A 54,601-nucleotide genomic window follows, 5' to 3' on the forward strand; every position below is an offset into this window, starting at 1 on the left:
CGGCATCTGTCGAGCGTACAACGATGGAGTTGCTGCTCTCTCTAAGGGTCAGGGCCTTGCTAAAGTTACCACTGGCATCAACTGTGATCGCACCCTGATCCGTACCGTTGAGTGTGATCTTGACTGTGACTGGACTCGATGTCGCATCGGAAGTCGTACCAGAGATCGTGCAAGCAGACTTATTTGTCGGTGTGGTCGGCTGATTAACGGTTAAGGCTGGCGGTGTTGTATCCTGCTTGTAGGTCACGCTGGCCGTTGTCGATGCATTGCCATCATTATCACTACAGCTTGCAGTGATTGTGTGGCTGCCGTCGGTTAGCGCTGTTTTAGGCGTGTAGCTGAGGTTAACCCCACCACTGACATCCGTCAGCGTATAATCAGCTGCAGCTACAGCAGTGTTGTCAACCTTTAAGACGATTGACGATTTCAGCACACCGGATCCTGCATCTCTAAACTGTACCGTGATTGCTGGCTTGTTTGTGACCACAGTTGAACCGTTTGTCGGTGCAGTGACTGCTGCGGTAGGCTTAACGGTCTCCTTAACTCTGATCGTCTTTGACGTGTCTGACTTGGTGTTACCCGCGACATCGGTTGCTGTAAAGGTTAAGGGGTAAACATGGTTTTCCTCCCCCCATGACGTTGTGCTGGGTGCTGTGATTGTTGCCTCATATTTTTTTGATGTTGCGTTGTAGGTTAAATCGTAAGTTTGGCCATTAAGAGCCACCTTTACACTTTTTATTGCCACAAGATTTTACTCTCCTCTCATAATCCATAAAGGACATCGTGCCAAGTTTTGCTTTTTAGCTGCTCCCAGGTATTACCGCTTTTTACCTCAATCCACAGCTGATAAGCGTACTCGATCACCAGCTTGATATTGGCTGGGATCGTGTCATAGATGGAGGTGTACAGCGGCGTAAGATCTGGCAGCTTCTCCAGGCCACGATAAGTAATCCGCACGACGTAAGGATCAAGATGCTGGGTAATGGATACCGGCACGCCCAGATAAGCCTCAACGATCCGTTTTAGAGTGTCAAGATTGATTGGCGGCTGACTCATAAACTTAGCACGGATTGCCTGGCGCCGAGACTGCAGATCATCCTTAATTGGACTAGCGATCTCAAAGATAGCTTCCCAACGCTGCACAGTCTCGGCATCCATTGACATAATGTATCGATTATCCACAAACTGCCGCAGCAGCTCATAATAATGGCTCATATCAATATCAATCACACTGGCCAGAGCTTTGATCTCCAGCAGCTCCCTATAAAGCTCCGGCAAATACTCTTGATAAGTCTTAGCCGGCTCAAGCCGCTCCATCAGCCTGCCTCCTGCAGTGTGATCGTGCCGATGACTGGCACCTCATACGACTGCGCTGTTTTATCTAATGCCAAGTTGGCTGCAGCACCATTGATCTGTACATTAACTGCATCCAAGATCCCGGAGACATTTAAAATAGCCACGGTAACGCGACTCTGGAAGATGGTTGACTCGTCAAACGGGATCGATTCAATGTAAGCCTTAATCTCGGTAATCGCTTTTTGCCTTAGGAGCTCAAAGCTCTCACCTGGCTTAATCCGCAGGCTAGCCGTGATATCGATCACCTTGTCTTTGCTGGTGGATACGGTCACAACGTGCCCGATCGGAGCCAGCCCACCAGTAGGATCGTCAGCAGGCTGGAACAGATCTTGGACTTTTTTGATCAATTCCGCGGAAGCTGTGCGGCCGTCAGCGTTGCCAATCATCAATAAAACCGTACCGGGTCCGCCCCAGATCGGAAATACTTTGACGGATCCGACGCCCTCGATTGCCAGCGTTTTCTCCTCATAATCTGCCACATTTCCACCAAACGGCGATCGGCGGACATGATCATAATAGCGCTCACGCAGCGAGTCATCCGTCTCAGCGTCAGCGCCCTCAAGCAGCACTTCTCCCAGTTCTGCCCGACCTAAATTGTTGATATTTTGGATCGGCAGCAGATCACCCTGATACTGGTTGCCCAGGATCCCAGCGATCTCTGCCTCAGCTTGATAAACGCCAGCATCAATCTTATCCGTCACGGCAAGTGTAAGATCATTAATCCTAAACCGGCTGCTGATCGGGATCTCCAGAGGACTCCCAATGTTATCGTAAGTCCTGATAACTCGACGAGCTTTGACAGCCTGCTTGCGCTCCACACCAAACTGGCCGACACATCGATCCAGCCAGTCCTCAATCGCCGTATCTGGCAAAAACAGATTCATGAGCCACGTAAGCAGCCAGTAAGAGCGTGATAGCTCAAAGCAAACAGGGGCGAGTGTAGTGTAAATGACGCTGCCCTCGCGCTTGTCATATCCATCTGGGACACGACTTAGCGCGTCGTCCAGCAATGTCTGGTAATCATAATCCTTCACTCAAACCCACACTCCTTTTCTCATAAAAATCTCCGTAAATTGATGTGACTTTAAATTTGACTTGCAAATTCTCGTCTACTTTATCAATTACAAAATCATCAACTTCGATGATCCGCTCGTCGATCATCAGAGCCTCACGGATCATACGACGGACATCTCCGAGTACATAATCCAGAGGCTTGCCGATCAGATCCTGTAGATCGTGGCCAAAATTTCGGCTGTAGATCTCATGCTGGAATCGTGGCACGGAAAGCATAATCTGAACAGCCTGCTTAACTGAGTCCAGCTCATCCACAAGCCCGCGGATCCTGCCGCTGTCTTGATCCACCTTAAACGTTTTTGCTTTATACCTCATGGCAGCCTCCCAACGATCGCATAACGCTGACCGCCTTGCTTTTTAATTACAACCACCCGAGATCCAACTGGCAGCTGATCGTGCAGCGTGATTGTTTTTTTGACGTCGTCAATTGTGATCTCTACCTGCCGGTCTGTGTATTGATCAGGCAGATCAACCATACTCGCAGGGATAACAACGCCAGTTTTCTCGATCCGGATCCCTCCGGATTTATCAATCAGCGTTGCATACAATAAGTCACTTAATCCTGCATTATCCATGTAGGCAGCAACTGCTTTTTTGATCGCATCATATAAACTCGCCATATCACAAGCTCCCATCTATGACCAGCGTCAGATCCATCGTGTGGATCCCGTTAGACCACTTGTGGACAGCTTTATCTACGATTGCCCACAGGTCTATCCCGCAGTCATTTAAGATCACACGGACGCCGCTGCCCCCCCTCACACGCACATCGCCTAAGGCAGACATCGTCAGTGTTACAGTCTCTCTGTTTTTTAGCTTAAGCAGCATATTGGCTTTGTCGATTAGCTGGGCGTCGGACCCTGACGTCACTTTTTCAAAGTGCTGCAGCACGCCCCACTTGCCGATGTTGTTGCCATCCCGTGCGATGTAGATGTCCCGCTTGCCGGTCTTTTTGTTGTCATAAGCCAGCTTGACCTGGTTGTAGGTGTCCGAGTCAATGCTGACCTCGTACTCATACTTAAAGCCCAACGACTGCTCCCCAACAATGAGCGGCAGCCGCATGTCCAGCAGGTCAGTCAAAGCCAAGGCACCAAAGCGATCGTACAGACAATAATAGTAACCATTGGCCATCAGATTATCTGAGATTGACTGATACGCCATGTCCAGATAGGTCTGATTATCAAAGAGATAATCATCCAGCGGGATCACACTGTTGGCCAAGCCGGCCACCCGCAGCTGCAGGTTGGCCGCGATCACCTCAACAAATTGTGTCAAGCTCATTTGCTTGCGCATGACCGTGTCCTTAGCCTTAAGATACCGTAGCTGATCATAAGCGGTCACCTGGATCCGTCTATCCTGCGTGCGTCGGTGCGCAAAAACCCGGCCGGCAAACATGTCAGCACCCGGGCTAAACGTTAAATATGATCCATTGGATGGAGCGAGATCGGGTAGGATCGTGAACTCCAGCTTGCTCGCTCCGTTTTTCCAACAACTGGTCAATGTGACATTACCAGCGATGTTTTCGATATCCTTTACCCCGCCGCTCTCTATAAGCAAGCTCATCCGATAAACACATCCAATCCCCAATTAACCTGATAGCGGTTCTTCTCTTCCTGACTTTCTTCTTTTTTATCTGGAAGATAAGTGTATTGAATCGGCTGATCCGTCCGCTCAAGGTAGTCACGTATAGCTGAGTCATCGTAATTGTATGGATCATAGGTGTATTGGATCGGTGAGTCACTGGCTACGATGTAAGAGTCGCCGACAATCTCATTGGCTTTTTTATCCCCTGGAGGACCGCAGATCACGTGATCCAGGGCTGACCACTTATCCGCGGAAGTCTTCTCGTTGTATCCACTGCCTTGTACCTTTTTAGGCTTAAGCACCGGGATGATACCCGGCCGCTGGATATAGGGGATCCCGGTCTCCTTTGCCTTGGCTTCTACATACTCAACGAGTTTCAGCCCGGCTTCGTAGCAGCCATCTTGGACTTCTTTCTTTTCGAGCTTTTCAATGTAAATTAGTGCAGAAACTCCGTACTCAGTCCCATTGGAAATTACCAAGCGCTGCTGGGTGCCGTTTTTGATTTTATCCTCCAGGTAGGCGATCACCTCAGCCGGCGTTTTAAAATTATCACCGCCTAGATCGTTGTTGGCTAAAAGCATAAAGTCAAAATTCCAACGTTTGAGGCTCGTGTCCTCCAGCTGCGGGACATTGCCTTGACCAATCACCGCGTACTCCTTGACCTTACGCTCCAGGCTGTCCACGACGGTCTCTGGATTGATCGGTAGCTGCAGATCACCGATAAAAATTGAGTAGCTCATCAATATGCCCCCTCTGCCTCGTTGCTGATCATCGCTGTCAGCTCGTTGGCCAGCTGATCGGTGATGCCGTTGATATCTGCAGTCTGATTGACTTGACCGATCGTCACCTGCATCTGAGGCGCCAGGGTAGCGGTACTAAACTTCGCAACGTAGTCCCGGTTGGCAAGATCCATCAGATATTTAAGGTTATCCTCCTCAATCTGTACATCACCAGACACGGAGATCGGTTCATCGTTGGTAACGTTGACGTCCAAAGCTTTAGATGCCGCGAGATCCTTATTGAGCTGGTCATAGTTAAGATCTTCGGCAAGCGCATTTTTTGCACCATTAGCTTGAGATGTAAAGTAGCCTAAGAGCGCCGCTCCACCAGCCAGCAGTCCTATAAAAAGCCCCAAAGGACTAAATAGCAGAGTCGCGTTTAAACCCATGACTGCTTTTTGTGCAACGCCTGCCATTGCGGCAAAATAGGCCTCTTGAATCGCGGCTAAGCCAGTGGCAATCTTTAGCGCTACAAAAGCACTGGTCGCGAAAATAAGTACTGGAACTAAGACCTCAGCATTATCCACAACAAAGGCTAAAGCGTTCCCTACAAAGGTTGCCCCTGCTGCGAATAAATCAAAGAAAGGCTGAAACTTACCAGCGTCCAGCATTTCCTGCAGACGGCCGATGATGTTTAATACTGGCTGCATCGAGGTCGTCATGTTTTCACCAAAAGCGTCTTTTAAATTGGAAGAAAACATATTGAGCTGCACCATCAGGTTGCCTGTATTTTTATCGACGACGGACTGCGTCGCGCCGAACTTGGCCATCTGCTGATCAATGTAATCCAGTCCGCCAGAGATGTCTCCAGTATCAAAGTAATTGCGCAGCGTCTCGCCACTTAAGCGGATGCCAAAGCGATTACGCATCGACATGGTGTCGCCCTCCAGTGCCTCTTTTAACGCAAAGACCGCGCCCTCAGAGCCTTGTGTTGGATCCTTGGCATACAGCCGCTCTGTCATTTTAAATAACCGCGTCATGTCGTCCAGGTCACGGGATACCGTGTTAAACGCGGTAAAGCCCTTGGCCAAATCAGTACGACCTAATGCGCTGCTCTTGGCATAATCGCCGATATACTGATAAATCCCGGCTCCCAGCTGATCATTGCCAACCAGTGCCTGGATCGTGTTGCTTTGCGCCTGCTGCGTTGCTGCGCCCTGGATCCCGGACCACATCAGATCAAAGGCTTTTTTGACGGCGTAACCGATGGACACAAAGCCCATCATCTTTTTACTGATCTTGTCCAGAGGGTTAATGACTTTGGACTCCATCTGTTGCGCATTATCGCCCACACCTTTGATCGCGTCTTTCATTTGCTCGGTGGCCTGATCAGCCCTTTGCGTATTTTTAACGATCTCCATCAGAGCTTTTGAGTATTTGTCATCCAGAATAAATGTTGCCGATAATGGGACTGCTGCCATCAGTCATGCCTCCTTTCTGCGATCTTTTTGTTTTCTTCCGCAGCCACAGAAAGGGAAGCGTAAATAAACGCTTTCTCCTCTTGCGGCATCGCCGCCAGCTGCCCAGGCGTAATCTTAAGATTTTGCAGGACGACGTGGGCGAGCGCCATCTCGCCGCCCTGCCTGATCAGTTTTTTGCTTCTTCGATTTTCGCATTCAGGTCATCATAAATTCCGGCAAGCTCAAAAACTGCATTCCGCAGCTGCGTGTACTCGCCGATCAGCAACATGCGCATTAGCAGCTCACGTTCTCCCAGCACGCCGTAGGCTTTCTGCAGCTCAGCATTTTTCAGATCCGGAAACACGACGGCAGCAGCGATCATGTCCGCTTGGTATCCAGAGTTATCAAAGTCCTGGGATCCGTCCTTTTTAGACTTTATATTTCGTTTCATCATTTCCTGAGCTTCATCAGTTAGAATGGGTCTAATCTCAAAGGGTACAGGCTCGCCATCCTCGCCCAGAAATCGGTCAGAGATAACAACCTCTTTGTTTCGTACCTGCTTGGGTTGTAAAAATGCAGCTAAGCTTTTACTTGTCATAGTGCCTCCTTAACGTGACAAAGCCGGCCTAATAAGAGACCGGCTTTTTAAATTTATCCAAAATATCGTAGTCGCCAAAGATCAGATCGCTGTCCTGCGGGGCTGTCTCACTGGCCGCTTCCTCAATCGCAAGCAGCGGGATCTTTTTGAGGATACAGTGATACAGTACAACCTCTAGCCGGCCAACCTCCGAGGCTGGATCGTCATGATAGCCCTGGATCGTGATTGATGGAAAGACACCGGTCTTTTTGTATTCTGCCAGTAGGTCGATAAAATCACTGGTCATGTGATAAAAAGACATGCTGCCAGATCCTTTAAGCCCAATCGCTCGACCTTGTTCCATTCGACTGCCAAGTAGCTGCTTTTCCCATGTCTTTACTTCTACGGTGGCCGAAAGCTTGGATAGTTCAAACAGCTTGCGATTTTGCCCATTGATCGTAATGTATCCCGCACCCTCGGTGCACATTGGGATGTTTTCAATGCGTGTTTTTACGTTTGCCATTACTGCACCTCCACATCAATATAGATCTTGTCTACGGTATCCGTTGGCTTGACTGCCAGCTGGATATGCACGGAGTCTTTATCCGTCAGGGCCTCGACCTGGATATCCTCTGCGGCGTCAAAGTCTTCGATCGCACCGCTGGCCTGCAGCCCGTTAAGATACTCTGCCAATGTGCCTTTAAGTAGATTGCGGCCGTCCTTGTTGTTTTGTACCTGCCCAATGTAATTGGTCTCATAGATGCTGATCACGTCGCTGTGGATCGCATCGATGACTCGGATCACTTTGTTTTTGCGGTAGTCCTTAGGTTTTTGATTGTATGTCAACAAGGTATTGATATCGTACTCAATGACAATACCTTTACGCCGCACGCTAAAGACCAGCTGACCATCCAGGATTGCCTGCTTAATCTGATCATCCGTCAGCCGCGGGCTGCAGTCTACCGCACCGTCTACTGCCGCAAAGGTCAGCGATTGCGTACTGCCAGCGGCTGCACTAGCACCAGCGACATAAGCACAGGCGTCCTGCGCGGTCACGACAGTGCCATCATCCAAGACAAAACCATTTTTTACGCTGATCACTGCCTCGTTATCCGACCGCATGTTTTCAAGCACCGCTTGCATCAAGTGGGACTCCGCGCGCTCAGCTTTTACAAAATCGACAATCTTATTTTTGATTGACTGATCGGTGCTCGTGCAGGTAATGATGTTGAAATCTTTGATCTTAGCTGCAGCTAAAAAAGAATCATAGTCATCAGCAGCAGCTGGAGTATCGGTAGCTCCCGACAAACGAACTGTCTTGTCCACCAGCGTGCCCGATCCCATAATCGTGATAAACTCATTGGCCACAAAATCTGCTGCAGTATTAACGACCTGGACATCCATCTCCTGCGTGTCCAGGTAGGTGCTGATCTGATATCCAGTCTCTAATGCCTTAACCTGGACGCTGATATCATTGCCCCGAGTGCCCTCGTAAAGAGCGGTTGCTGTAATCCCAGCAGCCAATTCACCGGTGGCTTTGGTACCGCCGCTAAGCCGGTACACAAGCGCGGTCTGAGCGTTTTTAAGGATCAGCTTAACTGGCAGCATGGCACTGTCATTAAGCTGATAGCCTAGCTTATACAATGGGCTCTGATCCTGTTGGATCTCTGTAAACCCCAGAGCGCCCCAGTTTAAGGCAAGTGGGATTGCAACGGCACCGAGATTATCCCTAGTCAATGCCGTCAGCTCAGCATTGATGTTAACGTAGACCCCCGGCCGGGTTTTATTCGTGTTCATCTTCTTTCACTCCTTCCTCGAGCGATAAATCTTGCATAGCCGGATCATCGAGATCCAGCGCCTGCCGGATATCCAGCATAAACTGGATGTGCAGGACTTTCTGTTCACGATCATAGCTGATCGTTTTATTTTTAATCCACAGCTGCTTATCGTTAAGAATCAGCTGCCTAAACGGTAGCCCAAAGGTGTCCTGAACCTGGTAGATATCATCCATAAAGTTAGGCTTGCGGTCATCAGGCAGGTAGTCGACCACAAAAGGGATGCCGCGTCTGTAGAAATCTTTTAGACTGGATACCTCGTCGATCTGCAGCGTGGTAATAAAAAAGCAAGGCAGTTTGATGTCTTGCAGTACGGGTCCATCATAAATTTTGACGTCATGATAAAGAGATTTTATCCAAGACGCGATTGCTTGTATCAGATCATAAACCATGTTTTGCTTTGACCCTCCTCAGCTCTGCATCATAAATCCAGGGCAGTGCTCTCTCCGCAGTTTTTACTGCTGATTCCAAAAAGAGCTGGCCGGGGACCCATCCTATGTTAATCCGCTCCCCATCTACTACCTTTGTAATGTGATGTCCATTATTAACATAGATAGCATAATCCACATTGTTGGTCAGATACTTTTGCACCTGATCCTTACGGACATAAGTACGGCTTAAATGCCATCCACGCCGCAGAGTGCCGCCCTGGCGAGTTACTGAGGTTGTAAAATGGACGTGTTCCCCTTTAGAGGTAGTAAAATCAACCTCTTTGTCATAACTACCTACTGGCGTATTTTGCACGGCGGATCGCTGCATAACATCCATAGCCTTGTTGACTACCTTTATCTGAGACTCTTTCAGATCTACGTCCAGCTTTTTGAGCGTTGCGAGAAACTCTGCAAAAATGTTATCGCTCATACATCCGCCACCTCCTGGCAGGTCACCTCCAAGTGGCTTCCGTATCGGATCGCTTTGCCCGCAGTCAATACATAAGTCAGCCCCTGCTTGGTCACGATCAGCCGATCACCCTGCTTAATCTCAACCTCTGGCCGCAAAAAAACTTGGAAAACATTGACCACTTGATATCGACCAACTCCATCCGGCACAGACATTGTCTTAACTGATAAGTGACAGCACACTCTAGTTTTGACATTGATGTATTGCTCATTGCGATCCAAAGCTCCAGCTGCAGATGGCTGGACCCGCTGAATGGTGCAGCTATCCTCTCGCCGGCTATCCAGCAGATCTGCCATTGATGCGGCTACCACGGAAACAGCCTCCGATACTGATTAAGCTCATTGCTGTAGCTATTGATAATCGACTGCAGCGTGACGGTCTCCGATCCGCTCTCGTATTGTATCGTTGTATCACCCTCGCTGATCGACTTGATCCGTTGATTAAGTCCATCTGCGGCCTTGCTGGCATTGTGCAGCTGCAGCGCTGCCTCTATCCAGACCTCTTCCAGCTCATCTGGCACAAGCGCCTGGATTGGGATCCGACAATAATTGAGGATGGAGGATCGGATCCGCGTAACCGCTGAGGTCAGATCCTCCTGCATTAACTCTGGATTGCGCAAGACAAGCTGATCCACGATATCTAAGACTTGTTTTTCCGCCTCAATCCGCAGCTTCGGCATTCTTCTTTTCCTTGCTTTTCAGCTTACCGATTTCTGTTTTCAGCCCGTGGCTCGTCTTCTCTGCTTCCTGCAATTTCTCCTGCAAGTTGGTTACTTCCTCACTTCGATCTGGCTTGATCTGCGCTTTTAAAGCGTTGATTTCTGCCTCGTGATCAGCTTCGATCTGCGCTTTCAGCGCATTGATCTCAGCCAAATGCTCGGCATAGCTAATCGTCTTGCCGCCAGTTGCCGGCTCTACGATACGCCCTTTATCGTCGATGACATCGTAGCCGTCATTGAGATAAGTTGTTTTGTCGCGATCGTCAATCAACAGTTCACGATTGCGTCTTTTAATCCGTAACATAGCAATACCCCCTTACGCTGCGTCTGGCTCTTGGACAAAGGCAATGGCACCCATCTTGTAGTCCAGCGCAAACATGTCCTCAAAGGACTCCTCAAAATAAAGCTGCTTGCCCTTAGTCTTTGCGGACGGCTCATCCAGCGCCGCAAAGGTGTAGTTGACACACGGCAGCACGGCCGTTGGATGGATCAGCAGCATGTGCAGCTGACGCGCCGATGCACCGACCTTCCAACCTTTGGTGAAATCATAAACCGTCTTCATGAGTTCCGACGGTACTGCCGGCTCAATCATGACCTCGTCAATGCGGCTGACATTACGATTGACTGATTTTTCTCCGCCTTCGACGCTGATAATTCGCTGGATATCCTTGGCCTGTTTTAACAGCGTCTTGACGTGCGGAGTAACGTACAGAATGCGTCCCTGCTGCGGTACGCGGGCCTCGTCCATCGCCTCCATCAACTTGTCAAACTCCGTTAAAATGTTATCAACCGTCAGATCCACTTTGACGACCTTGTCAGCATTGCTGACGATGTAATCAGAGTACAGCGCGGAGATCGTGTAGGCGTCCATCTCTGGGAATTTCTGTTCTTGGTTGTACACCTTAGTGGCGTTTTGAATGGCCATGACACCACCGGTCTGCTGGACGTCCATCGGATGGATCAGCGTCTCCCAAGTACGATGATTGCGCAGCTGCTTTGTGATCCACTCGTTGTCATGGTTGCGAGTAAATCCGCCGATCGTGTCGCGATCACCGTCGACTCGGCCGCTTGTCGTGATGTGCGGAATCTTGATAGTATCCGCATCAACTACCTTGTAGATATCTTTGTTCGGGCTGTTCCAGAGTGCTCCGAAATGAAGCACATACGGGAATGCTTGAAGTAATGCTTTAGAATACAGTTCTGCATAGTTTACTACTGCCATAATTTTGAATACCTCCTACTGTTTTGGCATGTCTTTTAATGTGGTAAAACCAAAGTTAAACTCGGATCCTTTAGGAGCTCCACCCGCAGGCGGCGTAAAACCTCCGGCAGCTGGATCTGCACCTGCCGGTGCCTCAACGTCAAACAAGTACGCGTCAGACTTTTTCAGCGCTTCCAACTGATCGTCCAACCCGAGCACCTTGCCACCGTCCAGCTTGATCTTGGACTCATCCAGCAGGGCTCTTGCAGCTTTTGGATTTTTAGCTTTTGCCCGCATAAGCGCAATCTCAACAGCGCTGTCCGTGCGGATCTTAGCGGTATCCTGGGTATACTTGGTTTCCCAGTTAGCAGCTGCGGTCCTGAGTGTCTCGACATCGACACCATCCCACTTTTTAATCTCTCCCTGCAGGTTTTTGATCGTCGTATTGGCGGTGGCCAACTCTGTTTCTTTAGCTTTAAATTTGTCGGATGACACATAGCTGCCATCACCGATATTGCCGATTTTGATCTGCTTTTCCTTGTTTTCGGCTTTGCCATTGTGTTCCTGGATTGCGCTGGCCAGTTGGTCAAAGGTCAGTGCACTGTCGCCAAATAATGCTTTCAAAAAATCCATATACCCTCCTTGCGAGCGATTTAATTTATATATCCGCAGCCACTCTGCGGTTGTCGCTTGGCGTGCATTTATATCCCGACACGCTGGGGATAGCAAGCCGTTTAGTGCCATGCTTAGGGCATAATAAAAGGCCGCATTTTCTGCGACCTAATATTAATATTTTGTATGTAGTCCTGGTTTTGCTTCGTTTGCAATTTTCTCGTCAAGAACGGCTTTGCACCAGCTTGGTGCTCCCTCAACAAGTTCGTTAATGTAGCGCCCGTCATTTTCCTTAAGCCAATGCCTTAACTCTGAGAATTTGCAAAATTCAAACAAAGGATGATCTTCATTGAATTCCATTTCAAATAATTCCTCATCTGTGTAATCTTCAATTTTCTTCTTCATTAAATCACTCCTGTTAGAATTTTCAAAACTTCCTTTGTGAATTCAAAACCATGACCAGAAAGCTCCAGCCCTACACACTCTGCTAGCATTTCACTTGGACTGTCTTTACTATAATCTGAAATCAAAGAGTAAAGAGTTTTCCATTTATCAGTATCAGAATAACACTGCATACTAGCAAGTTCAAGTACATTGGTGGCTGCTTGACTACTATTCCACAACCATTCCATTACTTTTGTATCTGTTGTCATGCTCCTGATATATTCACCTTCCAGAACATGCCCTATTTCATGATAAACAATCGACTCTACTGTAGTTGATGGATGGTAAAACGCTTTTTTTACCTGGTAATTTAGAGTCCTCTGCAACCTCCTGGGATCCGCAAACAAATTTGGATTCAAGCTAAACGTATAGCTAGAAAGATCAGCCGAAGGCGAAGCTGCCATAAATCCATTGGTAGACTGTTTTATTTCAGTAATTTTTCCGTTGAGTTGAGGATAGCTTTGAAAAATTGAATCTAAGGCATTAACAACCTTTTCTGTGGAATTAAAATCTAATCCTGAGAAATCTACATTATTAATTCCGAGATTATTCTTTGCGTAATTTTCTAAGTCAACAGTAGATTTAAAGTTCTGTGTTGATTTCTTTGAATTTTGCAAATTTCCTGTTAAGCCCTTTACTTTGCTGTGCAATCCACCGTATTTTTCTTTCCAATCCTTGTACTTCATGCCGGCCGGAATTTTTTCAGTCTTGCCCGTCGTTTTACTTCTTGCAGCCCGTGTCCACGTCTCTTCCAAACCCTCGGTCACCGGCGCAGTCGTCGTGCGACACCATGGGTGGAAGGGCGGGCAGTTCTCGCCTTTTTGCGCTTTATCAACATCAAACTGCTTGCCATCCATCTCCTGACAGATCTTGCTGGTCTTGCTGTCAAGCGTGGCCACGATCTCATACTGTTTTACTCCATCGGCTTTATAAGCCCTCATCTGGGCATCAGTATGGACAGCAGCGCTCTCGGTATAAAGCAACCGATATGCCTCATATCGTCCGACGTTAAACTCCTTAGCAAAATCTTTTGACAGCTCGTAAGGATTGCGCCCCGTAGCCATCGCGTCTGTTAAAGTCTGCCTTACACGGTAGTTGAGAGTCTGTTGGTTGCGCCAAATCGACTGGCTAAAGGTAGCCCCGGCAACCGGTTGGCTGATGATCTCCCTGATCAGGTTCTCGTCGAGCCCGACGAAGTCCTCGTGAAATCCACGATACTGGTCAATGTCAAACAGAGTCTTGTAAAAGCTGTCCTCACAAACCTTGCCAGCGGTATCCTGGATCATCTTCTCGGTCTTGCCCGTCAGGTTTTCCATTACCGCTTTTAGCTGGGTCTCCAGAGCCTGATAGCGCGTGATCCTGGATTTGGTAGACAAGTTCTCCAGCTCCAAGTTAAACGTCCCTACAGAGCTACGAGCGAGCTGTTCAAAGGTTTTAAGATCACCTTTAAACTCCTTTAACTCTTCAAAGTTCAGTAACTTCTGCGCTTCCGCGTAGCTGATCTTGTTATCCTTGGCATAGCGTGCCCAAAAGTCCCGGATAACCGATTGAGTGTCCTTTAGCGCGTCGTCAAAAAAGTGTGTCAGATCCTCTTGCTGCGCCTCGACGGTGCGCTCCGCGGCTTTAAAGCGATCCTCCGATCGTTTCTTCCAATAATCAGCGCTGCTGTTACTCATCTACCGGATCCTCCGGGTCACCACCAAACTGCGGCAGCTTCATCATTTCTTCCTTGCGATCTTTTTCTTCGGATTTAATCCGCTCACGCTCGCCCTGCCAGTTATCCACCAGCGGGTGCTCTTTGGTTTTGGTCTCGTCCGACATAACGGAGCTTGGCGTCTGCGCAATCATCTGCACAATCTCCAGATAGTTTTTAGGCTTGTTGCGTGTCCAGGTCTGCTCGATCTTTGACGGCTCACCTAATCCTGTGTACCGGGTGATTACTCTGATCAGCTCGTCGATCTGCGGTCTAAACTCTGTCTCCATCATGCCAGCTTTAAGCTCCAAGAGCTGATAGAGATAGTCCAGGTAAGCCCCGGACGCGTTGCCGATCTTGTCCGGGTTAGGATCCACCGCCATGGCTGCGATGTAAAGCTGCACCTTGAGCAGCTCGATAAACTTACTGCGGGCTTCGTGTGGGATATCACCGTGGACAACCTCAAGGCCGCCGTTCTCGTCGACGCCGATCCACTTCGATGCCTTGAGCATCTGCAGCGGATCCAGCGGTACATGCTTAGGGTTACCCTCCTTGTCATAGACAGTTTGCTCACGAGCACCCTGATAGTTCTTGATAACGTAAATGATCTCTTGAATGTCATCAATATCATTGGCGAATCCGGAAAACACCTTGTCATAGACATCGATCAGATCCTGATACATTTCCAGATCACTGGTCGCATCGGCATTATTTCTAAATTCAATAAACGGAATCTTGCCGAACCGGTTAGGCAATACCTTGGGACCGGTAAAACCGGATTGCTCAGGGTGCTGCTCTGGCTTGACGTCTTTGAGCAGCTCTGATGTTTTGCGCAAGAAATAGCTACACTCTTTGTCATCCCAGATCTCATACCGCTCATAAGTCTCACCTGCATCGTCGGTCATCGCATAAGTTCGGATCAGATATTTCAGCGGCAGCTTAATATTGTTGACATCGTAAACAGGCAGGATCTGCTCCGGACTGACCCAGTGATACTGCAGCTGTTGCTGCTCGTCGATGTAGTAATGCAGCCACGCCCGCCCCCAGTTGGAGGCATCCAAACCCAGCTTTTTTAACACTCTGCCAAAATCGCTGCCTAAAGTCTGTGCGAGTTGATCATTGGCCTGTGGGCTGCCGATATCGAGCTGCGGAGGATAGGTAAAGAGGTAACCGATTTTTTGATCAACAAAGACTTTGTGGTAGTTAGTTGGGATCCGATTATCGGCAGACTTGAGTGGATTTTTGCCCAGATCACATAAAAAGCGATTGATCTCGTCAATCGCCGCAGCTCCTGTCTGTTTAATCTTGGATCGGTTGTGGTAATACTCCTCACCGCTCTTTGCGACAGCCAACTGCCGATCGCGATCTCTAAACGCCGCGTTAAGCAGCTTTTGCGCCTTTTGTAAATCCATTTTACCAGCCTCCTATCCTTGTGCCTCGTTTGATCATCTGATCCTCCAGGCTGTACCTGGTGGCGTCAATGCTGTGGTTGTCTTTATCTGGGTAGCTGCCTTTAAAGTTACCGTTTTTATCTCGCTCCAACTCGCAACTGCTAAACTCCCGGGCTGTGTTTGGGCAATAGCGAGGGTCAATGATGATCTCGTTGAGATCCTGCAGCCACTTGATCCCATGATCAACGGATCCCGGCCCTTTTTTTGCGCCGATGATCCGCAGGCCCAGCTCCCTAAACTCGTTGATTGTCCGCGGGTCCTCACTGTCCGCGACAACTAACTGGTTGAGCGGGTTCAACAGTTTGATCTGCTGGACCGCCTTAGCGTTGGACAGTCCCACCTGATACAACTCGCCGAAAATAAAAAGACGTCGGCGCGTCTTATCAAAGTGATTTTTAACATAAGCCAGCGGATCCGCCGCAAAACCAAAATCCAGGCCATGATGGATCTTGTCAAAGACTGCCAGCTCATCGTCCGCAATCTCCCGGATCGTAACGTTATCGAATACCTGACCGCCTGTACCGGTTGCCTCACCGAGATACTCGTGCCGGTAAGCCATCGGCTTGTTGCGTTTAAGCTCCTCAGCCTCGACATAAAACTGAGGACCGAGCCACTCCTGTGGAACCGATCGGTAATCGCTGTGATGGACGATCGTGTCCTCTCGCGGCAGAAGCACGTCCTGGTTAACCCAATTGTTGATACTCTTAGGCGGGTTCCATGAATAAAACACCCAATACCGATCACCACCGCGCATCAGGGACTGATTGATCGTGCGCTCCTCCTCGTCCCCGTCAAACTCATCCCGCTCCTCATACCACGTATAGGCAAAGTAGCCATGCTGCAGTTTGACGGATTTAATCTTTTTTGGCTCATCAGCTCCTCTAAATACGATGCGCTGTCCGGTCGGCAAATAGGTTAAACCAAGAGGTGAGTATTTAGGCCGCCAAAGGTGATCGACACCGAGCTTTTCGATCGCCCACAACAACTGTTCAAAGACTGACTCCTCCAAGTAGCGTCCGACCTTACGCAGCACCATCGCGTTGGCGTCCGGATTGGACATCATGCCTAGCACAATCATGATGCTGATAAACGAGGACTTGGTGGATCCACGGCCGCCGGCCAGCTTGTAATGAGTGTGCTTGTGCTCTGTGATATCCCAGTACAGATCGTAAAAAGACGGGGCGATTAGCTCCGTCAGTTTAATCCGGGTCGGTAGGTTTTGGGATGTCATTGATAATCTCCACTTTGGATGCGCCCTCAATGCTGATGTCCTGCTTGTTGCGCCAGCGATCCGGCCGGCGGTTATTGAGCCAGTAGATCTGCGCTGTGACGTCAGGTGCTACCTGCTTGGTTGTTGTTTTGGTCTTTGTACCATCAGGACCAACCTCAGTGCACACCTCATCATACTCATATCCAATCGCCCGCTTGTACAACGCACTCTCAACACGGGCATCCGCAACCTCTTTGTTGACAGTGAGCGTCTGCAGCAACTCCTCATGCTCTTTTTTGTATCCGCTGAATGTGCTCTCGGACACGCCGAGCTTTTTTGCGATGTCCCGCTCAATCGAGCCATCACGCGCCCACTGAGCGATCAGATCCAGCTTAGGCTTAACATGGGTCTCATATTTACCGCGCATCCTATCACCTCCTGATGTAATCGACACTTTTCGACAATTTCGTTGATTTTAGACAACATTTGTCTGTTATTTTAATTTTTATGCTTTATACGGCTTAAATCCGGTGTTATTAGTTATACTCTCAAATTAAAATAACTTTGAAAGGAGGAAAAATATGGAAATATTACCTGAACACTGCTTAAGCTGTGTACATAGGCTGGATGTTTATATGGCCTTGCTTAACACTCTTGAGCAGTTTTTTGATCTTACACCGGACGAGGATGATCGAGTTGACGCTCTTGTCATCCATGGCATCGCTGTGGAGCTGCTCAAGGAGTGCGGCATCGTCAACCAAGGCTACAACCTGTTGGCCAGTGCTCTGACTTATGCGGTGTTAGATCAGACACTGTTGCAAAATCTCAAGGGCCGTCTCTACCCAAAAGTAGCTACCGCTCATCACACTACAGCCACGCGCGTCGAGCGCAACATCCGCACATCAATCGAGGGAGCCTGGACCCGAGGCGATGCCAGTGTGTTATCAAAGTATTTTGGCAACACCATCTTGTCCGCCAAAGGCAAGCCCACCAATTTGCAGTTTTTGCTTGTGATGAGTGATATCGTACATAAACGATGCATCATCCCACGCCATCCCGTCAAATAGGCCTCGTGCCTATTTTTTCAATTTAAAACCCCGCAAGGCGATACGCGAGGCTGTGAGTTTGCAGGCTAAAGTATAAAAGAAAGGGAGGTCAGAAAGTAAGAGGGGGAAAGGAGCGCCTGCCTCATCCAGTCGGGGAAGGAGAAAGAACCGACCGGAAACCAAAAGAAAAAGCCGCTTGTTAAGCGACTTCGAAGAATGAGTCAATAATATCCAGTACCTCATCAATCAGATCAAATGGCATCTTCTCAACAAAATTGGTATTACGGGCAGAAGGATCTATTGCTCGTAATTGCTCACACAACACACAACCTGTTGTGTAAGTTCTGTCGTCTAAGATTACATGCGTAGGGTATTCACGAATAGTGTTCGTAATTGGACATACAAGACACATCCCTATGTTCTTCTGATAATCTTCATTGGATACTACGACTGCTGGTCTTCTTCCAGCTTGTTCATGGCCTTTTGTAGGGTTGAAATCAATAGATACGATATCCCCTTGGTTGAATAATACTCTGCTTTGTTTCAAAACTGCTCCTTCCCGACAGGATCATCCGTCCAGAATTCCCCTTGGGGTTCCGCACTACCTGAATAGTTTGCAAACCTTTCTGCTAAAGTCAAATGTTTCCTTTTGACCGGGGAGAGAACAATCTGATCATTCTCAACAACAACTGAGAATGAATCATCCGGTTTTAATGAAAACATGTCCAATAAGACTTTAGGAAGAAGAATTCCACTTCCGTTGCCCCATCTTTTGATTTTCAAATTTTTAATTGTCATGCTTTTTTTAACATATCACGAAGATGATATGCTCTCCTTTCGTCCTCCATCAATCACTTTCTGTTTCTCTTTCGCTCTCTCCACATATAGTATATACATTGTTTATACTTTTATCAAGGCTTTTCAACAAAAAAGCACCCATCACTGAGTGCTTAGTATGCTGACCACCACTGGTACGCTTGCAAGCAGAGGTGCCGGCGGTACTGTCCTGTGTAAATCCGGCCGGAGTCCATGCAGGTGCTCCGGGCGGCTGTAGATACCCACTGGCATCTTACACGCGTATAGTACCACAAAAGTCAACTGGACGCGTCCTGACTTTTGCAAATTACATTGATTCGATAATCAATCCCGGACTTTGAGAGATTGACCATGGGCGCAGCTGCCTGATAGCTGTACCCCTCCTCGTAAACTAGCTGGATGATCTGACGATCGTCCTGGCTTAAACTGTCAAGCCAGTCATCCAGTCCTAAAGCAGACCTTGCAGCTCTTAACTGCTCCAGCTGCGCCTCGATGGCTGCCTTTTGCACGCAGAGTTGCTGACCTGGTGGATGCTTGTTATCTAAGCCTCTGATGCGCATCTCTCTGGCTGCCTGCTCTGGCCAGTCCTCATGCAGCCAAAGATAGGTGCTAAGATCAAGCAGCCATACTCGTAACTTGCTAATCTCACGGGAGTATGACCCGTACACCCGCAGCTTATCCTTTGTCCGTTTGATCCTCTCGTCCACCGCCATCCCTCCTCTATCGGTTATACTGTGCCTTGTGGCTCCTGCAGGAGCTGCTGATCATCCTCATCCGCTGGCTGCATCATAAACGCCAGCAGCTTGTCAGGGTTGTAGCATATACCCAGAAGCTCGCAGTAATCACAGTCGGTATCCGCGCCTAAGACGCACGGATCTGATCGGCTAAATTGCTTGCACAAGGCCGCGGCATATTTTTCAAGATTCTTCATCGGCAACCTATTCCACACCTTTCATGTAACACGCCCAGAACGTTTTACTTTTCTTGCCACTGTGATGCCCAAATAGTGGCTTTCTTCCTATCGCTTGCCAAACATCGTTTGCAGGGATGTCAAATTCATTCCACTTGAATATCAGTACCCCATAAGGCTCAAGAACTCTCATGCATTCGCAGAATCCATCGTGAATCATTTGCTGCCAGTCTTCCCCCAATTTTCCGTATTTTTTAGCGAGCCAAGCGTTATCACCTACTTTTTCTAAGTGAGGCGGATCAAAAATGACCAGCTTGAACGTATCATCCGGAAATGGGAGCTCAGTAAAGTCGCACTGAATATCTGGTTCAACGCAGCACTTTCGTTCCGAGTCGCGCGATGTGGATTTCCAAATACTCATAAGTCGCTCATTTCTTTTATCGCAGTAAACCACACTGGGATGGTTTTTATTAAACCAAATAGTTTTTGACCCGCACGTGACATCCAGTATCTTCTTTTCTTCGATCATCCTGTTACATCCTCTCTATCGCCCGCAGCTTGCGTCTGAGCCTCGCCAAATGGCGCTGCAGGTCTCTTTTGCGCAGCGGCGACATTGTATCCCTGATCTGCTTTTGCGTGGCCAGGATGGCCGCCTGGAGCTCAGCGGAGGTCATGGCAGGTCACCTCCTGCAATCATCAGTTGTCCGCTGCCATACAGCTCATACACCGATCGACCAGATCGATCAACAAAGTATGGCAGTAACACCTGATCAATAGTGACCATCTCGGTATCCAAGATCGCAAGCTGATCCACAAGCCAATCTTTTGCGATACGCCACGCTACATTTTCAGCGCGGGTATAATCAGCCTTAACTCCATCGCGTTTAAGCACTGCGAGAACCCGATCGGGCTGAACCGGCAGAACTACCGCCTGCAATCCGATAGGCGTATCAATTGTAAAGCAAACACGATTAGCACGACCGTCTTGGTAGTCAATCATGATCTGACGTGCGCCCCGCGAAGCGAGAATCTCTTGGATCTCGCCGATAGTCTTTGACGCTTTGATTGTTGTCGTGTAGTTTTTAATTGGCATTATTGATCACCTCCGATCCTGTCAATGATCAGCACCGCAACCACAAACGCGACGGCGAGCAGCGCGGGGATCATTGGTCGTCGCTCCAATCCAACGCCTGACCGCAATGCCTGCAATACAAGTCCCCATCAAACGGATGTACTATTTCGCAACATTTTGCACAGCGGTATATCATTACCGTCGTTGGATAATCATTTATAAATTCAGCAGTGGCCGTTTCTTCGTTGGGCTCCATGGGCATTGCTCTGTCAATAAGCTCCTGTAGCACGGACTTATTTGTGTTAAGTGTTTCTTTGTCTAAAGGGTAATAATCGCCGCAATCATACTCTTCCCAATCGAAGTCTTCAATGTACTCCATTGCGTGATCGCAGAGAAAATCCAACGCTTCTTGATATTTATTCATTTTTTTCTCCTTCTCGTCCCCTTTTTAGGGCTCCGGATGTTGTAAATCATCGTTTTGTTTTAACGGACACCACCTGGGCGCTGTTCTGATATCAATAGGACTTTCTGCTGAATTAATTCCAAAAGCTATGAAGGCTTTCATATGGTTTGATCGCCGATCTGGTTCAGATACTTCTGGATGCTTACAAAAATAACGTTTTCTTCCCCATGACCAGCGATTACCATTGCTGCGGTATATAACAACACACCACTTACATTCACTGCATTTCATCTCTTTGCTCCTTTTGCTCTCTTGCCTTGAGCTCATCCAGAGCAGCTTTAACCGTTAGCTCCATCTTGTATCCTGTGTCCATGTCATTGATGCGTACCGGTCGCATGTTGGTGCCCATCCAGTTGAGCGCCTTGTAGGCGTCGTCTAATGTCTTGCTCATGATATCTCCTCCACTTTGATATAAATCCCTGGTATCGTTGCCCAGAATTTCTCGCAGATCTCACTGGCCACCTGGGCATCATCTCGCCAATATCCGCAAGTAGTCATGCAGTCCTTGAGCAGCTTTTGCAGATTGTCAGTGTCTGGCCGGGTGTCCTTGTACGTGCCGTCTTGGTGTTTACCTGCTGGGAAGCACCACTTAACCACAAGCCTCAGAGCTCCTCTGAGCGGTGTATCAGGTCTGTGGTAGGCAAGTGCCCCAGTCAGCTTGTTACGCGCCGCTTTGAGCTCTGCTGGGTCGTAGAATCGCGGCTTACCGTTGACCACAGTAACCTTGTGTTCCTGGGCAGTTACTGTCGGCGGAATTATCGGTAGAAAAAACTCAAGCATTGCCACTCCGTATCGCGCACTCCGTGCAGGCTGCTTTAAGCTCGGGATCTTTTGACATGGCCTCTACATGCCCAGGTGTGATCCAACATTCGCACCCACAAATTGGGCAGGTCGTCTTTTTCCATCCTTCCCTTCCGTTTGGGATGTTTTTAAGCATCGGCAAGCAAAGGATGCCACCCTGACCAGGGCGATGCGGTGTAATGTTCACTTTCATTTTTTTCAAGTTCTCCTTCCAGGGTCAAATTTTTTTGTCAGTGAGTTAGGGGACAGGGTTACAAGGGGGCGGACGTCACACGCCCCTTGTTCCTGTACCCCTTACTGACCCGTCAGGGACAGGGACACTAATATATTACGTAGTAATATATTTTGTCCCGATTTTTGTCCCTAGGGACAGACAGACAAAAACATATATTTGTCCGTCCCTGCAATTTTCTAGGGACAGGGACAAAAACGTAATTTGTCCCTTTTGTCCCCCGATGAGACAGGGACAATTTCTAATTTTGTCCCTTGTCCCTCAGCTTCACAATGCCATTTTCAATCACAAAACTATCATGTTCTTTTAGCTTTCTGCGGACTGTTTTTTCTGATGTTCCCATGTATTCCGCAAGGGCTTCGACGGTCACATCACCATCGATCGTACATGCGCTATAAGCTGTTTCAATGGCTGCCTTTCGTTCTGCTTTTTTCTCACCTGGTGGCTTCCGCTTCTCCTGGGCTTTCTTCCAGGCCGGCACTTCTCCGTCCGGTTCTACATCCGCCAAAACCCCAACATTGTCCACATGATGCACGGGATAATCAAACCAGAGGTTGACTGGCGCAAACTTAGGAAACTCTCGTAATGTGCCCTCGATCCGCCACGCTGTGCGCCCCTGCATTGCCGTTCTAGCGGCGTTAATCTCATCACAGATACATTGATACTCCCGATCGTCAAACGTCTCCCTGCAGGTCTGCGTCATCCGCGAAGCGCTGCACTGATCGTCCTGGGATAGCTTGTACAGCTGCCCAGCACGCTGCAGGTAGTCTTTGCATATTCGGCAGACCATCTGATCGTCCTGTTGCTTTTGCAGGCTCTCCGGCAGATCAAGCTCAATGAGATCCAGCAGCGCATCAGGATCTCGGGCAAAGACTCCAGATCCAGACGCACGGTCCATACTGCGTTTGCTGCCCTGGCTGCCCTTGCTGTGATGATGGCAGTAGATTACCGCAACTCCCAGCTCTGTGCAGACCTTGTCAAATTGATTACAAAAGTTAGCCATCTGATCAGCTGAGTTTTCGTCACCGGTAATGACCTTATAGATTGGATCAATCACAATGGCGATATAGTCCTTTTTAGCTGCCCTTCGGATCAACTTAGGAGCCAGCTTGTCCATCGGCACTGAGCGGCCTCGCAGGTTCCAGATATCAATGTTCTGGAGGTGCTCCGGCTTTATCCCTAGCGCCTGATAAACGTCTTTAAAACGGTGAAGACAGCTGGCACGATCGAGCTCCAGGTTGACGTATAAGACCCGCCCACGAGTGCATGGCCATCCAAACCAGGATGAGCCCTCAGCGATCGCAATACACAGCTCAATCAAAGAAAAGCTTTTTCCCGCTTTAGACGGACCAGCAAGCAACATCTTGTGTCCCTGGCGCAGTACGCCGTCGATCAGCGGCGCAGCCAATGCTGGCAAGTTATCCCAGACTGATTCCAGCGACTCAGGATCTGGAAGATCGTCGTTGACCGCTTCGATCCACTCACGCCATTCGTCCCAGTTGGCCTTGCCAATATTGGTTTCCATCAGGAATTGTTTTCTGCCTGCACGGATCACGCCCGGCATGCGGGACAGCCGGGATGGATTTTTATTCTGCTGATCGATTTCCAGGCCGTTCTTTTTACATACGGTATAGAGATAGTCGACTCGTTTGCGGTACTCGTCATAGTTGACAGCGTCCACCCTGACGATGGCATGAACGCTCTTTTTGCCTGAAAACACCAGACACGCAACTGGCAGCTCTAGCTCGTGGATAATTGCGTTTTGTTTTTCCAGATCCGTGCTGTCGGACTCGACAAGCGCAAACCGGTAATCTATAACATTATCGTTTTTGACACCTTTGCCATCCAGCGGATTAAACCGGATCCAAGCTCCTACCTCTGGATTGTAATCCCCCAGCACAGCGCCGATATCGCCTTTACATTTGATCAGCGCATCAATGAGCTGTCCTGCAGTACGATCCCAGCAGCCTTTAGTTGGTAAATACTTTCCGTCTCTTTCAAAACTACGGGTCACATATCCCACATTTTCATCGGATTCGAACAAAGTTTCAAGATATGTTATCAGATCCTTGACCGGATCCCAGTTGACAGGCTCTTTAATCTCTCGCCCCTCAACCCATCCTTTGTCCACAATGACAACATCGTCCTGTTGGATCACGCTGTCCCAATCTAAACTATAGCCAGGATCAGAGGATAAAGCTGGAGACCAACCGCGATCCTTTGCCATCTGCACAATCGTCCCGCCAGTTACAGGCGTGCCAGTGCCCTCAAATGTCGCCCATTTTTTAAAGCATTCGCCGGCATGATACCGGTCACCGTCGCGGGCAGACCAGGCATCCCAATCTGCTGCAGTGTGGCCCTCGTGTTTGAGCGCCATGCCGACATTGACCCACTCCTGATAGCTACAATCCGACGGGTCAATATACTCTAAGATTTCTTTTATATCAATCATGGCTCACTCTCCTTTTGGGGTGTATGTTTGCGGATCAACGCCTTGCGGGATATGCCATCCACAAGCAGCGATCCGGTTAATCATGTTGCTGGCCGCTTCAAACTGCCAGGTTCCGACATTCTTAAAACCTCGGCCTTCTAAAAATCGAATCTGTTTCGGCGTTGTCAATCCTTCCGCTTGCCGCTTATGCAACCGATCAAGCAGCATTGTTGCTTTGCCGGCACTGTCGATCTCATCCGGCATAATGCCTAATTTTTCAAGTGCTGCTTTCTGTTTATCGCTTGCCGGCGCACACTCCCAACCAAATGCCGGGACATAGCTTGATAAGTCCTCGGCTTGGATACTCATTTCAAACTGCAGCGGATCCACAAGTTTTCTCTTTCTTGCTCTCATCTGTTTCAGCTGCTCTGCTAGTGCTTGTTCACGCTCTGCGACAACGTCTGACGATGCTTGTTCTTCTGCTTCTTCTAAATCGATCGGACAGCCTGCTGATTTTTCAAGATTCTCGGTCATTTTTTTAGCAACTTCTTCGTTCTCACAGATCAGTGACGCCGGGTGACATAATTCATGACGCTCCGTATGCCAAAGAAAGTCCAGCAATAACAAGTCAGCCTTTTCCGGTGCGAGGCGCGTGCCTCTGCCCACCATCTGACTGTATAGACTTCTCACCTTGGTTGGACGGAGCACAATAATGCAGTCCACCGTAGGGCAATCCCATCCCTCTGTCAGTAACATACTGTTGCATAATACGTTATATCGACCGGCATCATAGTCAGCCAAAACTTGCGCGCGATCGGAACTCTCACCATTCACCTCCGCGGCCCTGAAACCTTTTTGATTGAGGATCTCGCAGAATTTTTGACTGGTCTTGACCAGTGGAAGAAAAGCAACTGTCTTACGATCTTTGCAGTATTTGATCATCTCATCGGCAATCTGGTAAAGGTATGGATCCAATGCTGTGCCCAAGTCACTTGCCTTAAAATCACCCGATTGCATCCCAACTCCTGTCAGATCCAACTGTAGTGGTATAGTCATTGCCTTGATCGGCACCAGGTAGCCGCTCTTGATTGCCTGCGGCAGCGTGTACTCATAGGCTAGTGACTCGAAATATTGACCTAGATTGCGCATGTCGCCGCGATCCGGCGTCGCTGTAACTCCAAGCACCTCAGCGTCTGGAAAGTGCTCTAATACTCTCTGGTAGCTGTCTGAGAGGCAGTGGTGCGCCTCGTCGATAATGATGGTATCAAAATAGTCTTGTTTAAATTTCGCTAGGCGCTGCGGTCGGGTTAAGCTCTGCACTGAGCCAACGACAATCCGGTACCAGCTGCCCAGGCAGGATTCCTCCGCCTTTTCCACAGCGCTGCCCAACCCTGTCGCTTTCATAATCTTGTCTGAGGCTTGTTCCAGCAATTCTCCGCGGTGCGCCATGATCAGGACACGTTTGCCCTGTCGGACACATTCCTCCGTGACTTTGGCAAAGACGATCGTTTTACCACAGCCTGTAGGTAAGACCAGGAGCGTCTTTTTCTTCCCCTGGTCCCACTGTTCAAATATGGCTGTTTTGGCTTCTGATTGATACGGTCTTAATTCCATGACCGATCACCTTTTAAAATGCGCCTGGCGTATACTGATTCCCGTTTGGTGTTTGACCAGGTTCTGGAGCCGGATAAAACTGCTTGATTTCGTTGTATGTATTTCCTTCATATAGCCGATGCCCAAGTTTGCAACGGCCATGCGCCCCAGGGACTGCTGACCAGTTCATCCGCATTGGTTGCCCTTTTTTCTTTTGACCGATTGAAGTAAAGAATTCAGAAAGACGGTACTGTACACGGGAGTGCAGTAATAATTGATGTTTTACATAAGTAATACCTTCCGGCGCAAGTATGCGAATATTCAAAATCGCTTTAGGGCATGCCGGCATTTTCTCGCTTCCTGAAAAATGCTGGCGTTCAAAGGATTCCACAACAAATTCATAATCACCGTCGGGAAGTAAAATGAACTCCCGAGCATCTTCTGTGATTGTGTCATTCCAATCATAAGCTTTTTCTACCTCTTGGTTCTGTTGCGGCTGTCCGTACTGTGTCTGCTGTGCGTAAGGATTATACTGTGTCATCTTTTATTTCCTCCTCAAAATGGTACATCTAAGTGTAAGATCGCATTGACTACCTGATCCCAGGCCGCGACCAACACTGCCTGGATAAACCCAGAATCATAATTGCTTATCGGTGTATCCAAAGGGTAATATCCTTTTTCTGCCACAACACGCTGGATCTGCATCGGCATGATATTGTCCTTTTTCATTAAGTCAACTAATGCTTGCGGTATTCCGCTATAATCAACATCAAACTGCGGATAAGGCTGCACTAGCTGGCCTTCTTGGATTCCTTCTCCCGCGGTGATATCCATCTGCAGTAGCTGTGTTGGCTGAGTGACTGGCTGTGTTGCCTGGACTGGCTGTTGTACCGGTTGGATCGGTGCCTGTACTGGTTGCTGGATCGGCGGCTGCACTGCAGCTTGATCCGCAAATAAATGAGCGATAGCAGTGTAATCAAACGGCAGCTCATCCGGAAGACCATGGCGGTTTTTCGCGTCCCAACAGCTGTGATGGGTCGTGTACATGACCCGCTGGCCTGCGCCCTGGGCTTTGTTTTTACCCTTGATTGCGCCCTGTCCGTCGACATTGACGACGATCGTCTTGTAGTTGGCAAACAGCACCATATCCGCCCACTCTTTGACCATTGGCGCTGTCTTTTTCTGCAGCTTGAGCTCCCAACGATCATAGGATCCCAGCTCGTCAGGCTGCTCGAATTTACGCATCTGGGCATGAGCCGTTACAACAACGTTGATCCCTGATCTGACGACATCCTCTAAAAGATTAAGCAGCTTACCAAACTCTTCGGCTAAGTAAGTATAACCCTTGCCCCAGCCGGCGTCCTCAATGCCGCTCCAGTTTTTTTGAGCGCAGATCTGTTTGATACACATCTGCTCAGCCCAGTCTGCGGTATCAATCACCAGCGTCTTGCAAAGCCCTGGCGTTGATTTAACATACTGGACTTCCTGCATCAGCATCGACCAGCTGGACGGTGCTGGAAGCCGTTTAACATCCATATATTTTGTTGAGCCTTCCGTGTCGATAAACAGAGGGTCCGGAAACCGGGAGGCAAAGGTAGATTTACCAATGCCCTCGGGTCCGTAAATAACTGTTTTAATTGCGGTCTGAATCTTACCGTTGGAAATTTCAAACATCAGAACTCACCTGCTTTCCAGCGCGGCGCTTCTGGTACTGATGCCATTGGCTGCCCGACTACCGTGCCATCCTCAATAATGATTGAGCACTCATCCCCGGTGCTGACCCGTGTCGCAATGGCCTGCAGCCCCTGTGACTCCAACCAACTGCCGAACTCTTGCATCGTCTGCAGATCCATCTGCTCGAGCTTGTCCAAGAGGACAAAACCGCACTGTGGATTGAGCTTGCGGACGATGGCTGTGGCCACCTTGAGCTGATCGGATCCGGACATGTTGTCCCACTTGTACCCCTGATAGATTAGCTCGCCATCCTGCACTGACAACCCAGGCAGCGGCAGATCAGCTCCCTTAAGCAGATCCACCTTTGCCTGTCGGATATCGTTGATCTGCACAGTCAGGGCGTCGTATTGGTTTTTGTAGATCCTAGCGTCTTCTTCCGCTTTTTCTTTATCCAGGTTGGCCCTTACCTTCCGGTTAATCTCATCGATTTCCGTGATATTCCGCTCCAGTTCCTCCGTAGATTCGTCATGCAGATCTAATGCAGAGGTCTTTGCGATCTGCAGGTCTGCTTGGGCCTGCTGCAGCTCGGCTTGTTTAATCTGTAGCTGTTGCTGCAATCGAGCTACTTCCTCTGTTTTAGCGCTTACCAGATACTCATATTGAGATACTCGTTCGCGCTTCCGTTGGTTCTCACCATTTTTGGCCAGGATATCCTGCTGCTGACGGATCAGCTCGGACGCCGAAACTGGTTCCTTCGGCACACCCTCAAAACTCTCCATTTCCTTGGCAAATTTATCTTTCTGGTCTGCAGTACGTCCGATATACAGCCGCTCTTGATAGAGCTTTTGCTCGTCCATCTCCAACTTGGCAAGTTGGTCACCTACGCCGATAATCTGCAGCAGCGTCTGCGCTTTATCTTTGCCCGATGCACTCATAAACTTAGGCAAGTCCAATGCCAGCTGCTCCACAAACTGATTAAGCAGCTGCTGGCCACCTTTGCGTCCGCTTGGATCAATAACCTTGAGGTCACTGTTTTTACCTTTACGCTCCACGATCAGGCCGTTGGACAGCTCGACGTGTAGCTGCGGAGGCAGGACAGATCCGTCCCGTTGTGCCTGCGAAGGCTTGTAGCGATCACCGCCCAGCGCCCAGGCAATGCTGTCGAGGACTGATGTCTTACCTTGGCTGTTACGGCCACCGATGACGGTTAGGCCGTTGGCTGTTGGCTCAATCTTGACCGCTTTGACTCGCTTGACGTTTTCAATTTCGAGCTGATTTATTTTTACTGTTTCCATTGTTATCTCCCTTCCGCCAGCTGGATCATCAACTGGACGATTAAATCCGTGTCTTCGGCCTCTGACCACAGCGAGCGCTGCTGATCTACTGTAGTCAGACCGTTACTGTAATAATCTTGCATGACCTCAAACATGCGCCGAAGACCATCTGTAGCCGTTGAGTAGCTGCAGTATCGATTTCCACACCGGATACCGGCCGGGTTGTGATTATTGAGCCATGCCGATGAGCTTCCCCACCCGGTTTCAAGGACAAACACAGCTGCAGCATAGACCGGGCTGATGTTGTACTCCTCTGCCAGCTCCAGCAGCGCCACTGGGATAACCCCGGCCGCCTTACCTGTTGGCTGCCACTCGTGCCAGCTGACGTCCATCTCGGCCGTATAAGCTGGCGTGTCTGGCTGGTAGAGCTCGATCACAGTCACCGGCTCCACAGCTGGTGACTCAGCTTCTGCGGCCGGTAGATTAAGCGTTATGCCGGCAGTTACCGCAGCTGTGAGGACTACCAGTGATGATCGCTTAAGCCGATATTTTTTCATTTCATTCTCCTTTTTTACTATGCTGTGATCCATTATTTAAACCGTTGCAGCGGCTGGTCAGCATTTTTTACCTCGGCACTCGTCTACAAATTAATTTATAATTGGAGTAAAGGAGTGATTATTGTGACCTTTAAACAATGGATAAATGATTTTGATACAGTTTCGGATGACATCCGACATGTAGTTTTGCGTCCTGATTTTCCAGAGGAAGATCGTTATCTTGATATGCTTTCCTGCATTGAGCAAACAAGCGTTAATTCTAAGGTTTTTTTGAGTCTTTTGAATTTGTATTTGACTGGTGTTGTGATAAAATAGAGATGATCTCAAGCCAATGTGATCATCTTGATTCCCCGGTTGCAGCCGAGGATTCTTTTTTTATGCCTAGGTAAGCTTTGAGCTGCGCACCACAAATGTGATAAGTCCAACTCTTTTCTGACCAGACAGCGAAACCAAACGGAGCTCTTTTTTGCTGTAGAGCTTGTCTTAACTTCTGCGGACTCATTTGGAGTTTTGCAGCTGCGAGATATACGGGTACCCTTCCATCGGGTAATTCTTCATCAGCGCCCGGAATCGGTTCATCTTTCTCCGGAAAAAACCAGTCGAGATCCTTACTCAGAGCGTCTGCGATCAGCTCCTGTCGATCTTCTCGTGGAATTGATACACCAGACAGGTACTGGCTCAAACACGCCTTGGAGATACCTGTCCGGCGGCTCAGTTCAGCAGCTTTCAGATCAGCTTCGATCAAGGCTAGTTCGAGTCTCTTCGCGTATGACATTTCATTTCACCTCTTTCTTTAATAATCGCAATAACTAAGTGCGGCAGATAAAATCGTTTGCTGAGATATATCCTCAAGCAAATTCCTTTTCTCGCACAAACCCCAGCGGGCGCATTCACGAAGCCGTAAAAATGTATTTCGTTTTCATCACTAAGTCCATTGATTTTTGAGTCATAATAGTACTGATACTTTCTTGATGCTTGTGCTTCTGCAAAGCCAGCGAATCCTGCGCTATGCAGGAGTTTATGTTTGTCTCCCACTTTTTTAATTTCAAAAGGAAAGATTATACTTGACACAACACGCATTTCACTCACCTCGCTTTCTTACATTCGTGCTACTTGTAGCGATAATATCAGCAGCGATATCATGCATACTGCAAGTAATCCAAACAGTATTAATACTAATACAAGCAGGGCACTTACATTTTTAGTGCGGTTCTTTCTCTCAATTGCGATATCGTCGATAAGGATCTTCAATATTTGGTTCTGTATATCGTCGATTGATCTTTTTGAGATTTCTTCCTTCGGTTTCATTCGTTCACCTCACAAAAGGTAAGATTTGATAATTTCTGAAAGTTCTTCCGATGAGAGCTTGATTGTGTGATCGAATTCCCATCGCTTACTTTCAAGAATGAATTCAAAACCATTCAATGCCTCGAAAGCATTTTTCAGATTCTCCAACAATCTGTTGAATTCATCGAGGTTTTTTATTTTCACTTCCATCTTTTCGTTCATCTACTCACCTTCTTTCTTAAATCATCTGAATCAAAATCTGCAAGATTCTACCGATCAAATAAATGCTCAGTAATTTGTAAAGGCACCACACTTGACTTTCGATCTCCGACAATCGATCCTCAGTGCTGCCTTTTTTTAATCTACTTTTCGTGCTTAACAACAAAGCGACCATAATCCCCATGGCAAGGCATTCTAACAGAGATAGAATCTTGATCATCTACTCACCACACTCTCCATAAGTTAGAAATTCTTGATATAATTGAGTCAAGAAAGGAGGCCGTAAAAAATGTCGGATTCTTCAAATTTTCCTGCAACACGTTCGGAAGCTTTGGCTTTAATTTACTGTGAGAAGCACGCAACCAGTGAAACTACACCTGAAGAACTTGCAGAAATGTACTTAAAAGCTTACAAAACTATCAGAGAAGCCATTAAGAATTCAAGGCAGGCAGGGGTCAGTATAGGCTCGCTCTGACCAACTCCGCTAAAGCTCTTATTACTTCCGGCAAAATACTTTCAGTCTGACCACTGGAAGTATTTTTTAATTCTTCTTGAATCCACTTGCATATACAGATGATGGTTTGTTCCAATGTTTCGTTCATCTACTCACCTCGCTTTCTTCTCTCGGTCATCTTCCGGCTGCTCTGTGGCTTGCGAAAATGCTACTGGGGAACGAAGCATCCGACAAACTCATTCCAATCAAGACCATCAGCGCGTCTCGTTTTTTGTCCTCAGGCATCTTCTTCAAGCAGTTGTTGATTAGTTCATCAGCTGCTTTTTTTTCTTTTTCCAGGTTCATATGTTCACCTCCTGTCTCTATGAATACATAATACGTCACAATGTGCACTATGTCAAGAGAGTTGTTTACAAAGTAACATTTTGTGTTATAATTGTTTTGCGAGGTGAAATTATGGATATTAAAGATAGACTAAGAGCGCTTAGAAAGGCTCTAAATTTGAATCAAACTGAATTTGCACATGAATTAGGCGTAACCAGGAGCGCGATAGCATCCATCGAGACAGGCGCAAGAATCCTCACAGAACAAATGCTAAGATCTATTTGTTTGAAGTATAAAGTTAATTATTTTTGGCTGCGCGACGGCAAAGGAGAGATGTTTGAGCACGTTCCAGATGATATGCTTGATCAACTGGTCAGCGAATACAATCTGACTGACTTGGATCGGAAAATTATTTCTGCATACTTACTTCTTCCAGAAGAAAAAAGAACCGTATTCAGAGAATTTCTAAACACGGTTATGAAAGATTAAATGAAATGTCTAAATATCATATAGACATAATCAAATATTTTTTTGATCGATCCTATATCGCTTATTTTGTACAACATCTCATCTATAAGCTTTATATAATCTTCTGCATTCATCATTCTACTCCTCCTGATCAATGGAGGTTCCGGAACCTTTTCTTTAGTTAGATATTACCAGTTACTGGAATTATTTTCAAGCTACTCAACTAGATAGATTAAACTCCTATTTATATCTATCTGGCTTACTATCAGCAAAATCTCAAGAGCTAAAAAATTTTATCTATTAAAATCACCCCTGTTTTGATTTATCCGCGGTTGTCATCTGTCTAAATTATATCGCATGAATTAAATCGGCTTAAAAATTGTTACAAAGACTGTTTTTAGGCGGTTAATCGCAGGTTGAGATCAAATAGTAGCTTTTACAGGTAAAATTTGTAAATAGAGAATCAAGGCTATTCATCAACGTATGTACTAATTTTCTAACATAAAAAAGCCCACCGGTTGCAGCCGGCAGGCGAGAAGGATCAGACTGCAATCCGATCCTTCAGCATAGTAAAAATGACTTGGTCGGTCATCCCTTTTACTATGCCTCTATTTTACGATAAAAGGAGGCTTTTTGCAATGAAACGAAGACCAAACGGCACTGGATCCGTCATCAAGCTCTCTGGCAGCCGCCGGAAGCCCTATGAGGTCCGCGGGCCCGTTAAAGGTTATACTGATAAGGGTTACCCGATATTTGATCGGATTGGGTACGCTGAGACTTATGATCAAGGTTTGGAAATGCTGATCGAGTACAATAAGAGTCCTTACGATCCATTGGAGCGCAGTATTACACTCTCTGAGCTATTTGAGCGATGGCAGCAAGACGAGCTGCCTAAATTGGGTGATTGCAATCAGAGAGCATTGAAAGGAGCCTACAGGCATATCAAAGTCTTGGAAATTAAAAGCTACTCCAGCATCACCACATATCAGATGCAGCAGACAATAGATAAATGCGGTAAAGGCTATAGCACTCAGGCTGCCATAAAAGCACTCTGGCGGCGATTAGACAGCTATGCATACACACAGGACGTCATCGCAAAAAAACGCTCAGACGAGCTATCTTCGGCTTCTGTTGACCCCAACACCAAAGCACCTTACACAGAGGATGAGATTAAAATACTGTGGCAGCATACCGATGACCCTACTGTCGTTTCAATTTTAATTTTACTTTATACAGGTTACCGGGTTACGGAATATCTAAGTATCCAACGTTCTATGGTCGATTTTGAAAATATGACAATTCAGTACGGGATAAAAACAAGAGCAGGTAAAGAAAGAATTATACCTATTCATAGCAAGATCCAATCGCTTGTTTTAAAACGTTTTGAAAAAGGAGATTATCTCTGTGCTGAAACAAAAGCAGAGAGGCTCAGATATGCTGGATTTCATAAACTATACATGAGAGCACAGTCAAAATACGGAATGTCTCATACGATTCATGAAACAAGACATACCTTCCGAACACGCCTAGATAATGCCGGAGCAAATACGAAATGTATGGATCTTTTGATGGGACACGCTTCGGGCGATACCGGTCAGCGAGTTTATACACATAAAACTTTAGATCAATTACGTGAAACTATTGAATTACTCAGGTGATGATTTCCTCAAACTAGTGACAAACTAGTGACAAATCAATCTTTTAAACCTTATTTACAGGCGTTGAAGCGATATTATAGCATATTCTGCCTCTTTTCGACCGAAAACAAACGGCTTTTCCCGTTTTCTTTCACAAGTTGGGAAGCGCTGAAATCGCAAGTTTGTCAGATTTTGTCTGGAAATGTTAAATTTGTGTTAAAACTTCGTAATGATTCTGTTAAAATAAACGTGAATCAAGAGAAGAAAAGAGAAGAAACAGGAGAGAGAGAAAAACAAATGAATATCGTAGCGACGGAAATGATCACGCTGGGAGATATCTCGTGGGACATGATCCTCGGCGGATTTGCGCTGTTTTTGTTTGGCATCAAGTTTATGGGCGACGGCTTGAAGAATGTCGCGGGTCATAAACTCCGGGAATACATCGACAAATATACGTCCAATCCATTAATGGCCGTGCTGGTCGGCATTGTCGTCACCATCGTCGTGCAGTCTTCCTCAGCCGCGACCGCGATCACCATCGGTCTGGTCCGCGCGGGACTCATGAAGCTGGAACAGGCGGCCGGGGTCGTCGTGGGCGCCAACATCGGAACGACGATGACGGCGTTTCTGATCGGCTTGAAGGTCGAGCAGTTCGCAATGTACTTCGTGTTCATCGGCGGCATGATCATCTCGTTTGGCAAGAAAAAGAAAACCCGCTACATCGGCGACATCATCCTCGGCTTCGGTCTGATGTTCTATGGTCTGAAGATCATGGGCGACTCGCTGAAAATGCTGAAGGATCTGCCGGCCTTTATCGAATTTGCCAAGGTGATGTCGGAAAAACCGTTGCTGGGCTTACTGGCCGGCACGGTGCTGACCGGACTGATCCAGGGCTCGGCCGCGACGATCGGCGTCGTCCAGAAATTATATGAATCCGGGGCGATGACCCTGAACGCGGCGATGCCGTTTGTCTTCGGAGCCTGCATCGGCACGACCGTCACCGGCGTATTTGCGGCGATCGGCGGCAGTCTGGCGGCGAAACGAACCGCCGGTCTGCATACGCTGTTCAACGTGATCGCGGCGACGATCGGCATGATCTTCCTGCCGTTTTACATTCAGTTCATCACCTGGATCTCCGATCTGCTGCTAATCCCGCCGATGATGCAGATCGCCGTCGTACATATCTTATTTAAGATCGTCGGCGTCATCGTTTATCTGCCGCTGCTGAACGTCATGTGCAATTTCATCAAGAAGCTGATTCCGGGCAACGAACCGGAGCGGATTGAAATCAACCTCGACGACATGGACGCCGGGATCGCGCATCAGATGCCGACCGCAGCGCTGGCCATCGCCAAGCAGGCGGTTCTGAAAATGAGCACAGTCGTCGATGCCGCGGTCGACAAAGCCCGCGACTTCATGAATACGCGCGGTGGTTCCGACGAGAAGGAACTCGTCAATCAGACCGAGGATCTGATCAATTCCATCGACACCAAGATCACCAATTACCTGATGAGCGTTTCCAAGGAAAACCTGAACGACCGTGATATGCAGGATTTCAACCTGCACCTGCAGGTCATTAAAAACCTGGAGCGCATCGGCGACCTGTCGGTCAACCTCGTCGAATTCTTCGACATGGTGCATGAAGATAAAAACGATTTCAGCGACGGTGCGAAAAAAGACGTGCTGGAAATGTTTGAGCTGTTCAAGCACATGCTGAACACGTCGATCGGAATTTACCGCGATGAAGACTACGCGCAGTATTCCGCGTTGATGGAAGATGAGAATTACATGGATTTGCTGGAATATAAGGCCCGGCAGAAGCATTTCGACCGGATGGCCCGCAACGAATGCGCGACGGCTGTCGGCGGCAGCGTCTACTGCGATATTCTGGGAAACCTGGAACGTATGGCTGACCATTGCTGCAACATCGCCCGCTGCTCGATCGAAGCCTCCTCAAGCAAGGAAGCACCGGTACTCGAGCATCACTGATCCCATTAACAAAACAAACAAAAGAAGCTGCCTTGACCGGATCGTTCCGGAAAATCAGCTTCTTTTTTTCATACCTTTCCAGTTTCTTTTTATAACCGCCAGACCCGCTCAGATCCTGCGTTGCCCACAATGCACTGATTATGAATGCCGGCCAGAACGTGCCATCAGCCATCCAACTGCGGCGCAAAGTCCAAAGCCCGCCGCAATCCAGCCGTACAGATGAAACAGATCGGTATACAGGAAATTCGTGTAGTAATTCCAGGCTGCCCCCTGCAGCCGGTTGACCAGGATGATCAGAACCGGAATTTCAAGCACCGCGATCAGACCGGTCATACCGCAGCTGCGCCCCAGGATATTCAGGGCGGAAGCCGCAGGCGTCTGTTTTTTCTGCCGGCGCACTTCGTAGAGCGTCAACGCCAGCGCGGCCAAGGTGATTCCGGCGGCAATCCCGAAAATCTGTCCTGACCGCTGGTTCGCCAACGTATCAGAAACCGTGCTATCCACGGCGATCGGCTGCTTGATGAATGTCATGTCCGGAAATTCCTGACGCAGCTGATAAATCAAGGCGATCCAATCTGACGGCTGTTCCGCAAAGAACCACAGCGTTGCGGAAGTCCCGTTTTGTTCCACACTGTTGTAAAACGGTTCGACCCGAACGTCCGCGCTTTGAATCATCGTCATGTGCGGCGCCGATATATCCTTTCGGTCAGCCGTATAATAGACCGGCTGCGCCTGGTTGAAGCTGATCTGCGGCGTTCCGGAAACCGGAAACAAATCATGCAGCGGATTTTTCATCCCGCCGTAATAAAAGCTCAGCCCGGATTCAGCGTCCGGCTTGACCTCCATCACCGCCAGCTTGCGGGCATTCAGCCGGTCTTCCTCGCTGGCTTCGCTTTCCTGACCGACCGCGATCAGTTCCGCGATCCGCTCACGCTGACGCGCCTGCTGTCCCGCGGTAAACTGAACTTCGTAACAAGCCGACGCATACCCCGCCGACGCCCATTTTAAACGCGGCATTTCCGCTATCATCTGCTTTTGCGCACTGGACTGGAACCCTTCAATCGTCGCGATCAGCGCCAACGTCAGTCCCAGCAGAAAGAGTTTTTTCATGTCTTCACCTCTTGAGTTTACCCTCAGTATAACGAACCCGACCCGCGGATGTCAATGTTCTGCGAAGAAATTCCCGCGAAGACCCGGAAGCCCGTTCCCCGTAAGACACGATCTCAAAATCCCACTAAACGCGGGGTTATCCTTTGCTGAAAGCAAAAAATCCCGCGCTTTGGCGGCCGGGATTCCTTGCGGGCCTTCATCCGAAATCGATGTGCTGCCCTTTTACCTGATAGATCAGGTGCTCGCAGATATTTTTAGTATGATCGCCGGCCCGTTCAAAGTTGCGCAGCATCGCGACTAACGGCACGACATGTTCCAGCTGCATTCCCTGCATAACGGCGGTTTCAATCTGTCCGGACAGCTCGGCAAACTGATCGTTGATCTGTTCGTCCTGCCGGGGAATCTGATACGCCTGCGCGACGTCCTCCTTCTGATAAGCGTCCATCGCCGCGTCCAGCATGGCCAGAAACAACCGCCCAATCGCTTCCGCCTGTTCGCCGACAAACGGAGGTTCCGCCGGGCCTTTTTTGATGACGTAGTCCGCGATGTTCTTGGCGTAGTCGCCGATCCGTTCCAAATCGGAAGCGATTTTAATCCCGGCGATCACTTTGCGCAGATCCGTGGCCACCGGGGAAAGCAGCGCCAGCACCGTCTGCGCCTGATCGTTGATTTCCTCCTCAAGATGGTTGACAAAGTCGTCCATGTAGATCAACTGCAGCGCTTTTTCCTTATCACCGCTTCGAAGAATGTCCAGCGCCAGCTCGTGCATGGTTTTCACCTTGCGGTACATCTGCAGGATCAAAGCCTGGAAAGCGGCGAGCGATTCATCCATTTTCATCCTTTATTCCTCCTGATTCCTAGCCGAACCGGCCAGTGATATAATCCTCGGTCCGCTGATCTGCCGGTTTGGAAAAGAGCTTGCGGGTCGTGTCGGCCTCTACGATTTCACCAAGCAGAAAGAACGCCGTATCATCGGAAACCCGGGAAGCCTGCTGCATCGAGTGCGTTACGATGACGATCGTATAGGTTGTCTTCAGCTGCTCGATCAGCTCTTCGATCTTCGCCGTGGCAATCGGATCCAGCGCGGAGGTCGGCTCGTCCATCAGAATGACCTCCGGTTCCATCGCGATCGCCCGGGCGATGCACAGCCGCTGCTGCTGACCGCCCGAGAGCGCCAGCGCCGAGTCGTGCAGGCGGTCCTTGACTTCCTCCCACAGCGCCGCTGATTTCAGCGAGTGTTCCACGACGCCGTCCAGCACTTTCTTATCGCGGATTCCCTGACAACGGGGACCGTAAGCAATGTTGTCATAGATCGACATCGGAAACGGGTTCGGTTTCTGAAACACCATTCCAACCTCCGTGCGCAGCTGGACAACATTGGTTTTTGAATCATAAATATTCTCGCCTAACAGGCGGATTTCACCGCTGATCCGGCAATTTTCAATCAGATCGTTCATCCGGTTCAGACACCGCAGAAACGTCGATTTTCCACATCCTGAAGGACCGATCAGCGCGGTGACCCGGTTCTTACCGATCGTCAGATTCAGCTGTTTCAGCGCCTGTTTTTCACCATAATATAAATTCAAATCTTTTATTTCAAAACAAGTTTCCATAACGATTCCTTTCTAGCGGAAGCTTTTCTGCAGCCGCCGCGAAAGCAGCTTGACCGTCAGATTTAAGATCAGCACAAAGATCAGAATAATGATTGAGATCGCGCAGGCCAGTTCAAAGTTAGGCTGCTCGCCCGACATCACCGACCAGATGTGAACGGCCAGCGAAGTACCTTGCTTCAACAGGCCCGGCTGATCGTTAATAAAGGTGCCCATCGTATAGATCAGCGCCGCCGATTCGCCGACCACCCGGCCGATGCTTAACAGAATCCCGCTGAGAATACCCGGCATCGCACAGGGCAGCGTGATCTTGAATATCGTCTGAGTCTGGCTTGCACCTAACGACAACGACGCGTCGCGCAGACCCTGAGGCACAACCCGCAGCGCTTCTTCAGTCGAGCGGATGATCGTCGGCAGGAGGATGATCGCCATCGTCAGCGCACCCAGCAGAATATTCGTCGTCTTTGCCCCCATGGCCGCGGTGATCGGAAACAGCACGCTGACGCCCATTAAACCATAAACGATCGAAGGGACGCCGGTCAGCGTTTCAATTCCGGTGCGGATCGCAGCGTTCATTTTGTTTTTTTTAGCCATTTCGCTTAAATAGACAGCGCTGGCAATGCCGATCGGCAGCGCGATCAGCAGCGATACCAGAATTAAGTACATGGTACTCACCAGCGATCCGCGGATACCCCCGCCCGGCGTCTTGATAAACATCGACGTCAGCTTCGCTGCTGACTGATCCAATGTTTCCGCCACTTCCGCAGCGCTTGCGGAAGCGAGCATACCGGTGAAGTCCGCTGTTCCGGAAGCGTCGGTAAAATCAATTTTTTCCACCTGCAGCCCGGCGCTCATCGCGACCGGTTTCCCCTGGTTCGCCCCGGCGCTGGTATCCACAGCCGACGTCAGCGGCGAATTCTCCGCCACGGCTTCGATCAGAACAAGCTGTTTCTTTTCATGGGAAAGATGGTCAACAAATCCTACGCCCCACTTTTCGCTCCACGCTACCTCAGCGCCAAGCTTTTCCGGACGCGGATAGCTCCCGGGCTGATTGCGTGTTTCGTCCAGGGCCACGATCTTGCTGAGGGACCAGTAATCACTGCGCAGCAGATCCGCGTTGATCAAGGACAGACCATGACTGAAAATATACACGAACAGACTGGTCAGCACCATAACGGCCAGCGCTGCGCTCAGTACCGTCAGCAGCTGCAGAAAACGATCGCTGATCACACGCGGCATCCGATTGGTTTTCACTGTCCATTCCCCACTTTCTTCTTCATCCAGTTCAGACTGAGATTCGACAAAAGGATTACGACCATCAGCACCAGACCGACGGAGAACCGGATATCGTAATCCAGTCCGGTTGTTTCCTTCAATCCCGCCAGCATCGTTGAGGTCAGCGTGCGGGTGATGTCGAACAGATTGAACGTCGGGCCGAACAGCTTGTTGCCGGCCACCATCGCGACCGCTGTCGCTTCGCCAAACGCCCGGCCCAGCCCCAGAATCGCTCCGGCGAAAATCCCTGACTTGGCGCTGGCCAGGACAACTTTGAAATGGGTCTGCGTCGCCGTTGCTCCCAAGGCCAGTGAACCCAGCTCCAGATCCGGATCGACCGCTTCGATGGCCGTTACCGCCAGCGAGGTGATCGTCGGAAAGATCATGATCGCCAATAACAGAATCACCGCAAGCAGCGAACTGCCCCCGGCCGTACTGACCCCCGCCAGCGACGCCAGCCCTTTCACCAGCGACGTAATCACCCCTGCCGCAAAGACGCCGTAGACGACGCTGGGAATCGACGCGAGCAATTCCACCACCGTTTTCATCAGCGGTTTAACCGGCTTGGGCGCGATCTTGACGATGAACAGCGCCGTCAGCACCGCGATGGGAAAGGCCAGCAGCAGCGCTCCAAAAGCGGAGATCAGCGTATTGATCACGATAAATCCAACGCCGTAGACGCCCTGATCCTGCCGCCACAGCGTTCCTAACAGGAAATCTTTCAGCGATACGGAGCCATAGGCATAGCCGGGTAAGAACGGCTGGATTCCTTTCATCAGAATAAACAGCGTGATCAGCACGATACAGCTGCCGGAAATCAGCGCCGCCAGAAAGAAAACAGCTCTGACCGTCCGGTCCGTTCTCTGCTTGCGCCGGGCCTGGCCGGGGCGGATTCGCGCTTTCAGATTGCTTTCCATAACCTCATCCTTCCTTCAAAACGAAACCGCTCCGCCGGCAAACTGGCCGGGGAAGCGGTCGCATCCCGTTTACAAATTACTGAATCTGATCCCAGGACGTCACCGTGCCGGTAAAGATATCGTGAACCTGAGCCTGCGTCAGATTGGCAACGGCCGTATTCGCTTCATTGACAATCGTCACCACCGCATCAATGCAATACTGGCCTGAAGCCATCGCCGCCGATGTGTCTTCCTCGCCGCTTTTGAAAGCCCGCGAAGCAAAGCCGATATCCGCGCGGTTAGCACCGTCTTTTTCTGAACCGAGGACGCGCTTGTAGCCGTCGCCCGAACCGGTCTGGTTCATCGTGAACTGGAAGTTGCCCGCCAACGGCTGGAACGCTTCCAGCGCGGCTTTCAGCGTTTTCTCCACGGATGTCGAACCGCAGGTCGCGATTGTGATCGCCGAGTTGTCTTCCTTGACGATCGGATGATTCGCTGCCAGTTCCGCCCAGGCTTTCCCCTGGCTCTTATCGACAACGCCGCCGGCCTTTTCCACCACCAGCATGCCTTCTGTCGAATTCTGCAGGAAGTCTAAGAACGCCGCGATCAGCTGTTCTTTCTCCGCACTTTCATAGTCACCAGCCGCCCGGGTTGTGAAGGCAAACGGACGCTGCATCCCATAGGTTCCATCCAGAACCGTTGCTTCGCTCGGCGCCACGCCTTCAAAGTTCAGCGGCTTCACGCCGTTGGCCGCAAAATCCGTGGACAACGACACATAACCGATGCCGTTTTCATCCGCTCCGACCTTGGTCGCCATATCGCCGTTGCTGGAAACTTCAATGGCGGAGGACGTCAGCTGTTCCGCAAAATCTCCGGCTTTTTCAAACGCTTCCCGCGTACCGGAAGTCGCGTCGCGGGTATAGACGTTGATGGCTGCCGCCGCGGACGGTGTGGCCGTTCCTCCCTCAACTGGCTCTGTCTTGGGTGCTGTGCTGCAGCCAGCGACAAGCAGCGCTGTCAGTACGAATACAAATAATTTCTTCATTTCAATTCATCCCTTTCTTGAACAGTTCCCAGTTTACTGCGCTACGATTAACAGAAAATGAAGCTTGCGTTAAGAAACGGTTAAAAAATAAATTTTCCGAAACTCTCCCAAGGGGAAAAACAGCTTTCAGTTGGCTGCCAAATCATGAATCAAGGCTGAAAAACGAATGTTTTCTATCAGAACATTTCTTTTTTCATTTACATCCACCGCTCCCAGCGGAAAACAAGCACAAAAAAAGCCAGGGAATCCCTGACTGAAGACGATCTTTCCGACTGGCTTTCAGCTTGAAGCGCCGGCGTTTGTATTCTGCGGCGAAAGTTCTGGAAGGTGTGGGGAATGTTCCGCAGGCGAAGGGTGATCCGCCGCGTCAGAACGGATCGGCAGCCGGATAACGAACTGACTGCCGCGGCCAATCTCGCTGTCAACCTCAATCTCGCCCTGATGCGCGCTCACGATCGCCTTGACGATCGCCAGGCCTAACCCGCTGCCCCCGCTGGCCCGGGACCGGGATTTATCCACCCGGTAAAAGCGCTCAAAAATCCGATCCAGATGTTTGGCGTCGATCCCGCAGCCGTCATCGCTGACCGTCAGCACCAGCCAATGATCCTGGCGCCGCGCCTGCATGCGGATATGCTCAGGCTGGCTGTGCGCCAGCGCATTGTTCAATAAATTGGCCAACGCCTGATGAATTTTCTGTTCATCCAGCCAGAACGTTTCATGGGTTTGATCCTCTGCCTCCACGATCACGCCCTGACTTTTTGCCTGGGGCGCTGCCTCCTTGATCAGACTGTCAAACAACCCGCTGATCTCACAGGGCGACAGCTCCAGCGCCAGCGTACTCATGGATAAGCGCGACAGCTTCAACAGATCGGCGACAATCATTTCCAGCCGTTTCGTTTCCTTTTCAATCTGGATATGAAAGTCCTTCATCGTCTTGGGATCGTCAAAATCATCCCGATTCAGAATTTCAATCATTCCCTTGATCGCCGCAATCGGTGTTTTCAGCTCATGCGACGCATCGGCAATGAAGCGTTTCTGCATCCGTTCCTTTTCCATCGCCTGCGTAATATCCTGAAACACCAACAGACATCCGGTAAACCGGCCGTTCTCCTGAATCGGCACGGACAGGCACTGAAAGTCGACGCTGTTGTAGCACAGATTGCGCACGATCGCATTCTCGCTCAAATACGCTTCCTTCAGAAACAACTGCACCTCGCCGGCGATCCGCTCGTCGCGATATGTGAATTCATCCTCGCCTTCTTCGCTCAGAAACCGGCTGAATCCTTCATTGTATAAAATCAGATGACCATAGGAATCCATCATGGCTAGCGGGGAGGGGATATTCGTCAGGATCGTCATGATCTGCTGCTGCTTCAGCGAAGCATCCTTGGCCGAGCTGCGAACCTGCGTTTTTAACGTCTGTTCTTTCGTCCGCATCGTTTCGCGCAGCGTGTCCTGACTGTGCCACAACAGCGTCATGGCGACCAGTCCGAGCAAGACCAGGGCGCTCCAGGCTTCCAATAAGCCCTGGGCGCAGAACAGCGCCAGACCCGCGACGGCGACGATCAGAATTAGAGCTTCACTCGTTTTCATGCCTGTCTCCGCCGTTTATGCCTGGACTTCGAGTTTATAGCCGACCCCGCGCAGGGAGGCAATCTTCACGCCGCTGCCCTGCAGCTTATTGCGCAGCTTGAAAATATGGACGTCAACGATCCGGGTATCCCCGTCGTAATCAAAATCCCAGATCTCGTTGAGAATGTTGTCGCGGGATAAAACGATCTGCGGATTGCGCAGCAGATATTCCAGCAGCTCAAATTCCTTTTTCGTCAGGCTGACCGGCTGACCGTTGATCGACACTTCCCGGCTTCCCAGGTCCATCGTCAGGCCGCCCATTTCCAGCACCCGCCGGCTTGTCTTGACAATCCGTTTGACATGCGCCTGGATCCGCGCTAAAAGCTCGCGCGGGGAAAATGGTTTGGTGATGTAATCGTCGACGCCGGCCTCGAAGGCTTCCAGAATGTCTTCTTCCTCATCCTTCGCCGTCAGCATCATCATGACGCTGTCAATACCTTTGCCGCGGAACAGCCGCACCAGCTCAATCCCGCTGATTTCCGGCAGCATCCAGTCGATGATCATGATGTCAAAGCTTTCGTTCAGCCCCTTTTCCCGGGCGCTGGCGCCGTCCGGGCAGCCGGTGACGTCAAACCCGGCGTTTTTCAAATCGTAGCTGATCAGGTGGCGGATGCTGTCCTCATCCTCAATTAAAAGAATCCGCGGCATGCTCTATTCCCCCTTTTCACCATAGCGGTCAATGATTTTCTGCACCAGCGGATGCCGCACGACATCGTCGCTGGACAGCTGCAGTACGCCGATTTCCTCAATCCCTTTCAACAGGCCGACGGCGTCCATCAGACCGCTGCGCTGGGATTTCGGCAGATCCACCTGCGTCACATCGCCGGTAATGATCATCCGCGACTGAAAGCCCAGCCGGGTTAAAAACATTTTCATCTGGGCCGGCGTCGTGTTCTGCGCTTCGTCCAGAATAATCACGGCATCATCCAGCGTCCGCCCGCGCATATAAGCCAGCGGCGCAATCTCGATCGTGCCTTTTTCGATCAGCTTCTCTGTCGTTTCCGCACCCATTAGATCATGCAGTGCGTCATACAGCGGGCGTAAATACGGATCGACTTTTTCCTTCAGATCGCCGGGCAGAAATCCCAGGCTCTCCCCCGCTTCCACTGCGGGCCGGGTCAGAATGATCCGGTGAATCTCACCTTTCTTCAGCATACTGACGGCGTAGGCCACGGCTAAATAGGTCTTACCCGTACCGGCGGGTCCGACCGCGAAGACGATCGTTTTCTTTTCCATCGCTTCGATGAAGCTGCGTTGACCCTCGGTTTTCGGCGATATCGCCTTGCCGCTATGGGTGCGGGCCAGCACCTTGGACTTCAGATCGCCCAGATCGACCGCCTGCTGCTTGTGCTGCGTGCGGACTAAGTATCGGATTTCCTGCTCGCTGATCTGTTGGGAACGCCGGATCATCTTCAGCATTTCCTGCAGAATCTCCGCCACCGCTTCGGGATCCTGGCAGCGGATCGTAAACTGATTGTCGCGGAAGATAATCTCCGCGCCGTACAGTTCGCATAAGCAGTTCAGGTTGCGGTCTTGGTAGCCGATCAGTTCAGCTGCTTCCGACGCGCTCAGATGTTCCATCGACAGGACATAGGTCATGGTTTTCCTCCTCGAATTTAAGGTCGTGTCAGATCCTCCAATAACGTATAGTGGATCTTCATCGTTATTGTACCCGCATTCCTGTCAAAAAGTAAAACATTTTCTTTGATAATTTTCTCATCCTCCTGCAGCTGCTCCGCGATCTGACTGCGGCAGTCCATCAACAGACGAAAAAACGCCAGCGCGTCATGCAGCGGGAAATCCGGTGCATCTGACAGCGAGCTTTCCACGGTATACCAGGTGTAGCCGTAAACCTTGCCCTTGACATAGAGCGGCTGAGGCACCTCGAAGGCGTCCTTCAGTTCATTGTCGATCAACAGATCTCCGGGGTGAACGATCTCGTTGATTTTGACCTTTTTCTCCCCGTGCTGAACATCAAAACGCACGACCATGCCTTCCTTTTGGGCATAGATGGGATCGTTAGTCAGCTGCGGAGTTTCAACGTATTCCTTATCTGTAAACTGAAGCTGAATCCGCGATCCCGTGCGGGTGACCTCGGTCCAGCCCAGGCGATCCTCAAAGCTTTCCTTGATCAGAAATTCAATCGTTTCCGCCAGATTCTGATCCACGGTGAAAAACGGCGCGGCATAGCCGTTCTCCGCCAGCTGCTGCTCGATCTGGCGCTGCAGGGTTGGATCGGTGCCGGTCACGCTGACCTGAACGATGCAATGAGAATAAAACATCCACAGCGCTGCCGCCAGCGCGACAGAAAACAACCGCAGCGGCTGATGGAACTGGTGCAGCAAAAAACCAGTGACGCCGCTGGTCCCCAGGCATTCCGCGTCCTGAAACAAACTGGTAATCCGCCGCCGGCTCGTCACCGGCGACCAGAAAACAAGCCCTTCCGGCGTCAGTTTCAGTTCCATGACCTCGATATCCTGGCGCAGGCATTGATTGAGAAAAAACGTCAGCGGTATTTTCAGCCGCCAACAGTCCATGCCGAACAGAAAAGGCAGTCTATTCCGCATCGAACTTCACCCGCCTGATCTGCCCGGAAAGAATGATTTCGTCGGCGCTGAACACCCGGATATGAAGGCCGCTGCCTTCGACGATCATTCTGCCCTGTTTGGACTCGGTAATAATTTGTTCGGGACTGACGAGGATCAGCCGCTCGAAGTCTTCGATCATGGCCTGTTTTTCACTGACTGTGATCATCGCGCACACTCCTTCCTCTGATGTAGGTTATGCGCCAGGACAGGCAAACATGAAAAAAGCGTCCGCAAAGGACGCTGAGAGGTTAAGATCCAGTGAGATCAAAAGGACGGCGAGGCGTCAGCCGCTAATTCATCGATTCCGGAGTCGCCAGCGGCGACAGGGCGGCCGCCAGTTCTTCGCTGAGCTGTTCCGTCAGAATCAGATGCTCCACATGAACGATCCGGATTCCCAGCCGCTGGGCCAGATCGGCCAGAATGAATTCATACAGCCCATGGTTGACCTGCAGACGGGCAGGAATCCCGGCGATCAGGATAAATTCACGCAGGGCTTCTACCAACGCCGTACACAAATCTTCACGTTTGCGGAAGCTGAATTCAATATGCGTCTGATGCCGGTTGGAGCACACCAGCACCAACATCCTGAACGCGACCGCGGTGCCGTGTTCCGCTTCCAGCGGATCGATCAGGCTGACCACATCCAGCTGCGCGGTTTCCCGCGTATGCTTGAGCTGACTGAGCTTATCGGCTGCCGCTTCGTCGATCATACAGGCCGGGCCTTCGATCCGCACAGCGCCCTCTTTCGGTACTAAACGCCAGCTCTGATCGCTTAATTGAGCCGCTTCCACCCATTGTTCATCCGTCGTTTCCGGACCGTTGTACGCTGCGAGGATTTCGCTCAGCGCTTCGACGAGCATGCGGGTTTCCTCAATCCAGCGGGAGGAAGGACGCACCTCCAGCAGACCGCAGTGAATATCGTTGATAAAGACCTGCAGGCCATCCTGCTGAAATAAAGCGACCTCCGCTTCCTCCGCGCAAAACGGCCGCCACATGATCCGCCGCGACGCCTGAACTGCCATGTGATAGGAATCCTCCTCGGCCAGCGAATTGCCGACCAGCTGATCCCAGTCATCATCGCAGATTTCCAGCACCGTTTCTTCCCCCATCTGTAAAAACGAGGCGCACACCGGCGCGTCAAACAACGGCAGCTCCAATTTGATGTTCATCATTTCCCATTGCTTATCCCGCCACTGCTGATAGACATGCGCTAAGGCCTGCTTAAACTGCTGGAGTGCTTGTGTTGAACTTTGCATTGTGACCGTCCTCCTTGATTTTGATGATATTCCCGATCCTGGTTCAGATCGTTTTTCGATCTGCCGTGGTTTCACACTTTCTTTATTTTAATCCTTTTCCTTGGATCCTCGGCTGCCAACACTGAGGATTGAATAATCATCCTCCGCTGGCCAATCCATATACTACGAAAAAAGAAGCTTGCGCTTCTTTATTTTGAACGTCTAGCCTTTCTTGCAGCCTCCGACTTCAGTTTACGACGGACGCCTGGTTTTACATAAAACTCTCTTTTGCGAGCCTCAGCAAGGGTTCCGTTGCGAGAAACCTGACGCTTGAAACGACGTAATGCGTCATCCAATACTTCGTTCTCTTTTAAGACAACTCTTGGCATACTTACCCTCCCTTCTGATGCAAGCAGATATATTATAACCAAACCATCCGAAAAAAGCAACCTTTTCGGAACGATTTGAGGAATGTTTTTCAAGAATTTTCATTCGTTATTTCTTACAAGCAGACTTAACCAAGCCAGCGTTGATATGACAGCGCTTTCAACCAATAAAATTCCACTCTCCGATCTGGCGAATGACGAATTCTACCAGGGGTCGATTGTAATCTTTCCGCCAATCTTTTATGATAGAGGCAATGACGGAGGACAAAATCATGCAGAATCTGACTGAAGAACGAACCGGGCAGCTGATCCGTGAGCTGCGGTTAAAAGCCGGCTGGACACAAAAGGAACTGGGAATGAAGATCGGCATCTCCGACAAAGCCATTTCCAAGTGGGAACGGGGATTGTCCTTTCCGGACATCACACTCTTACCGCGTCTGGCGGAGGTCTTCCATGTGAGCGTCGGCGAGATCATCAGCGGGCAGCAGCTCAGTGAACCCGCATTGAATCCGGAGCTACTCGATGACGTAGTGGCCGACACGCTGGCCTATTCCCAACGCGACAGCTTTTCCAAAGTCAAGCGAATCTTCTGCCTGATCTTCCTGCCGCTGATCTTTTCCGCCATGTTTCTGTGCGCTGTGATCAATCTGGCAGTCAATCATCAGCTCAGCTGGGCTCTTTATCCGATCGGTGCGCTGGCCATCGTACTCGCACTGACGCTGGCCTTGGTTTTGCCAAAACACTGGCGGTTGGAAATTGTGATGGGCACCCTGGAAATTTCATTGATGATCTATCTGGCGATGATCGAACAGCTCAGCGGCACTTCCGGCTGGCTGATTCCGCTGGCTTTGCCCATCAGCCTGGTCGCCGTGGTCTGTCTGTATCTTCTGCTTAAACTGTGGACCTGTCTGAAACGCAAATGGCAGATTCTTGCCGGATCAATGCTGATCCTGGCGCTCGGCCCCGCGCTATCGATTCACTTCCTTTTAACCTGCAGCGGGATCTCGCGGCCGATGACTTCGGACTGGATTCTCTTAGGCAGCCTGCTGAGCGCTGCGGTCCTCTTTCACTTCATTGATCGGGTGCGGCGCTGATTTATTCCAAGCCTTGCGTCAGGAAGCTTCCTGGCAATCTCAGCCAATCTTGAAAGTCCCGACCTAAAAAAAGAGGAAGTTTTCAGCTTCCCCCTTCGTCGACCGGCAATGCCGGTTTTTTATTTCTCCTGGCTTACGAAATGCAAGAACAGCGGTTAATAACCCGTGGCTTCCTGTCCTGCTAACAACGCGACGCCGCTGGAGGTTCCGATCCGATCGGCCCCCGCTTCGATCATTGCCTTTAAATCATCAAAGCAGCGCACGCCGCCGGCCGCTTTCACCTGGCAAACATCGCCGACCGTCTGTTTCATCAAACGCACGTCTTCCACGGTTGCGCCGCTGGTCGAGAAACCGGTCGAGGTTTTTACGAAATCCGCGCCCGCTTCCATGCAGGCCTTGCAGGCAAAAACCTTTTCTTCATCGCTCAGCAGGCAGGTTTCAATAATGACTTTCAGCGTATGCGAGCCCGCCACTTCCCGGACCATCTTGATATCCCGGACAACGCCGTCATGATCGCCGTCCTTCACGCCGCCGATGTTGATGACCATGTCAATTTCATCCGCGCCTTTTTCAATCGCGTCGCGGCATTCAAAGGCCTTGGCTTCGCTGGTCATCGCCCCCAGCGGAAAGCCGATAACGGTGCAGACCTTGACGTCGCTGCCTGCGAGCTGCTGCTTGCAGAAGGGAATCCAACAAGGATTGACGCAGACGGTCGCGAAATCATGTTCGCGGGCTTCGGCGCACAGCTTTTCCAGCTGGCTGCGGGTACTGGCTGGTTTCAACAGGGTATGATCAATGTACTTATTCAACGGTTTCATCTTCATCTTCCTCCTCCGTTTCAAAATAATACTTGCGCAGGGCATCGCGGACCGCCGCCGGATCGCTCATCCACGGTTCCCGGCCGAATTCACGGTAAATAAAGGTTTCGTCGCCCTTGCCTAAAATCAGGATCGTATCCCCGACATTGGCCACTTCCACCGCCTGACGGATCGCGTCGTAGCGGCTTTCAATGATGATGCGGTTAGTCTTCTGGATGCCTGCGGCAATTTCTTCAGCGATCTGAATCGGATCCTCGTCGCGCGGATCGTCTTCGGTTAAGATAATCAGGTCGCAGTATTTATCCGCAAGCTGACCGAAAACCGGCCGTTTCTTCGTATCCCGCTTCCCCGCGGAGCCGAACACGGAAATAATTCGTTTCTCCTTCGGCGTGATCGCGGACGCAAACTTGAAGATCTGTTCCAGGCCGTCCGGAGTATGCGCAAAATCGACGATGATGTTGAACGGCTGACCTTCCTCAATCCGTTCCATCCGGCCTTCGATCTGCGGAATCGTGTTGAGTTGTTCCAGGATCTGTTCCATCGGCAGACCGCCCTCGTGCAGCGCGGCGATCACCGCCAGCAAATTATACAGATTGAACATTGCGACCAGATTGGTCTGAACTGGATATTCGCTGCCGTCATGAACTAAAGTAAAAATCGTTTTATCCGCGTTGAGCTGAATGTCCTTCGCTTCATAATCGGCTTTTTCCAGCACGCCGTAGGTAACAACGCGGGCCGGGCAGTCGGCGACCATCGCCATGCCGTGAGGATCATCCTTGTTGGTAATCGCCGTGCCATCCGGCTTCAACTGGTCGAACAGGCGTTTCTTCGCTTCAAAATAATTCTCCATCGTCCCGTGATAATCGAGATGATCATGCGTCAGATTCGTAAAAATCGCGATGTCGACGTCCACGCTGTCCGTGCGGTGCTGTTCCAGACCGATGCTGCTGATCTCCAGCGCACAGGCCTTCATCCCGGCCTGCGCCATGTCGTGCAGAATCTGCTGCATCGGTACGATGTCCGGCGTCGTCAGTAACGGCGGCAGCTTTGTGTCGCCATACTCGATCGAAATCGTGCCGATGTAACCGCAGGCATAGACCGGATTCAGCAGATTGCGGATCATGCAGGCGATTGACGACTTGCCATTGGTGCCGGTCACGCCGTAAACTACCATCTTCTTTGACGGATAGCCGTAAAAGCAGGCCGCAACCTGATTGAGGGCAGCGGTGACGTCGCGTACCTTGATGTAAACGACATTCGCGTTGTTACGCTTGATATCCTCGCTGTGAACAACGCAGACCGCGCCGTTTTTGACGGCTGCGTTAACGTAGCGGTGACCATCGTGGATCATTCCTTTAATACAGAAGAAAATGGAATTGGGCAGCACATCCCGGCTGTCCACCATCAGATTTTCAATTTCAATGTCCGGAGCGTTGTCAAACAATGCGGATAATTTCATTTTTCCTGACCTCCTTGCGCCTGCGCTGCCAACTGATCCCCAAGCATGTGCGTGCAGCGGGCCACAATCCGTTGTCCGCTGACAAACTCGCCGTCGATCTGAACCGGCAGATACTCGCTGCTGTGTCCGAACGCAACGCCGTTTTCACAGGTCTCAATAATGACGTCGGCATCCTTGCCAATCCAGCTGCTTTTTACCGCATAATAACTGTTGCGGGAGAATTCGCCGACCTGCCGGGCCCGCTGCTTCTTCACCTCTGATGAAATCTGACCGCTCATCCGCTGCGCCGGGGTTCCGGTTTTCGGGGAGAAAGGGAAGACGTGAATGAAGCTGAACTGGATCTGCTTCAGAAAGGCCATCGTCGCGGCAAACTCCGCTTCGCTTTCCTGCGGAAAACCGACGATCAGATCGGTGCTGATTGAAATTCCATCAATCCGGCTGCGAATTTCTTCGACCCGCGCCAGAAACTGCGCCGTCGTATACGGCCGGCCCATCCGCTTCAGCGTCGCGTCGCAGCCTGCCTGCAGCGGAATATGCAGATGCCGGGCGATCTTCGGCTGTGTTTCCATCAGTGTCAGCAGCTCATCGGTGATCTCTGTAATCTCGATCGACGAGATCCGGATCCGTTCCAGCGGTTTGATCTCACACATACCGCGGATCAAATCGCACAGGTTGGTGTCTCTATCTTTCCCATATCGGCCGGTATGTATCCCGGCCAGAACAATTTCCTTATGCTTCTGTGCCAGCCGCCGCGCTTCCTTCAGCGCTTCGTCCAACGGCAGCGAGCGCTCCCGGCCGCGGGCATACGGGATGATGCAGTAAGCGCAGAACTGATTGCATCCATCCTGCACCTTTAAGTACGCGCGCGTCTGATGTTCAAATTCATCCAGCGGCAGCATTTCAAACTCGGCGGACGTCCGCACATCATGCAGCTCGACAATCGGCTCGCGGCGCTGGCGCAGCGCTTCGTCGATCAGCTGCGGCAGTTTGTCCTTGCCACTGGAGCCGACCAGAATATCGATCTTTTCCTGCTCGGCCATCTGATCCGCCTGAATCTGGACGTAACAGCCCACAGCGCATACCAGGGCGTCCGGGTTCTGCCGGCGGGCCTGATGGATTTTCTGCCGGCTCTTACTGGCGGCGGTATTGGTCACCGCACAGGTAAATATGATGTAAACGTCGGCTTTCTCCTTGAAGTCCACCGTCTGATAGCCGCGCTGCCGCAGCGCCTGAGCGGTGCTTTCCGACTCGTAGGCGTTGACCTTGCAGCCCAACGTTGATATTGCGACACTCGCCATGAATTCGTCCCCTTCCATGATGGATATTATACCAAACTTTTAACCCCTGAGGTAGTCTTTTAACGGTCATTCTCGCTCCGCCAAAGGAAAAGGCCTTACGGCCTTGAAATGCGGGCGATTTTTGATTTCAGTTTCGGCAGGATATACCCGCTGGCGCAGCACGCGTCGCGGATTTGAAGCGGATCCTGGCTCAGCACCGCGGCTGCCAGCGGCGCGCCCTGGGCGGGATCGAGCTTCTCACCGGTACAGACCAGTGAAAGCGGCAGCTCGGTTTCCGTGCCGTCAAACGCAAAAATTTCCAGACAGTGCACACGGCCCTCGTAAACCGCGAAACCCTGCTCATTCTGGAAAATCACCTGCGGCGAAGCAAAGCCCGCGTCGTAGGGCAGTCGTCCATAGATTAACGGATCAACGATCTTATCCGCGAAACTTTTGACCATCTTGAAAAACTGCGGCAGCTCCAGCACCGCGGTTTCGTGATCGTACAGCGCGTTGATCAGCGGATCGAAGAACGGAATCATCACAAGCTTGTCCTCAACCGTAAACTTCTTCATGTCCGCAATCGCGGCCTGAATTTTTGGCCGTACAAATTCATTGCGTTTGAGATAATCGATGATCTCCCAGATATCCAGCATTTCCGTCCGCGTCTGTTCGTACAGTTCCTCAATCTTCTGTTTGTTTTTCAAGCCTTCTTCCAGAATGCTTAGCGTATACACATCCCGCACCGTTTTTACCGGACGATCCAACTGATAAGGTTTCAGCCGGGCGTTGATGCGCGCGGTTTCCTTGCGGACCTCATTCAGTTTCAGAAATTCCCGGTCGTTGCCTTTGCGCAGAATTTTAATCATTTTCGGATTCATCATTTAACCCTCCAGCACGGCTCCAGCCAGACAGACCGCCGCAACTGCGGCTGTTTCCGCCCGCAGAATCCGCTTGCCCAGCGAGCAGCAGCGATAGCCCTGCGCCTGCAGCCTTTCAATCTCAGCCGGACTGAAACCACCTTCCGGTCCGATCACCAGTGTTACGCTGCGGCCCTTTTCCAGCTGAGCGCTCAGCAAACCGCCGTGCAGAGCTTCATCTTCATACACCACGAAGTTCTGCTCGCTCCGCCACGCGCCGGCATCGGCCAATTCGATCGGTGCGCACACCTGCGGTCTTTGCGTGCGCTTGCATTGTTGACTGGCTTCCTGAACAATTTTCTGCCAGCGCTCTAATTTTTTATCTACTTTATCCAATTCCAGCTTCACGACCGTGCGGCTGGATTGAAACGGAACAATCCGGCTGACACCCAGCTCCGTGCATTTCTGCAGCAGCCAGTCCCAGCGCTCGCCTTTGATCAGACCGGCGACTAACGTCAGCGTTACCGGAAGCTCGCGGTCTTCGTCCAGCAGTTCTGTGATCAGAATCTGACCCGCGCTGTCCAGCACACCGCAAAAAACGGCGCCTTCCGCGTCGATCACGCGCAGCGTTTCCCCTTCCTTCATCCGCAGGACACGCTGTAAATGATGGCGTTGCTGCGAATCTGGTTCGATCACGCTTCCGACGTGGGTTTTCTGTTGTATAAATATCTGCTGCATGTTATCACCGTGCTTTATTTTACCAGAAAACCTCTCAGAAGGGAATGAAAATCCCGCCTGGCTATCAGGAAAGCCATTGGGATCGGAAAACGCAGCGCATCCGCCCGGCTCTTGTGAACCATTCCGAAGCCTGAGATCAATTCATCTTCGCCGTCAAAAAAAGCAGCTTGCCGCTGCTTTCTGAGTGAGATCTGAGATTTATTTTGATTTTTCCGCAGTTTGTTTCTCCCGCGGCAGGATCAGGTTCAGCACAATGCCCACAGTCGCCGACAACGCGGTGCCCGACAAGGTGACCAGTTTGCCTAATGGCAGAACGGCGCCGCCCAAGCCGATAACCAGCATGGCCGAAGCGATGATCAGATTGCGCTGTTGTCCAAAATCGACCTGATTGTCGATCAGGACCCGCAGACCGTTGGAAGCGATGACGCCGTACAGAATGATCGACATTCCGCCCAATACGGCGTTGGGAATCGTTGAGATGAACGCCGATACAATCG

At 50.2% G+C, this 54,601-nt stretch carries 69 protein-coding genes (2 of these 69 cut by a window edge); 7 read left to right on the forward strand and 62 right to left on the reverse strand.

Translation table 11 applies throughout. The features are described from left to right. From DWY25_RS00840 to DWY25_RS00950, 24 genes are all read right to left on the reverse strand, one after another. Positions 1–745, reverse strand: the 5' portion of a protein-coding gene (locus tag DWY25_RS00840; protein ID WP_117892482.1) for an Ig-like domain-containing protein. 137 nt of this gene lie to the left of the window's left edge; 745 of the gene's 882 nt are visible here — the first part of the coding sequence; its start codon is at positions 743–745; its stop codon lies off the left edge, out of view. Positions 746–762: 17 nt separating this feature from the next. Continuing rightward, complete coding sequence (locus DWY25_RS00845; protein ID WP_117892485.1) at positions 763–1,317, reverse strand: putative phage tail protein; 555 nt, start codon at positions 1,315–1,317, stop codon at positions 763–765. Beyond that, the gene (locus tag DWY25_RS00850) at positions 1,317–2,390 is read right to left on the reverse strand and encodes a baseplate J/gp47 family protein (protein ID WP_117892488.1); all 1,074 of its coding nucleotides are present in this window, start codon (positions 2,388–2,390) and stop codon (positions 1,317–1,319) included. Before DWY25_RS00850 ends, DWY25_RS00845 begins: the two co-directional genes overlap by 1 nt. Then, positions 2,377–2,745 (reverse strand): DUF2634 domain-containing protein, encoded by a 369-nt coding sequence (locus DWY25_RS00855; RefSeq protein ID WP_117892491.1) that lies wholly within the window; start codon positions 2,743–2,745, stop codon positions 2,377–2,379. The genes DWY25_RS00850 and DWY25_RS00855 overlap by 14 nt, the downstream gene beginning before the upstream one ends. Continuing rightward, positions 2,742–3,050, reverse strand: coding sequence for a DUF2577 family protein (locus DWY25_RS00860; RefSeq protein WP_181981630.1), 309 nt, complete (start codon positions 3,048–3,050; stop codon positions 2,742–2,744). Before DWY25_RS00860 ends, DWY25_RS00855 begins: the two co-directional genes overlap by 4 nt. Position 3,051: 1 nt before the next feature. Then, positions 3,052–3,993: an XkdQ/YqbQ family protein gene (locus DWY25_RS00865; protein ID WP_117892497.1), complete on the reverse strand. Its 942-nt coding sequence runs from the start codon at positions 3,991–3,993 to the stop codon at positions 3,052–3,054. Beyond that, on the reverse strand, positions 3,990–4,754 hold the full coding sequence (locus DWY25_RS00870) for a hypothetical protein (protein WP_117892500.1): 765 nt from the start codon (positions 4,752–4,754) through the stop codon (positions 3,990–3,992). The genes DWY25_RS00865 and DWY25_RS00870 overlap by 4 nt, the downstream gene beginning before the upstream one ends. After that, entirely contained in the window at positions 4,754–6,214 is a 1,461-nt protein-coding gene (locus DWY25_RS00875) for a hypothetical protein (RefSeq protein ID WP_117892503.1), read from the reverse strand. Before DWY25_RS00875 ends, DWY25_RS00870 begins: the two co-directional genes overlap by 1 nt. After that, entirely contained in the window at positions 6,214–6,363 is a 150-nt protein-coding gene (locus tag DWY25_RS17650) for a hypothetical protein (RefSeq protein WP_181981631.1), read from the reverse strand. Before DWY25_RS17650 ends, DWY25_RS00875 begins: the two co-directional genes overlap by 1 nt. A gap of 17 nt (positions 6,364–6,380) precedes the next feature. Continuing rightward, positions 6,381–6,791, reverse strand: coding sequence for a phage tail assembly chaperone (locus DWY25_RS00880; protein WP_117892506.1), 411 nt, complete (start codon positions 6,789–6,791; stop codon positions 6,381–6,383). Between the two features lie 28 nt (positions 6,792–6,819). Next, a complete protein-coding gene (locus DWY25_RS00885; protein ID WP_117892509.1) occupies positions 6,820–7,293 on the reverse strand; it encodes a phage tail tube protein in 474 nt (157 codons plus the stop codon). Continuing rightward, positions 7,293–8,567 carry a phage tail sheath subtilisin-like domain-containing protein gene (locus tag DWY25_RS00890; RefSeq protein WP_117892514.1) on the reverse strand — a complete coding sequence of 425 codons (1,275 nt, stop codon included), beginning with the start codon at positions 8,565–8,567 and terminating at the stop codon, positions 7,293–7,295. Before DWY25_RS00890 ends, DWY25_RS00885 begins: the two co-directional genes overlap by 1 nt. Beyond that, positions 8,554–8,997, reverse strand: a complete 444-nt coding sequence (locus DWY25_RS00895; RefSeq protein WP_117892516.1) for a phage tail terminator family protein — start codon at positions 8,995–8,997, stop codon at positions 8,554–8,556. Before DWY25_RS00895 ends, DWY25_RS00890 begins: the two co-directional genes overlap by 14 nt. Continuing rightward, positions 8,987–9,466 carry an HK97 gp10 family phage protein gene (locus tag DWY25_RS00900; RefSeq protein ID WP_117892519.1) on the reverse strand — a complete coding sequence of 160 codons (480 nt, stop codon included), beginning with the start codon at positions 9,464–9,466 and terminating at the stop codon, positions 8,987–8,989. The genes DWY25_RS00895 and DWY25_RS00900 overlap by 11 nt, the downstream gene beginning before the upstream one ends. After that, positions 9,463–9,816 carry a hypothetical protein gene (locus DWY25_RS00905; RefSeq protein ID WP_117892522.1) on the reverse strand — a complete coding sequence of 118 codons (354 nt, stop codon included), beginning with the start codon at positions 9,814–9,816 and terminating at the stop codon, positions 9,463–9,465. Before DWY25_RS00905 ends, DWY25_RS00900 begins: the two co-directional genes overlap by 4 nt. Further along, positions 9,810–10,184, reverse strand: coding sequence for a head-tail connector protein (locus DWY25_RS00910; RefSeq protein WP_117892525.1), 375 nt, complete (start codon positions 10,182–10,184; stop codon positions 9,810–9,812). The genes DWY25_RS00905 and DWY25_RS00910 overlap by 7 nt, the downstream gene beginning before the upstream one ends. After that, positions 10,165–10,527: a hypothetical protein gene (locus tag DWY25_RS17655; protein ID WP_181981632.1), complete on the reverse strand. Its 363-nt coding sequence runs from the start codon at positions 10,525–10,527 to the stop codon at positions 10,165–10,167. Before DWY25_RS17655 ends, DWY25_RS00910 begins: the two co-directional genes overlap by 20 nt. Before the next feature lie 12 nt (positions 10,528–10,539). Further along, positions 10,540–11,445, reverse strand: coding sequence for a capsid protein (locus DWY25_RS00920; protein ID WP_117892528.1), 906 nt, complete (start codon positions 11,443–11,445; stop codon positions 10,540–10,542). 15 nt (positions 11,446–11,460) lie between these two features. Continuing rightward, the gene (locus tag DWY25_RS00925) at positions 11,461–12,057 is read right to left on the reverse strand and encodes a phage scaffolding protein (RefSeq protein WP_181981633.1); all 597 of its coding nucleotides are present in this window, start codon (positions 12,055–12,057) and stop codon (positions 11,461–11,463) included. Between the two features lie 153 nt (positions 12,058–12,210). Next, positions 12,211–12,441, reverse strand: a complete 231-nt coding sequence (locus tag DWY25_RS00930; protein WP_117892534.1) for a hypothetical protein — start codon at positions 12,439–12,441, stop codon at positions 12,211–12,213. Next, positions 12,441–14,156 (reverse strand): minor capsid protein, encoded by a 1,716-nt coding sequence (locus DWY25_RS00935; protein WP_117892537.1) that lies wholly within the window; start codon positions 14,154–14,156, stop codon positions 12,441–12,443. Before DWY25_RS00935 ends, DWY25_RS00930 begins: the two co-directional genes overlap by 1 nt. Beyond that, positions 14,149–15,585 carry a phage portal protein gene (locus DWY25_RS00940; RefSeq protein WP_117892540.1) on the reverse strand — a complete coding sequence of 479 codons (1,437 nt, stop codon included), beginning with the start codon at positions 15,583–15,585 and terminating at the stop codon, positions 14,149–14,151. The genes DWY25_RS00935 and DWY25_RS00940 overlap by 8 nt, the downstream gene beginning before the upstream one ends. Position 15,586: 1 nt before the next feature. Next, positions 15,587–16,855, reverse strand: coding sequence for a PBSX family phage terminase large subunit (locus DWY25_RS00945; RefSeq protein ID WP_117892544.1), 1,269 nt, complete (start codon positions 16,853–16,855; stop codon positions 15,587–15,589). Next, entirely contained in the window at positions 16,824–17,261 is a 438-nt protein-coding gene (locus DWY25_RS00950) for a hypothetical protein (protein ID WP_117892547.1), read from the reverse strand. Before DWY25_RS00950 ends, DWY25_RS00945 begins: the two co-directional genes overlap by 32 nt. Positions 17,262–17,415: 154 nt before the next feature. Between DWY25_RS00950 and DWY25_RS00955 the strand changes: the two genes are divergently transcribed. Next, positions 17,416–17,901, forward strand: coding sequence for a sporulation initiation factor Spo0A C-terminal domain-containing protein (locus DWY25_RS00955; RefSeq protein WP_117892550.1), 486 nt, complete (start codon positions 17,416–17,418; stop codon positions 17,899–17,901). 178 nt (positions 17,902–18,079) lie between these two features. Here DWY25_RS00955 and DWY25_RS00960 read toward each other — a convergent pair whose 3' ends face one another. The 15 genes from DWY25_RS00960 to DWY25_RS01030 form a co-directional block, all read right to left on the reverse strand. Continuing rightward, complete coding sequence (locus tag DWY25_RS00960; RefSeq protein ID WP_117892552.1) at positions 18,080–18,427, reverse strand: type II toxin-antitoxin system PemK/MazF family toxin; 348 nt, start codon at positions 18,425–18,427, stop codon at positions 18,080–18,082. Beyond that, positions 18,424–18,678 carry an AbrB/MazE/SpoVT family DNA-binding domain-containing protein gene (locus DWY25_RS00965; RefSeq protein WP_117892555.1) on the reverse strand — a complete coding sequence of 85 codons (255 nt, stop codon included), beginning with the start codon at positions 18,676–18,678 and terminating at the stop codon, positions 18,424–18,426. The genes DWY25_RS00960 and DWY25_RS00965 overlap by 4 nt, the downstream gene beginning before the upstream one ends. A 296-nt stretch (positions 18,679–18,974) precedes the next feature. After that, positions 18,975–19,403: a sigma factor-like helix-turn-helix DNA-binding protein gene (locus tag DWY25_RS00970; protein WP_181981634.1), complete on the reverse strand. Its 429-nt coding sequence runs from the start codon at positions 19,401–19,403 to the stop codon at positions 18,975–18,977. A gap of 20 nt (positions 19,404–19,423) precedes the next feature. Continuing rightward, on the reverse strand, positions 19,424–19,627 hold the full coding sequence (locus tag DWY25_RS00975; RefSeq protein WP_147336643.1) for a hypothetical protein: 204 nt from the start codon (positions 19,625–19,627) through the stop codon (positions 19,424–19,426). Between the two features lie 7 nt (positions 19,628–19,634). After that, entirely contained in the window at positions 19,635–20,135 is a 501-nt protein-coding gene (locus DWY25_RS00980; protein WP_117892564.1) for a class I SAM-dependent methyltransferase, read from the reverse strand. A 141-nt stretch (positions 20,136–20,276) separates the two neighbouring features. Continuing rightward, positions 20,277–20,699: a hypothetical protein gene (locus DWY25_RS00985; protein ID WP_117892567.1), complete on the reverse strand. Its 423-nt coding sequence runs from the start codon at positions 20,697–20,699 to the stop codon at positions 20,277–20,279. A gap of 70 nt (positions 20,700–20,769) precedes the next feature. Beyond that, positions 20,770–21,102 (reverse strand): hypothetical protein, encoded by a 333-nt coding sequence (locus DWY25_RS00990; protein ID WP_117892570.1) that lies wholly within the window; start codon positions 21,100–21,102, stop codon positions 20,770–20,772. A gap of 256 nt (positions 21,103–21,358) precedes the next feature. Continuing rightward, positions 21,359–21,532, reverse strand: a complete 174-nt coding sequence (locus DWY25_RS17660) for a hypothetical protein (protein ID WP_181981635.1) — start codon at positions 21,530–21,532, stop codon at positions 21,359–21,361. Next, a complete protein-coding gene (locus DWY25_RS00995) occupies positions 21,529–21,921 on the reverse strand; it encodes a RusA family crossover junction endodeoxyribonuclease (protein ID WP_117892573.1) in 393 nt (130 codons plus the stop codon). The genes DWY25_RS17660 and DWY25_RS00995 overlap by 4 nt, the downstream gene beginning before the upstream one ends. 494 nt (positions 21,922–22,415) lie before the next feature. Next, on the reverse strand, positions 22,416–24,626 hold the full coding sequence (locus DWY25_RS01005; RefSeq protein ID WP_117892579.1) for an AAA family ATPase: 2,211 nt from the start codon (positions 24,624–24,626) through the stop codon (positions 22,416–22,418). A gap of 3 nt (positions 24,627–24,629) precedes the next feature. Further along, complete coding sequence (locus DWY25_RS01010; protein WP_117892582.1) at positions 24,630–26,219, reverse strand: DEAD/DEAH box helicase; 1,590 nt, start codon at positions 26,217–26,219, stop codon at positions 24,630–24,632. A 13-nt stretch (positions 26,220–26,232) separates the two neighbouring features. Then, on the reverse strand, positions 26,233–26,739 hold the full coding sequence (locus DWY25_RS01015) for a DUF669 domain-containing protein (RefSeq protein ID WP_244925898.1): 507 nt from the start codon (positions 26,737–26,739) through the stop codon (positions 26,233–26,235). A gap of 14 nt (positions 26,740–26,753) precedes the next feature. Further along, on the reverse strand, positions 26,754–27,872 hold the full coding sequence (locus DWY25_RS01020; RefSeq protein ID WP_117892585.1) for an ATP-binding protein: 1,119 nt from the start codon (positions 27,870–27,872) through the stop codon (positions 26,754–26,756). Continuing rightward, positions 27,872–29,167 carry an AAA family ATPase gene (locus DWY25_RS01025; protein ID WP_117892588.1) on the reverse strand — a complete coding sequence of 432 codons (1,296 nt, stop codon included), beginning with the start codon at positions 29,165–29,167 and terminating at the stop codon, positions 27,872–27,874. The genes DWY25_RS01020 and DWY25_RS01025 overlap by 1 nt, the downstream gene beginning before the upstream one ends. Before the next feature lie 2 nt (positions 29,168–29,169). Next, positions 29,170–29,703, reverse strand: coding sequence for a glucosaminidase domain-containing protein (locus DWY25_RS01030; protein ID WP_181981636.1), 534 nt, complete (start codon positions 29,701–29,703; stop codon positions 29,170–29,172). A 123-nt stretch (positions 29,704–29,826) separates the two neighbouring features. On the opposite strand from DWY25_RS01030, the gene DWY25_RS17585 reads away from it, so the two are divergent. Continuing rightward, positions 29,827–30,018, forward strand: a complete 192-nt coding sequence (locus DWY25_RS17585) for a hypothetical protein (RefSeq protein WP_147336644.1) — start codon at positions 29,827–29,829, stop codon at positions 30,016–30,018. Between the two features lie 22 nt (positions 30,019–30,040). On the opposite strand, the gene DWY25_RS01035 is transcribed toward DWY25_RS17585, so the two are convergent. From DWY25_RS01035 to DWY25_RS01050, 3 genes are all read right to left on the reverse strand, one after another. Beyond that, complete coding sequence (locus DWY25_RS01035) at positions 30,041–30,478, reverse strand: helix-turn-helix domain-containing protein (RefSeq protein WP_117892594.1); 438 nt, start codon at positions 30,476–30,478, stop codon at positions 30,041–30,043. Further along, entirely contained in the window at positions 30,451–30,783 is a 333-nt protein-coding gene (locus DWY25_RS01040; RefSeq protein WP_117892597.1) for a hypothetical protein, read from the reverse strand. Before DWY25_RS01040 ends, DWY25_RS01035 begins: the two co-directional genes overlap by 28 nt. A gap of 237 nt (positions 30,784–31,020) precedes the next feature. Then, positions 31,021–31,212, reverse strand: coding sequence for a hypothetical protein (locus DWY25_RS01050; RefSeq protein WP_117892603.1), 192 nt, complete (start codon positions 31,210–31,212; stop codon positions 31,021–31,023). A 286-nt stretch (positions 31,213–31,498) separates the two neighbouring features. On the opposite strand from DWY25_RS01050, the gene DWY25_RS01060 reads away from it, so the two are divergent. Next, positions 31,499–31,684 carry a hypothetical protein gene (locus DWY25_RS01060; protein WP_117892608.1) on the forward strand — a complete coding sequence of 62 codons (186 nt, stop codon included), beginning with the start codon at positions 31,499–31,501 and terminating at the stop codon, positions 31,682–31,684. A 153-nt stretch (positions 31,685–31,837) separates the two neighbouring features. Here the strand turns inward: DWY25_RS01060 and DWY25_RS17665 are convergent, their stop codons facing one another. Continuing rightward, a complete protein-coding gene (locus tag DWY25_RS17665) occupies positions 31,838–32,008 on the reverse strand; it encodes a hypothetical protein (RefSeq protein WP_181981637.1) in 171 nt (56 codons plus the stop codon). 111 nt (positions 32,009–32,119) lie between these two features. On the opposite strand from DWY25_RS17665, the gene DWY25_RS01065 reads away from it, so the two are divergent. The 3 genes from DWY25_RS01065 (at position 32,120) to DWY25_RS01075 (ending at position 36,081) form a co-directional block, all read left to right on the forward strand. Continuing rightward, positions 32,120–32,476 carry a helix-turn-helix domain-containing protein gene (locus DWY25_RS01065; protein ID WP_181981638.1) on the forward strand — a complete coding sequence of 119 codons (357 nt, stop codon included), beginning with the start codon at positions 32,120–32,122 and terminating at the stop codon, positions 32,474–32,476. Between the two features lie 617 nt (positions 32,477–33,093). Beyond that, the gene (locus DWY25_RS01070) at positions 33,094–34,113 is read left to right on the forward strand and encodes a tyrosine-type recombinase/integrase (protein WP_181981639.1); all 1,020 of its coding nucleotides are present in this window, start codon (positions 33,094–33,096) and stop codon (positions 34,111–34,113) included. A 276-nt stretch (positions 34,114–34,389) separates the two neighbouring features. Further along, positions 34,390–36,081 (forward strand): Na/Pi cotransporter family protein, encoded by a 1,692-nt coding sequence (locus tag DWY25_RS01075; protein WP_117892616.1) that lies wholly within the window; start codon positions 34,390–34,392, stop codon positions 36,079–36,081. Positions 36,082–36,219: 138 nt separating this feature from the next. On the opposite strand, the gene DWY25_RS01080 is transcribed toward DWY25_RS01075, so the two are convergent. The 13 genes from DWY25_RS01080 to rpsU form a co-directional block, all read right to left on the reverse strand. Further along, positions 36,220–37,191: a hypothetical protein gene (locus tag DWY25_RS01080; protein ID WP_117892619.1), complete on the reverse strand. Its 972-nt coding sequence runs from the start codon at positions 37,189–37,191 to the stop codon at positions 36,220–36,222. Positions 37,192–37,387: 196 nt separating this feature from the next. Further along, entirely contained in the window at positions 37,388–38,029 is a 642-nt protein-coding gene (phoU, locus tag DWY25_RS01085; RefSeq protein ID WP_117892622.1) for a phosphate signaling complex protein PhoU, read from the reverse strand. Between the two features lie 19 nt (positions 38,030–38,048). Next, the gene (pstB, locus tag DWY25_RS01090; protein WP_117892625.1) at positions 38,049–38,804 is read right to left on the reverse strand and encodes a phosphate ABC transporter ATP-binding protein PstB; all 756 of its coding nucleotides are present in this window, start codon (positions 38,802–38,804) and stop codon (positions 38,049–38,051) included. Between the two features lie 12 nt (positions 38,805–38,816). After that, a complete protein-coding gene (gene pstA, locus DWY25_RS01095; protein ID WP_244925899.1) occupies positions 38,817–40,055 on the reverse strand; it encodes a phosphate ABC transporter permease PstA in 1,239 nt (412 codons plus the stop codon). Further along, complete coding sequence (gene pstC / locus DWY25_RS01100; protein WP_117892628.1) at positions 40,052–40,993, reverse strand: phosphate ABC transporter permease subunit PstC; 942 nt, start codon at positions 40,991–40,993, stop codon at positions 40,052–40,054. Before pstC ends, pstA begins: the two co-directional genes overlap by 4 nt. A gap of 76 nt (positions 40,994–41,069) precedes the next feature. Further along, a complete protein-coding gene (locus tag DWY25_RS01105) occupies positions 41,070–42,017 on the reverse strand; it encodes a substrate-binding domain-containing protein (protein WP_117892631.1) in 948 nt (315 codons plus the stop codon). A 279-nt stretch (positions 42,018–42,296) separates the two neighbouring features. After that, entirely contained in the window at positions 42,297–43,610 is a 1,314-nt protein-coding gene (locus DWY25_RS01110) for a sensor histidine kinase (protein ID WP_117892635.1), read from the reverse strand. A 15-nt stretch (positions 43,611–43,625) separates the two neighbouring features. Further along, positions 43,626–44,297: a response regulator transcription factor gene (locus DWY25_RS01115; protein ID WP_117892638.1), complete on the reverse strand. Its 672-nt coding sequence runs from the start codon at positions 44,295–44,297 to the stop codon at positions 43,626–43,628. 3 nt (positions 44,298–44,300) lie between these two features. Next, on the reverse strand, positions 44,301–45,248 hold the full coding sequence (locus tag DWY25_RS01120; protein WP_117892641.1) for a PhoH family protein: 948 nt from the start codon (positions 45,246–45,248) through the stop codon (positions 44,301–44,303). A 17-nt stretch (positions 45,249–45,265) separates the two neighbouring features. Next, a complete protein-coding gene (locus DWY25_RS01125; protein ID WP_117892644.1) occupies positions 45,266–46,216 on the reverse strand; it encodes a sporulation protein YqfD in 951 nt (316 codons plus the stop codon). Next, positions 46,206–46,403, reverse strand: a complete 198-nt coding sequence (locus DWY25_RS01130) for a YabP/YqfC family sporulation protein (RefSeq protein ID WP_006060198.1) — start codon at positions 46,401–46,403, stop codon at positions 46,206–46,208. Before DWY25_RS01130 ends, DWY25_RS01125 begins: the two co-directional genes overlap by 11 nt. A 124-nt stretch (positions 46,404–46,527) precedes the next feature. Continuing rightward, a complete protein-coding gene (locus tag DWY25_RS01135) occupies positions 46,528–47,493 on the reverse strand; it encodes a DUF6930 domain-containing protein (protein WP_117892647.1) in 966 nt (321 codons plus the stop codon). A gap of 188 nt (positions 47,494–47,681) precedes the next feature. Continuing rightward, a complete protein-coding gene (rpsU, locus tag DWY25_RS01140) occupies positions 47,682–47,861 on the reverse strand; it encodes a 30S ribosomal protein S21 (protein ID WP_020223152.1) in 180 nt (59 codons plus the stop codon). A gap of 269 nt (positions 47,862–48,130) precedes the next feature. Here rpsU and DWY25_RS01145 point away from each other — a divergent pair, with 269 nt between their 5' ends. Next, positions 48,131–48,952, forward strand: coding sequence for a helix-turn-helix domain-containing protein (locus DWY25_RS01145; protein WP_181981640.1), 822 nt, complete (start codon positions 48,131–48,133; stop codon positions 48,950–48,952). Between the two features lie 155 nt (positions 48,953–49,107). On the opposite strand, the gene deoC is transcribed toward DWY25_RS01145, so the two are convergent. The 6 genes from deoC to DWY25_RS01175 all read right to left on the reverse strand — a co-directional run. Next, the gene (gene deoC / locus DWY25_RS01150) at positions 49,108–49,776 is read right to left on the reverse strand and encodes a deoxyribose-phosphate aldolase (protein ID WP_117892652.1); all 669 of its coding nucleotides are present in this window, start codon (positions 49,774–49,776) and stop codon (positions 49,108–49,110) included. Beyond that, on the reverse strand, positions 49,754–51,229 hold the full coding sequence (locus DWY25_RS01155) for a UDP-N-acetylmuramoyl-L-alanyl-D-glutamate--2,6-diaminopimelate ligase (protein ID WP_117892655.1): 1,476 nt from the start codon (positions 51,227–51,229) through the stop codon (positions 49,754–49,756). Before DWY25_RS01155 ends, deoC begins: the two co-directional genes overlap by 23 nt. Continuing rightward, positions 51,226–52,527: a tRNA (N(6)-L-threonylcarbamoyladenosine(37)-C(2))-methylthiotransferase MtaB gene (gene mtaB / locus DWY25_RS01160; protein ID WP_244925900.1), complete on the reverse strand. Its 1,302-nt coding sequence runs from the start codon at positions 52,525–52,527 to the stop codon at positions 51,226–51,228. The genes DWY25_RS01155 and mtaB overlap by 4 nt, the downstream gene beginning before the upstream one ends. Positions 52,528–52,622: 95 nt before the next feature. Further along, positions 52,623–53,387, reverse strand: coding sequence for a hypothetical protein (locus DWY25_RS01165; RefSeq protein WP_147336646.1), 765 nt, complete (start codon positions 53,385–53,387; stop codon positions 52,623–52,625). A gap of 3 nt (positions 53,388–53,390) precedes the next feature. Next, the gene (locus DWY25_RS01170) at positions 53,391–54,104 is read right to left on the reverse strand and encodes a 16S rRNA (uracil(1498)-N(3))-methyltransferase (protein ID WP_117892664.1); all 714 of its coding nucleotides are present in this window, start codon (positions 54,102–54,104) and stop codon (positions 53,391–53,393) included. A 198-nt stretch (positions 54,105–54,302) separates the two neighbouring features. Then, positions 54,303–54,601 carry the end of a uracil-xanthine permease family protein gene (locus DWY25_RS01175; RefSeq protein ID WP_117892667.1) on the reverse strand. Its footprint extends 1,006 nt past the window's final position, so 299 of the gene's 1,305 nt are visible here — the last part of the coding sequence; its start codon lies beyond the right edge, outside the window — the gene reads right to left on this strand; it ends in the stop codon at positions 54,303–54,305.

The organism is Holdemania filiformis, from assembly GCF_003459085.1.
GTDB classification, from domain to species: Bacteria; Bacillota_I; Bacilli_A; order Erysipelotrichales; family Erysipelotrichaceae; genus Holdemania; species Holdemania filiformis.

Coding starts and splice junctions, on each gene's coding strand:
- DWY25_RS00845 (WP_117892485.1), bottom strand. CDS start 1,317: ATGGAGCGGCTTGAGCCGGCTAAGACTTATCAAGAGTATTTGCCGGAG.
- DWY25_RS00855 (WP_117892491.1), bottom strand. CDS start 2,745: ATGAGGTATAAAGCAAAAACGTTTAAGGTGGATCAAGACAGCGGCAGG.
- DWY25_RS00860 (WP_181981630.1), bottom strand. CDS start 3,050: ATGGCGAGTTTATATGATGCGATCAAAAAAGCAGTTGCTGCCTACATG.
- DWY25_RS00865 (WP_117892497.1), bottom strand. CDS start 3,993: ATGAGCTTGCTTATAGAGAGCGGCGGGGTAAAGGATATCGAAAACATC.
- DWY25_RS00870 (WP_117892500.1), bottom strand. CDS start 4,754: ATGAGCTACTCAATTTTTATCGGTGATCTGCAGCTACCGATCAATCCA.
- DWY25_RS00875 (WP_117892503.1), bottom strand. CDS start 6,214: ATGGCAGCAGTCCCATTATCGGCAACATTTATTCTGGATGACAAATAC.
- DWY25_RS17650 (WP_181981631.1), bottom strand. CDS start 6,363: ATGGCGCTCGCCCACGTCGTCCTGCAAAATCTTAAGATTACGCCTGGG.
- DWY25_RS00880 (WP_117892506.1), bottom strand. CDS start 6,791: ATGACAAGTAAAAGCTTAGCTGCATTTTTACAACCCAAGCAGGTACGA.
- DWY25_RS00885 (WP_117892509.1), bottom strand. CDS start 7,293: ATGGCAAACGTAAAAACACGCATTGAAAACATCCCAATGTGCACCGAG.
- DWY25_RS00890 (WP_117892514.1), bottom strand. CDS start 8,567: ATGAACACGAATAAAACCCGGCCGGGGGTCTACGTTAACATCAATGCT.
- DWY25_RS00895 (WP_117892516.1), bottom strand. CDS start 8,997: ATGGTTTATGATCTGATACAAGCAATCGCGTCTTGGATAAAATCTCTT.
- DWY25_RS00900 (WP_117892519.1), bottom strand. CDS start 9,466: ATGAGCGATAACATTTTTGCAGAGTTTCTCGCAACGCTCAAAAAGCTG.
- DWY25_RS00910 (WP_117892525.1), bottom strand. CDS start 10,184: ATGCCGAAGCTGCGGATTGAGGCGGAAAAACAAGTCTTAGATATCGTG.
- DWY25_RS17655 (WP_181981632.1), bottom strand. CDS start 10,527: ATGTTACGGATTAAAAGACGCAATCGTGAACTGTTGATTGACGATCGC.
- DWY25_RS00920 (WP_117892528.1), bottom strand. CDS start 11,445: ATGGCAGTAGTAAACTATGCAGAACTGTATTCTAAAGCATTACTTCAA.
- DWY25_RS00925 (WP_181981633.1), bottom strand. CDS start 12,057: ATGGATTTTTTGAAAGCATTATTTGGCGACAGTGCACTGACCTTTGAC.
- DWY25_RS00930 (WP_117892534.1), bottom strand. CDS start 12,441: ATGAAGAAGAAAATTGAAGATTACACAGATGAGGAATTATTTGAAATG.
- DWY25_RS00935 (WP_117892537.1), bottom strand. CDS start 14,156: ATGAGTAACAGCAGCGCTGATTATTGGAAGAAACGATCGGAGGATCGC.
- DWY25_RS00940 (WP_117892540.1), bottom strand. CDS start 15,585: ATGGATTTACAAAAGGCGCAAAAGCTGCTTAACGCGGCGTTTAGAGAT.
- DWY25_RS00945 (WP_117892544.1), bottom strand. CDS start 16,855: ATGACATCCCAAAACCTACCGACCCGGATTAAACTGACGGAGCTAATC.
- DWY25_RS00950 (WP_117892547.1), bottom strand. CDS start 17,261: ATGCGCGGTAAATATGAGACCCATGTTAAGCCTAAGCTGGATCTGATC.
- DWY25_RS00955 (WP_117892550.1), top strand. CDS start 17,416: ATGGAAATATTACCTGAACACTGCTTAAGCTGTGTACATAGGCTGGAT.
- DWY25_RS00965 (WP_117892555.1), bottom strand. CDS start 18,678: ATGACAATTAAAAATTTGAAAATCAAAAGATGGGGCAACGGAAGTGGA.
- DWY25_RS00975 (WP_147336643.1), bottom strand. CDS start 19,627: ATGAAGAATCTTGAAAAATATGCCGCGGCCTTGTGCAAGCAATTTAGC.
- DWY25_RS00980 (WP_117892564.1), bottom strand. CDS start 20,135: ATGATCGAAGAAAAGAAGATACTGGATGTCACGTGCGGGTCAAAAACT.
- DWY25_RS00985 (WP_117892567.1), bottom strand. CDS start 20,699: ATGCCAATTAAAAACTACACGACAACAATCAAAGCGTCAAAGACTATC.
- DWY25_RS00990 (WP_117892570.1), bottom strand. CDS start 21,102: ATGAATAAATATCAAGAAGCGTTGGATTTTCTCTGCGATCACGCAATG.
- DWY25_RS17660 (WP_181981635.1), bottom strand. CDS start 21,532: ATGAGCAAGACATTAGACGACGCCTACAAGGCGCTCAACTGGATGGGC.
- DWY25_RS00995 (WP_117892573.1), bottom strand. CDS start 21,921: ATGCTTGAGTTTTTTCTACCGATAATTCCGCCGACAGTAACTGCCCAG.
- DWY25_RS01005 (WP_117892579.1), bottom strand. CDS start 24,626: ATGATTGATATAAAAGAAATCTTAGAGTATATTGACCCGTCGGATTGT.
- DWY25_RS01010 (WP_117892582.1), bottom strand. CDS start 26,219: ATGGAATTAAGACCGTATCAATCAGAAGCCAAAACAGCCATATTTGAA.
- DWY25_RS01015 (WP_244925898.1), bottom strand. CDS start 26,739: ATGACACAGTATAATCCTTACGCACAGCAGACACAGTACGGACAGCCG.
- DWY25_RS01020 (WP_117892585.1), bottom strand. CDS start 27,872: ATGTTTGAAATTTCCAACGGTAAGATTCAGACCGCAATTAAAACAGTT.
- DWY25_RS01025 (WP_117892588.1), bottom strand. CDS start 29,167: ATGGAAACAGTAAAAATAAATCAGCTCGAAATTGAAAACGTCAAGCGA.
- DWY25_RS01030 (WP_181981636.1), bottom strand. CDS start 29,703: ATGAAAAAATATCGGCTTAAGCGATCATCACTGGTAGTCCTCACAGCT.
- DWY25_RS01035 (WP_117892594.1), bottom strand. CDS start 30,478: ATGTCATACGCGAAGAGACTCGAACTAGCCTTGATCGAAGCTGATCTG.
- DWY25_RS01040 (WP_117892597.1), bottom strand. CDS start 30,783: ATGCGTGTTGTGTCAAGTATAATCTTTCCTTTTGAAATTAAAAAAGTG.
- DWY25_RS01050 (WP_117892603.1), bottom strand. CDS start 31,212: ATGAACGAAAAGATGGAAGTGAAAATAAAAAACCTCGATGAATTCAAC.
- DWY25_RS01060 (WP_117892608.1), top strand. CDS start 31,499: ATGTCGGATTCTTCAAATTTTCCTGCAACACGTTCGGAAGCTTTGGCT.
- DWY25_RS17665 (WP_181981637.1), bottom strand. CDS start 32,008: ATGAACCTGGAAAAAGAAAAAAAAGCAGCTGATGAACTAATCAACAAC.
- DWY25_RS01065 (WP_181981638.1), top strand. CDS start 32,120: ATGGATATTAAAGATAGACTAAGAGCGCTTAGAAAGGCTCTAAATTTG.
- DWY25_RS01070 (WP_181981639.1), top strand. CDS start 33,094: ATGAAACGAAGACCAAACGGCACTGGATCCGTCATCAAGCTCTCTGGC.
- DWY25_RS01075 (WP_117892616.1), top strand. CDS start 34,390: ATGAATATCGTAGCGACGGAAATGATCACGCTGGGAGATATCTCGTGG.
- DWY25_RS01080 (WP_117892619.1), bottom strand. CDS start 37,191: ATGAAAAAACTCTTTCTGCTGGGACTGACGTTGGCGCTGATCGCGACG.
- phoU (WP_117892622.1), bottom strand. CDS start 38,029: ATGAAAATGGATGAATCGCTCGCCGCTTTCCAGGCTTTGATCCTGCAG.
- pstB (WP_117892625.1), bottom strand. CDS start 38,804: ATGGAAACTTGTTTTGAAATAAAAGATTTGAATTTATATTATGGTGAA.
- pstC (WP_117892628.1), bottom strand. CDS start 40,993: ATGGAAAGCAATCTGAAAGCGCGAATCCGCCCCGGCCAGGCCCGGCGC.
- DWY25_RS01105 (WP_117892631.1), bottom strand. CDS start 42,017: ATGAAGAAATTATTTGTATTCGTACTGACAGCGCTGCTTGTCGCTGGC.
- DWY25_RS01110 (WP_117892635.1), bottom strand. CDS start 43,610: ATGAAAACGAGTGAAGCTCTAATTCTGATCGTCGCCGTCGCGGGTCTG.
- DWY25_RS01115 (WP_117892638.1), bottom strand. CDS start 44,297: ATGCCGCGGATTCTTTTAATTGAGGATGAGGACAGCATCCGCCACCTG.
- DWY25_RS01120 (WP_117892641.1), bottom strand. CDS start 45,248: ATGACCTATGTCCTGTCGATGGAACATCTGAGCGCGTCGGAAGCAGCT.
- DWY25_RS01125 (WP_117892644.1), bottom strand. CDS start 46,216: ATGCGGAATAGACTGCCTTTTCTGTTCGGCATGGACTGTTGGCGGCTG.
- DWY25_RS01130 (WP_006060198.1), bottom strand. CDS start 46,403: ATGATCACAGTCAGTGAAAAACAGGCCATGATCGAAGACTTCGAGCGG.
- DWY25_RS01135 (WP_117892647.1), bottom strand. CDS start 47,493: ATGCAAAGTTCAACACAAGCACTCCAGCAGTTTAAGCAGGCCTTAGCG.
- rpsU (WP_020223152.1), bottom strand. CDS start 47,861: ATGCCAAGAGTTGTCTTAAAAGAGAACGAAGTATTGGATGACGCATTA.
- DWY25_RS01145 (WP_181981640.1), top strand. CDS start 48,131: ATGCAGAATCTGACTGAAGAACGAACCGGGCAGCTGATCCGTGAGCTG.
- deoC (WP_117892652.1), bottom strand. CDS start 49,776: ATGAAGATGAAACCGTTGAATAAGTACATTGATCATACCCTGTTGAAA.
- DWY25_RS01155 (WP_117892655.1), bottom strand. CDS start 51,229: ATGAAATTATCCGCATTGTTTGACAACGCTCCGGACATTGAAATTGAA.
- mtaB (WP_244925900.1), bottom strand. CDS start 52,527: ATGGCGAGTGTCGCAATATCAACGTTGGGCTGCAAGGTCAACGCCTAC.
- DWY25_RS01165 (WP_147336646.1), bottom strand. CDS start 53,387: ATGAATCCGAAAATGATTAAAATTCTGCGCAAAGGCAACGACCGGGAA.
- DWY25_RS01170 (WP_117892664.1), bottom strand. CDS start 54,104: ATGCAGCAGATATTTATACAACAGAAAACCCACGTCGGAAGCGTGATC.